General features: G+C 64.0%; 56 protein-coding genes and 2 pseudogenes (2 of these 58 running past the window's edge). 28 read left to right on the top strand and 30 right to left on the bottom strand.

The genetic code is table 11. The annotated features are described in order from the left end of the window. The 7 genes in view from ACH49N_RS06525 to ACH49N_RS06495 are tightly spaced (at most 4 nt apart) and all read right to left on the bottom strand, a layout consistent with a single transcriptional unit that may run on beyond the window. Nucleotides 1–609 carry the 5' portion of an acyl-CoA dehydrogenase family protein gene (locus tag ACH49N_RS06525; RefSeq protein WP_358271192.1) on the bottom strand. The gene continues 195 nt to the left of window position 1, outside the view, so 609 of the gene's 804 nt are visible here — the first part of the coding sequence; its start codon is at nt 607–609; its stop codon lies off the left edge, out of view. Next, entirely contained in the window at nt 606–1,703 is a 1,098-nt protein-coding gene (locus tag ACH49N_RS06520; protein WP_358271190.1) for an acyl-CoA dehydrogenase family protein, read from the bottom strand. Before ACH49N_RS06520 ends, ACH49N_RS06525 begins: the two co-directional genes overlap by 4 nt. Then, nucleotides 1,700–2,116 (bottom strand): nuclear transport factor 2 family protein, encoded by a 417-nt coding sequence (locus tag ACH49N_RS06515; RefSeq protein ID WP_358271188.1) that lies wholly within the window; start codon nt 2,114–2,116, stop codon nt 1,700–1,702. Before ACH49N_RS06515 ends, ACH49N_RS06520 begins: the two co-directional genes overlap by 4 nt. Beyond that, nucleotides 2,103–3,335 carry an amidohydrolase family protein gene (locus tag ACH49N_RS06510; RefSeq protein ID WP_358271187.1) on the bottom strand — a complete coding sequence of 411 codons (1,233 nt, stop codon included), beginning with the start codon at nt 3,333–3,335 and terminating at the stop codon, nt 2,103–2,105. The genes ACH49N_RS06515 and ACH49N_RS06510 overlap by 14 nt, the downstream gene beginning before the upstream one ends. 4 nt (nt 3,336–3,339) lie before the next feature. Next, entirely contained in the window at nt 3,340–3,663 is a 324-nt protein-coding gene (locus ACH49N_RS06505) for a hypothetical protein (protein WP_159919385.1), read from the bottom strand. Further along, nucleotides 3,647–4,915 carry an aromatic ring-hydroxylating dioxygenase subunit alpha gene (locus ACH49N_RS06500; protein ID WP_159919387.1) on the bottom strand — a complete coding sequence of 423 codons (1,269 nt, stop codon included), beginning with the start codon at nt 4,913–4,915 and terminating at the stop codon, nt 3,647–3,649. The genes ACH49N_RS06505 and ACH49N_RS06500 overlap by 17 nt, the downstream gene beginning before the upstream one ends. A 4-nt stretch (nt 4,916–4,919) precedes the next feature. Next, nucleotides 4,920–5,453: a carboxymuconolactone decarboxylase family protein gene (locus tag ACH49N_RS06495; RefSeq protein ID WP_159919389.1), complete on the bottom strand. Its 534-nt coding sequence runs from the start codon at nt 5,451–5,453 to the stop codon at nt 4,920–4,922. 371 nt (nt 5,454–5,824) lie between these two features. Between ACH49N_RS06495 and ACH49N_RS06490 the strand changes: the two genes are divergently transcribed. The 9 genes from ACH49N_RS06490 to ACH49N_RS06450 all read left to right on the top strand — a co-directional run bounded on the left by ACH49N_RS06490 (nt 5,825) and on the right by ACH49N_RS06450 (nt 13,776). Further along, nucleotides 5,825–6,139, top strand: coding sequence for a hypothetical protein (locus ACH49N_RS06490; RefSeq protein ID WP_358271184.1), 315 nt, complete (start codon nt 5,825–5,827; stop codon nt 6,137–6,139). 95 nt (nt 6,140–6,234) lie between these two features. Beyond that, nucleotides 6,235–7,401: an acyl-CoA dehydrogenase family protein gene (locus ACH49N_RS06485; protein ID WP_358271429.1), complete on the top strand. Its 1,167-nt coding sequence runs from the start codon at nt 6,235–6,237 to the stop codon at nt 7,399–7,401. Continuing rightward, a complete protein-coding gene (locus ACH49N_RS06480) occupies nt 7,401–8,168 on the top strand; it encodes an SDR family NAD(P)-dependent oxidoreductase (RefSeq protein ID WP_317766655.1) in 768 nt (255 codons plus the stop codon). The genes ACH49N_RS06485 and ACH49N_RS06480 overlap by 1 nt, the downstream gene beginning before the upstream one ends. Continuing rightward, on the top strand, nt 8,168–9,394 hold the full coding sequence (locus tag ACH49N_RS06475; RefSeq protein ID WP_358271182.1) for a CaiB/BaiF CoA-transferase family protein: 1,227 nt from the start codon (nt 8,168–8,170) through the stop codon (nt 9,392–9,394). The genes ACH49N_RS06480 and ACH49N_RS06475 overlap by 1 nt, the downstream gene beginning before the upstream one ends. A 23-nt stretch (nt 9,395–9,417) precedes the next feature. Continuing rightward, on the top strand, nt 9,418–10,266 hold the full coding sequence (locus tag ACH49N_RS06470; RefSeq protein WP_358271180.1) for an enoyl-CoA hydratase: 849 nt from the start codon (nt 9,418–9,420) through the stop codon (nt 10,264–10,266). Next, nucleotides 10,259–11,404 carry an acetyl-CoA C-acyltransferase gene (locus ACH49N_RS06465; RefSeq protein WP_358271179.1) on the top strand — a complete coding sequence of 382 codons (1,146 nt, stop codon included), beginning with the start codon at nt 10,259–10,261 and terminating at the stop codon, nt 11,402–11,404. The genes ACH49N_RS06470 and ACH49N_RS06465 overlap by 8 nt, the downstream gene beginning before the upstream one ends. A 14-nt stretch (nt 11,405–11,418) precedes the next feature. Then, nucleotides 11,419–12,567, top strand: a complete 1,149-nt coding sequence (locus ACH49N_RS06460; RefSeq protein WP_358271177.1) for an acyl-CoA dehydrogenase family protein — start codon at nt 11,419–11,421, stop codon at nt 12,565–12,567. A gap of 106 nt (nt 12,568–12,673) precedes the next feature. Then, complete coding sequence (locus tag ACH49N_RS06455) at nt 12,674–13,279, top strand: helix-turn-helix domain-containing protein (RefSeq protein WP_358271176.1); 606 nt, start codon at nt 12,674–12,676, stop codon at nt 13,277–13,279. Beyond that, entirely contained in the window at nt 13,276–13,776 is a 501-nt protein-coding gene (locus tag ACH49N_RS06450; protein WP_358271427.1) for a hypothetical protein, read from the top strand. The genes ACH49N_RS06455 and ACH49N_RS06450 overlap by 4 nt, the downstream gene beginning before the upstream one ends. Before the next feature lie 60 nt (nt 13,777–13,836). On the opposite strand, the gene ACH49N_RS06445 is transcribed toward ACH49N_RS06450, so the two are convergent. Genes ACH49N_RS06445 through ACH49N_RS06430 form a run of 4 tightly spaced genes read right to left on the bottom strand, consistent with a single transcriptional unit; the run spans nt 13,837 to nt 17,897 of the window. Then, on the bottom strand, nt 13,837–14,811 hold the full coding sequence (locus tag ACH49N_RS06445; RefSeq protein WP_358271174.1) for an NADPH:quinone oxidoreductase family protein: 975 nt from the start codon (nt 14,809–14,811) through the stop codon (nt 13,837–13,839). Between the two features lie 7 nt (nt 14,812–14,818). After that, nucleotides 14,819–15,586, bottom strand: a complete 768-nt coding sequence (locus tag ACH49N_RS06440) for an enoyl-CoA hydratase-related protein (protein WP_358271172.1) — start codon at nt 15,584–15,586, stop codon at nt 14,819–14,821. Further along, complete coding sequence (locus ACH49N_RS06435; protein WP_358271170.1) at nt 15,583–16,599, bottom strand: phosphotransferase family protein; 1,017 nt, start codon at nt 16,597–16,599, stop codon at nt 15,583–15,585. Before ACH49N_RS06435 ends, ACH49N_RS06440 begins: the two co-directional genes overlap by 4 nt. Next, complete coding sequence (locus tag ACH49N_RS06430; protein WP_358271168.1) at nt 16,596–17,897, bottom strand: acyl-CoA dehydrogenase family protein; 1,302 nt, start codon at nt 17,895–17,897, stop codon at nt 16,596–16,598. The genes ACH49N_RS06435 and ACH49N_RS06430 overlap by 4 nt, the downstream gene beginning before the upstream one ends. A gap of 108 nt (nt 17,898–18,005) precedes the next feature. Between ACH49N_RS06430 and ACH49N_RS06425 the strand changes: the two genes are divergently transcribed. Continuing rightward, the gene (locus tag ACH49N_RS06425) at nt 18,006–18,482 is read left to right on the top strand and encodes a VOC family protein (RefSeq protein ID WP_358271166.1); all 477 of its coding nucleotides are present in this window, start codon (nt 18,006–18,008) and stop codon (nt 18,480–18,482) included. Between the two features lie 4 nt (nt 18,483–18,486). Then, entirely contained in the window at nt 18,487–19,104 is a 618-nt protein-coding gene (locus ACH49N_RS06420) for a helix-turn-helix domain-containing protein (protein WP_358271164.1), read from the top strand. Nucleotides 19,105–19,131: 27 nt separating this feature from the next. Here ACH49N_RS06420 and ACH49N_RS06415 read toward each other — a convergent pair whose 3' ends face one another. After that, nucleotides 19,132–19,812 (bottom strand): TetR/AcrR family transcriptional regulator, encoded by a 681-nt coding sequence (locus tag ACH49N_RS06415; protein ID WP_358271162.1) that lies wholly within the window; start codon nt 19,810–19,812, stop codon nt 19,132–19,134. Between the two features lie 119 nt (nt 19,813–19,931). Here ACH49N_RS06415 and ACH49N_RS06410 point away from each other — a divergent pair, with 119 nt between their 5' ends. The 4 genes from ACH49N_RS06410 to ACH49N_RS06395 are packed head-to-tail and all read left to right on the top strand — an operon-like array spanning nt 19,932 to nt 25,088. Continuing rightward, on the top strand, nt 19,932–21,230 hold the full coding sequence (locus tag ACH49N_RS06410; RefSeq protein WP_358271161.1) for a hypothetical protein: 1,299 nt from the start codon (nt 19,932–19,934) through the stop codon (nt 21,228–21,230). Between the two features lie 10 nt (nt 21,231–21,240). Next, nucleotides 21,241–22,653 carry an acyl-CoA reductase gene (locus tag ACH49N_RS06405; RefSeq protein ID WP_358271159.1) on the top strand — a complete coding sequence of 471 codons (1,413 nt, stop codon included), beginning with the start codon at nt 21,241–21,243 and terminating at the stop codon, nt 22,651–22,653. A gap of 19 nt (nt 22,654–22,672) precedes the next feature. Continuing rightward, on the top strand, nt 22,673–23,644 hold the full coding sequence (locus tag ACH49N_RS06400; RefSeq protein WP_358271157.1) for an aldo/keto reductase: 972 nt from the start codon (nt 22,673–22,675) through the stop codon (nt 23,642–23,644). Nucleotides 23,645–23,663: 19 nt separating this feature from the next. Then, a complete protein-coding gene (locus ACH49N_RS06395) occupies nt 23,664–25,088 on the top strand; it encodes an aldehyde dehydrogenase family protein (protein ID WP_358271156.1) in 1,425 nt (474 codons plus the stop codon). A gap of 83 nt (nt 25,089–25,171) precedes the next feature. On the opposite strand, the gene ACH49N_RS06390 is transcribed toward ACH49N_RS06395, so the two are convergent. From ACH49N_RS06390 to ACH49N_RS06335, 12 genes are all read right to left on the bottom strand, one after another. After that, nucleotides 25,172–26,437, bottom strand: coding sequence for an amidohydrolase family protein (locus ACH49N_RS06390; protein ID WP_358271154.1), 1,266 nt, complete (start codon nt 26,435–26,437; stop codon nt 25,172–25,174). Between the two features lie 158 nt (nt 26,438–26,595). Then, entirely contained in the window at nt 26,596–27,357 is a 762-nt protein-coding gene (locus ACH49N_RS06385; protein WP_358271153.1) for an SDR family oxidoreductase, read from the bottom strand. Between the two features lie 133 nt (nt 27,358–27,490). Next, a complete protein-coding gene (locus ACH49N_RS06380; RefSeq protein ID WP_358271152.1) occupies nt 27,491–28,303 on the bottom strand; it encodes an NAD(P)-dependent oxidoreductase in 813 nt (270 codons plus the stop codon). Then, on the bottom strand, nt 28,300–29,118 hold the full coding sequence (locus ACH49N_RS06375) for an NAD(P)-dependent oxidoreductase (protein ID WP_358271151.1): 819 nt from the start codon (nt 29,116–29,118) through the stop codon (nt 28,300–28,302). Before ACH49N_RS06375 ends, ACH49N_RS06380 begins: the two co-directional genes overlap by 4 nt. Before the next feature lie 28 nt (nt 29,119–29,146). After that, nucleotides 29,147–29,656, bottom strand: coding sequence for a DoxX family protein (locus tag ACH49N_RS06370; RefSeq protein ID WP_358271150.1), 510 nt, complete (start codon nt 29,654–29,656; stop codon nt 29,147–29,149). Next, nucleotides 29,656–30,582 carry an alpha/beta fold hydrolase gene (locus tag ACH49N_RS06365; protein WP_358271149.1) on the bottom strand — a complete coding sequence of 309 codons (927 nt, stop codon included), beginning with the start codon at nt 30,580–30,582 and terminating at the stop codon, nt 29,656–29,658. Before ACH49N_RS06365 ends, ACH49N_RS06370 begins: the two co-directional genes overlap by 1 nt. Continuing rightward, complete coding sequence (locus ACH49N_RS06360) at nt 30,579–32,294, bottom strand: thiolase C-terminal domain-containing protein (protein WP_397504483.1); 1,716 nt, start codon at nt 32,292–32,294, stop codon at nt 30,579–30,581. The genes ACH49N_RS06365 and ACH49N_RS06360 overlap by 4 nt, the downstream gene beginning before the upstream one ends. Further along, nucleotides 32,275–33,642 (bottom strand): cytochrome P450, encoded by a 1,368-nt coding sequence (locus ACH49N_RS06355; protein ID WP_358271147.1) that lies wholly within the window; start codon nt 33,640–33,642, stop codon nt 32,275–32,277. The genes ACH49N_RS06360 and ACH49N_RS06355 overlap by 20 nt, the downstream gene beginning before the upstream one ends. 57 nt (nt 33,643–33,699) lie before the next feature. Beyond that, nucleotides 33,700–33,891, bottom strand: a complete 192-nt coding sequence (locus tag ACH49N_RS06350) for a ferredoxin (protein ID WP_109334874.1) — start codon at nt 33,889–33,891, stop codon at nt 33,700–33,702. A 78-nt stretch (nt 33,892–33,969) separates the two neighbouring features. Beyond that, nucleotides 33,970–34,830 carry a mycofactocin-coupled SDR family oxidoreductase gene (locus tag ACH49N_RS06345; protein ID WP_109327045.1) on the bottom strand — a complete coding sequence of 287 codons (861 nt, stop codon included), beginning with the start codon at nt 34,828–34,830 and terminating at the stop codon, nt 33,970–33,972. Between the two features lie 63 nt (nt 34,831–34,893). Next, on the bottom strand, nt 34,894–35,598 hold the full coding sequence (locus ACH49N_RS06340) for a 3-oxoacyl-ACP reductase FabG (RefSeq protein ID WP_358271145.1): 705 nt from the start codon (nt 35,596–35,598) through the stop codon (nt 34,894–34,896). Continuing rightward, nucleotides 35,595–36,404 (bottom strand): TauD/TfdA family dioxygenase, encoded by an 810-nt coding sequence (locus ACH49N_RS06335; RefSeq protein ID WP_358271143.1) that lies wholly within the window; start codon nt 36,402–36,404, stop codon nt 35,595–35,597. The genes ACH49N_RS06340 and ACH49N_RS06335 overlap by 4 nt, the downstream gene beginning before the upstream one ends. Before the next feature lie 199 nt (nt 36,405–36,603). Here ACH49N_RS06335 and ACH49N_RS06330 point away from each other — a divergent pair, with 199 nt between their 5' ends. From ACH49N_RS06330 to ACH49N_RS06270, 13 genes and pseudogenes are all read left to right on the top strand, one after another. Then, nucleotides 36,604–38,118, top strand: a complete 1,515-nt coding sequence (locus tag ACH49N_RS06330) for an aldehyde dehydrogenase family protein (protein WP_358271141.1) — start codon at nt 36,604–36,606, stop codon at nt 38,116–38,118. Further along, nucleotides 38,115–39,320 carry a CoA transferase gene (locus ACH49N_RS06325; protein ID WP_358271140.1) on the top strand — a complete coding sequence of 402 codons (1,206 nt, stop codon included), beginning with the start codon at nt 38,115–38,117 and terminating at the stop codon, nt 39,318–39,320. Before ACH49N_RS06330 ends, ACH49N_RS06325 begins: the two co-directional genes overlap by 4 nt. A 16-nt stretch (nt 39,321–39,336) precedes the next feature. Continuing rightward, nucleotides 39,337–40,533, top strand: coding sequence for an OB-fold domain-containing protein (locus tag ACH49N_RS06320; protein WP_358271138.1), 1,197 nt, complete (start codon nt 39,337–39,339; stop codon nt 40,531–40,533). After that, a complete protein-coding gene (locus ACH49N_RS06315) occupies nt 40,530–41,699 on the top strand; it encodes a thiolase C-terminal domain-containing protein (protein ID WP_358271137.1) in 1,170 nt (389 codons plus the stop codon). Before ACH49N_RS06320 ends, ACH49N_RS06315 begins: the two co-directional genes overlap by 4 nt. Continuing rightward, nucleotides 41,696–42,127: pseudogene (locus ACH49N_RS06310) on the top strand (carboxymuconolactone decarboxylase family protein); the annotation flags it as partial. The gene ACH49N_RS06315 and the pseudogene ACH49N_RS06310, both read left to right, overlap by 4 nt. Before the next feature lie 24 nt (nt 42,128–42,151). Continuing rightward, complete coding sequence (locus tag ACH49N_RS06305; protein WP_358271426.1) at nt 42,152–43,099, top strand: NAD(P)-dependent oxidoreductase; 948 nt, start codon at nt 42,152–42,154, stop codon at nt 43,097–43,099. A 5-nt stretch (nt 43,100–43,104) separates the two neighbouring features. Then, entirely contained in the window at nt 43,105–44,058 is a 954-nt protein-coding gene (locus ACH49N_RS06300) for an ABC transporter permease (RefSeq protein ID WP_358271136.1), read from the top strand. Continuing rightward, entirely contained in the window at nt 44,055–44,951 is an 897-nt protein-coding gene (locus ACH49N_RS06295) for an ABC transporter permease (RefSeq protein ID WP_358271135.1), read from the top strand. Before ACH49N_RS06300 ends, ACH49N_RS06295 begins: the two co-directional genes overlap by 4 nt. A gap of 95 nt (nt 44,952–45,046) precedes the next feature. Beyond that, nucleotides 45,047–46,585 (top strand): ABC transporter substrate-binding protein, encoded by a 1,539-nt coding sequence (locus ACH49N_RS06290; protein WP_358271133.1) that lies wholly within the window; start codon nt 45,047–45,049, stop codon nt 46,583–46,585. Between the two features lie 52 nt (nt 46,586–46,637). Next, complete coding sequence (locus tag ACH49N_RS06285) at nt 46,638–47,651, top strand: ABC transporter ATP-binding protein (protein WP_358271131.1); 1,014 nt, start codon at nt 46,638–46,640, stop codon at nt 47,649–47,651. Then, nucleotides 47,641–48,648 (top strand): ABC transporter ATP-binding protein, encoded by a 1,008-nt coding sequence (locus ACH49N_RS06280; protein ID WP_358271129.1) that lies wholly within the window; start codon nt 47,641–47,643, stop codon nt 48,646–48,648. Before ACH49N_RS06285 ends, ACH49N_RS06280 begins: the two co-directional genes overlap by 11 nt. Before the next feature lie 235 nt (nt 48,649–48,883). Next, a pseudogene (locus ACH49N_RS06275) lies at nt 48,884–49,360 on the top strand (protein kinase); the annotation flags it as partial. Nucleotides 49,361–49,757: 397 nt separating this feature from the next. Next, a complete protein-coding gene (locus ACH49N_RS06270; RefSeq protein ID WP_358271424.1) occupies nt 49,758–49,976 on the top strand; it encodes a LuxR C-terminal-related transcriptional regulator in 219 nt (72 codons plus the stop codon). On the opposite strand, the gene ACH49N_RS06265 is transcribed toward ACH49N_RS06270, so the two are convergent. The 6 genes from ACH49N_RS06265 to ACH49N_RS06240 form a co-directional block, all read right to left on the bottom strand. Further along, nucleotides 49,912–50,364 (bottom strand): MaoC family dehydratase, encoded by a 453-nt coding sequence (locus tag ACH49N_RS06265; RefSeq protein WP_358271127.1) that lies wholly within the window; start codon nt 50,362–50,364, stop codon nt 49,912–49,914. The two genes, ACH49N_RS06270 and ACH49N_RS06265, sit on opposite strands and share 65 nt — an antisense overlap. 27 nt (nt 50,365–50,391) lie before the next feature. Continuing rightward, nucleotides 50,392–50,622 carry a DUF3263 domain-containing protein gene (locus ACH49N_RS06260; protein ID WP_358271126.1) on the bottom strand — a complete coding sequence of 77 codons (231 nt, stop codon included), beginning with the start codon at nt 50,620–50,622 and terminating at the stop codon, nt 50,392–50,394. Nucleotides 50,623–50,706: 84 nt separating this feature from the next. Next, complete coding sequence (locus tag ACH49N_RS06255) at nt 50,707–52,146, bottom strand: FadD3 family acyl-CoA ligase (protein ID WP_358271124.1); 1,440 nt, start codon at nt 52,144–52,146, stop codon at nt 50,707–50,709. Then, complete coding sequence (locus tag ACH49N_RS06250; RefSeq protein ID WP_358271123.1) at nt 52,143–53,324, bottom strand: amidohydrolase family protein; 1,182 nt, start codon at nt 53,322–53,324, stop codon at nt 52,143–52,145. Before ACH49N_RS06250 ends, ACH49N_RS06255 begins: the two co-directional genes overlap by 4 nt. Before the next feature lie 29 nt (nt 53,325–53,353). Beyond that, the gene (locus tag ACH49N_RS06245; protein ID WP_358271121.1) at nt 53,354–54,898 is read right to left on the bottom strand and encodes an AMP-binding protein; all 1,545 of its coding nucleotides are present in this window, start codon (nt 54,896–54,898) and stop codon (nt 53,354–53,356) included. Nucleotides 54,899–55,149: 251 nt separating this feature from the next. After that, nucleotides 55,150–56,197, bottom strand: the final stretch of a protein-coding gene (locus ACH49N_RS06240; protein ID WP_358271119.1) for a protein kinase. 2,222 nt of this gene lie beyond the right edge of the window; 1,048 of the gene's 3,270 nt are visible here — the last part of the coding sequence; its start codon lies off the right edge, out of view; the stop codon is at nt 55,150–55,152.

Here is a 56,197-nt window from a genome sequence, read left to right as displayed (position 1 = left end):
CTGGCCGGCCGCAGCCTTGGCGAGCAGGGAGCCGAGGTCGTCGGTGGCGGCGGCGAGGGTTGCTTCGGCGCCCTCGATGGCGACGAGGGTCTCCGCGAGACGATGCCGTACGGCCTGGAATGCGGCGACGGGCCGACCGAACTGTGTACGGCCCAACGCGTGTGTTCGAGCAAGGGACAGCATGGCTCGGCTGGCGCCGGTCAACCACCACCCGAGCGCTCGGCGGCCGGCAGCGAGCGGGACCGGACTTCCGCCGTCGACGATTCCCAGCGGTAGTTCATTGTCCAGGGTGCCGCTGTACTGCGGTGCGGTCGCCTTGTCGGTGCGGTCCCACCGAACCCAGGAGTCTCCGGTGTACGGCAGGGGGACGGCGCCACCGACGGGAAGTCCTGCCTCGTCCAGCACCACGTCATTGAGGAAGGGACCGTGTGCGCCGGTCTCTCCGAGGAGCCGGAACACCATCGGCACGGCGAGGTCCGGCATTTCGGTGAGCATGTCGTGCCACCCGAGTTCGGTGAGGGCGGTATCGAGATCTGCGCCCGATCGGGTGGTCATCGTTTTGCGAAGTGTGTCCTCGAGGAGGGTGAGCTCCACGTCGTACACGGTCATTCCGCCCCCAGGTCGAGTAGCCGGCGCGCGATGATGTTGCGTTGAATTTCGGCGGTGCCGCCGTAAATCGTTGCGGCGCGGGAATACAGGAATTCCGTCCGCCACTCGTTCTCGCCGAGCTCGAGCACCCCGGGGAGTAGGTCTCGGGCGGTATCGAACAGTTGCTGTTCGGCGGTGGCCAGCAATACCTTGTCGATGGAGGTCTCCGGGCCGAGCTGGGCCCCGTCTGCCAGTCGTTGCTGGGTGGCGTGGGAGCGACACCGAGCAGTGTGGAGTGCGAGGTATGCCGCACCGAGATCGCCGTCGTCCGACGTCGCGGTATTCGATTCCGTCAGCAATCGATCGAGACGGGTGAACAGATAGGCGATTCGGTGCCAGAAGCAGGTGGACCGTTCGTGAGGGAGTAGGTCCATGGCTACCCGCCATCCGTCGCCCAGGCGGCCGAGCATGCGATTCTCGGGAACAACCACATCGTCGAAGTACACCTCGGCGAACTCGTCGACGCCGTGCATCGTGCGCAACGGCCTGACAGTGATACCTGGTGTATTCATGTCGACGAAGAAGGCGGTGATACCGCCATGCCCCGGCGCGGTGCGGGTGAGTAGGACACAACGGGTGGAGTACTGGGCGAGGCTCGTCCAGACCTTTTGCCCGTTGATCACCCATGTGCCGTCGCCGCGAGGTTCCGCGCGAGTGGTCAGCGACGCGAGGTCGCTTCCCGAGCCGGGTTCGGAAAAGCCCTGGCACCACTGCTCACGGCCGCTGAGCAGCAACGGCACCATCTCGGCCGCCAACTCCGGGCGGGCATACGAGATCATGGTCGGAGCGAGCACTTCGATCATCGAATAAATTCCGGGCTCGGCCAGGTCGCGGGTCGCCACTTCCTCGCCGAGGACGGCGCGAAGCACCGCGGGCCCGCCTACGCCGCCGACCTCGGCGGGCCAGCCGTAGCGCATCCAACCTGCGTCGTAGAGGGCGCCACGCACCCGGGCCAACTGCGCGACCTGTCCGTCGAGCGAATGATCGGGCCCGGCGGACAGGTCGTTGTCTTCGAGCCAGGCGCGCAGACCTGTCCGAAATTCCGTGACGTTCATGCGCCAGGGCGTTCGAAGGCGTGCGGGCGCCCCGAATCATGCGCTCCGCTACGGCGAATGAACGTCATGGCCCGTGTCCGAAGCCGCCAGCCGTCGGCGGTCCGGGCATAGGTGTCGTTGTAGTACCCGATGCGCATGTCGTGCGTCGCCTCGTCGACGAAGCACAGTGGCTGGGTCCCGGTTGCCGTGTCACCGGACAACTCGATGAGGGGGGTACCGGTCATGAACAGCCCCTTGGGTGCGGCAGCAACCAGTTCGGGGAACTGATCGAGGGGGAATGCGTCACCGAAGGCGCTGTAGGTGCCGTCAGCAGTGAAGACACCGACCACCCCCTCGACGTCGCCCTTGGTCATGTTCACCGCATAGCGGGCGAGCAACTGCTGAATTTCCATCAGGTCGTCATTTGTTGACATAGACCTTGCCGCCTTTCATGACGAACCGCACGTTCTGGGTCACGGTGATGTCGTCCACCGGGTCACCGGGAACACCGATGATGTCGGCCAGCAGGCCCTCCGCGAGCCGTCCCCGGTCGGTCACGTCGATCAGATCGGCGGCTGTGGTGGTCGCCGCCTGCAGCACCGCCAAGGGCGGCATACCTCGATCCACGAGGGCGACGAGCTCGTCGGCGTTCTTCCCGTGAGGGATTGCCGGTGCATCGGTGCCGACGGCGATCTTCACGCCTGCCTTGTAGGCCGCAAGCACCGAAGTGCGTGCCCGAGGGAACATCTCGGCGGCCTTGGCCTGCAGATCGGCAGGGGCATGCGAGACGTCCATGGCATCCGCGAGCCGGGTGGTGGGCACCAGGTAGGTGCCGCGCTCGACCATGAGGTCGATGGCATCGTCGTCGATGAGGAAGCCGTGCTCGATGCAATCGATGCCTGCTTCCACCGCCGCACGCACCGCATCCGCGCCGTGTGTGTGCGACGCGACGCGTAATCCACGCCGATGAGCCTCGTCCACGATGGCCCGTAGTTCTTCATCCGAATAGTGCTGCGCACCGGGAAGTCCGGTGTGCGACATGACCCCGCCCGAGACGCACACCTTGATCAGCTGTGCGCCGTGCTTGATCTGATAGCGGACGGCCTTGCGTATCTCGTCGACCCCGTTGGCGATCCCTTCCTCGATGGTGAGGTCCAGAACACCGGGGGCGAACGCCGCGAACATCGTGGGGTCGAGATGTCCACCGGTGGGGGTGATCGCATGTCCGGCCGGCACGATCCGGGGACCGTCGAGCCAGCCGGCGTCGATCGCCTTGCCGAGCGCGACGTCGAGTAGGTAACCGCCCGTCTTGACGAAGAGTCCCAAATTGCGGACGGTGGTGAAACCGGCGTGCAGCGTGCGGCGGGCATTGCCCACCGCACGCAGCATGCGCAGCGGAGGATCGTCCTGCACGGTGGAGTACACGGGCTTCTCTCCTCGCCCACCCATCAGGAGGTTGACCTCCATGTCCATGAAGCCGGGAAGGAGGATCAGGTCGCCGAGATCCAGCACCTCCCCTTCCGCGTGGTCGCCGGCATTGCCGGCGTCAGAGCCGACACCGACAATGCGATCGTCCTCGATGTGGAGGATGCCGGGTCGGATGATCTCGCCGGAATCGATGTCGAGTAGCCCGGCCGCCTTCAGTGTCAGCATGATGTCAGACCACCGGTTCCTTGATGAGATCGACCCACGCCGCGCCGCTGTCGGGCACCCGGGCCTGCTTCCACACCTCGATCGGGAACGACACCATGACGAGCGACTGCATCAGGTGCACGAGGGAGCGGGCGTCGTCGGGCAGGTCGTCGAAGTCGAACTTGTCGCAATACGTGATCGCGTCTTCGAGGCGGCCGAACGCGGCGTCGTAGAATTCCTGCATCTCGGGCATGGTGGAGGCGAGGCGTTTTGCGTAGCGCTCGGGTTCGGTCTGCAGGGCCCAGCCGGCGTACGGCTCGAGGTCGGCGAACTCAGTTGGCAGAGCCATCACGGTACTCCTTGACGTAATCTTTGACGGTCTTGTGAAGGTGGCGGAGAAGAACTTCCTGATCGCAGAGCGGGAAGTCGGTGACGGTGCCGGTGGCAAGCATCGACTGGGTTGCCTCGAGGGTGTTGGCATCCTGGAGTGCGTACTCCTTGAAAGTCACCGCAGCCAGCTCCTGCGCGAGGCGTTCGCGCGTGTTCTTCGGGGGAACGAAGTAGAGGTTCGCCTCGAAGGTGTGGCGACCGACCTCTGTCGGCCAGTACTGGTACGTGAGGTACCAGCCCGGTGCCCAGAACAGGAGCGAGAAGTTGGGGAAGATCTCGAATTCGTCGATGCCCCAGGGCTTTGCGCCGGCCGGGTTGATGCCGCGCGGCAACGGATCGAGGCCCTCGATGTCGGGACGATCCCACGGACCGAAGAGACCACTGCGCAGGACTCGCTCGATCGGCTTGACCATGTTGAGATCCTTCGGCGGCGACATGCCACCCCAGGAGGAGATCATCGAGTGGGGAGTCTGCAGCTCGTAGTGCAGTGCCTCGAAGCCGTAGCCGATGAGTTTGTCGGCCTCGTCCTTGGTTGCCTGCTTCTGGTGGAGCACAGGCGCGTGGTAGAACTCGGCGAACGCGTCGATGAACAGCTTCCAGTTGCTCGCGATGTCGGAGCGGTAGCTGTAGACCTCGGTCATCTCGTGGAAGGGGTATCCCTTGAGGCTCTGGCCGTAGTCGCCGAGGTATTCCTCCAGCGATACTGCTTCGGGATCGAGGTTGACGAAGATGAAGCCTTCCCAGACCTCGCAGCGCACGTCCTTGAGGCCGTAGTTGCTCTTGTCCAGGTCGAAGAACTCGCCCTCTTGCTGCACGAACGTGAGCTCGCCTTCGAGGCTGTAGCGCCACGCGTGGTACTTGCAGGTGAACTGACGGCAGGTGCCGGAGGTTTCTTCCTGCGGGAAGTCGTTCCACACCAGCTTGTTACCGCGGTGGCGGCAGACGTTGTGGAAGGCGCGGATCGTACCGTCGGCCCCCTTGACGATGATCAGTGAGGTGTCGGCGGCCTTCAGTTCTCTGGTGAAGTAACCACCGGTCTTCGGCACCTGTTCGACGCGCCCGACCAGCAGCCAGGTGCGCTTGAAGATTGCGACCCGCTCGTCTTCGTAGAACTGGGGATCAGTGGAGTCGGTGTAATCGACCGGCTCGGTACCGAGTTGGGGGAAACTCTTTGTCCAGCTTCCCGCAGCTGGTTTCGCGAAGTGGGGCACGGGTCTACCTTTCCTGTTCGAGCTCTATGCCGAATGTGTTGAAAGCCATGGCCATCATGGTGTAGCCGCCGATCGTGAAGACCAGGTCCATTTGCTGCCGTTCATCGAGACGCTCACCGAGCGCGGCCCAGGTCCGGTCCGACAGGCGGGACGTCTCGTCGAGTTCGTCCACGGCCGCGAGCAACTTCTGCTCGAAGTCGTCGGCGGCTTCGCCACGCTGCGCGGAGGCGATCTCCTCCTCGGACAGTCCTACTTCTCTGCCGAGCTCTGTGTGGTGTGTCAGCTCGTACAAGCAGTCGCGGCGATACGCGACCCGCAGTATTGCCAGCTCGCGCAGGCGTGCGGGCAGGGTCGACCGGTACAGCAGGTGAACGCTGAGACCGAGAAATGCCTTTGTCAGGTCGGGATGGCGAGCGAGTGTCGCCAACGCTGTGCCCGCCCCTTCCGGATTCTGCCGTTCTCTCGGAAGCATCCCGGCGAAGGCGAATCGTGCTTTGTCGTCCCAGCGGTCTGCGGGCAGCGGGGGCAGTAAGGGCATTCGTAACCTCCTCTCGATGAGAATTGCATTCTCAAATATGAGCACTAGGTTTCCACGAGATGCTCCGATAGTCAATCTCTGCGGTAAATCCGCCCTCGGACCGCGGTCAACGGCATCCCTCGCCGAGCGTCGGGCGGTGCGATCTCGACGGAGGTCACCGCCCGGATGGCAGCCTCCTGCCCGGGTGTATCCGACTCTGTACAGCTTGATTCTCGGCATACGAGAGGATAGTTTCCAACTAGTAAGAGAGCGACCATCGTGGGGTGTCCACGTCGGAAAGCGGAGACGCCCGGTGATGCTGCCGCTTCACATCTGCGGTCCCCATGTCCTCGACCTGCCCGCTGACCGCTTCGTCGAAAGGGAGATTCATCGTGACCACATCAGCACCGCTGCGTCCCGGTGAGCAGCTCGCCAGTACCGTCTGCTCCACTCGAGTGATCGTCGTGCGTGCCCCGGCCGAGGGTGCGCCGCTCATCGCCTGCGGTGGCACACCGATGGTCCCCGCTACCGGCGGTCGGCCTTCCATAGCCGGAATGACCGATCCCCGCACAGTCCTCGGCAAACGCTATGTCGATGCGAGCGAGACCCTGGAGGTGCTCTGCACGTCCCCCGGCGTGGGAGAGCTGAGCTGCGACGGCGTCCCCATGACCATCAAGGCCGCAAAAGCCCTTCCCGCCTCCGACTGAGCGGAAACGGTCTGGGCACGCAGAGACGTGTTCGACGGTCCTGTCGGCGGCCGGCTGAAATGAGAGAGAGCAGAGTAATGGCTGTGCCCGGTGGCATGAGTTTCGAGCTGACCGAGGATCAGGAATTGATCCGGAAATCGGTCGGCGAGTTGGTGAAACGGTTCGACGACCAGTACTGGATGGAGAAGGACCGCGCACACGAGTTCCCCACGGAGTTCTATGACGCCATCGCGGACGGTGGATGGCTGGGAATGACGATGCCGCAGGAGTACGGCGGGCACGGGCTCGGCATCACCGAGGCAACGTTGCTGCTCGAGGAGGTGGCCCGGTCCGGCGGCAGTATGAACGCCGCAAGCTCCATTCATCTGTCGATCTTCGGAATGCACCCAGTTGTGGTGCACGGATCCGAAGAACTCAAGCAGCGGACGTTACCGCGCATCGCTTCCGGCGACCTCCACGTCTGTTTCGGGGTTACCGAGCCGGGCGCAGGGCTGGATACCTCGCGCATCTCGACCTTCGCGCGGCGGCAAGGCGACCACTACGTGGTGAACGGCCGCAAGGTGTGGATCTCGAAGGCGATGGAGTCGGAGAAAATTCTTCTGCTGACCCGCACCGAACGCTACGACGACGTATCCAAGAAGACCGATGGGATGACGCTGTTTCTCACCGATCTCGATCGCAGCCGGGTGGATATCCGTCCGATCGCAAAGATGGGGCGAAATGCGGTCACCTCCAACGAGTTGTTCATCGACGATCTCCGTATTCCCGTCGAGGACCGCGTCGGCGAGGAAGGCATGGGCTTCAAGTATCTGCTCGACGGCCTGAACCCCGAGCGGATGCTCATCGCCTCCGAAGCGCTGGGGATCGGCCGGGTGGCGCTCGAGAAGGCAGTGAAGTACGGCAAGGAACGCGAAGTGTTCGGCAGGCCGATCGGAATGAACCAGGGCATCCAGTTTCCACTCGCCGATGCCTTGGCGCATCTGGACGCGGCCGAACTGGTTCTTCGAAAGGCCACCTGGCTCTACGACAACGGTCAGCCGTGCGGGCGTGAGGCGAACACCGCCAAGTATCTCTGCGCAGAGGCCGGATTCGCGGCTGCGGACCGAGCGCTGCAAACCCATGGGGGAATGGGGTATTCGGAGGAATATCATGTCGCCCGCTACTTCCGCGAGGCCCGACTGATGCGAATTGCACCGATCAGTCAGGAAATGATTTTGAACTATCTAGGATCACACACTTTGGGATTGCCGAGGAGCTACTGATGGCCGACAATATTGGGTTGTTCGATCTGACCGGACGGTCTGCGCTGGTAACCGGTGCCGCCGGGGGTATCGGTTCGGCAGTTGCGCAGGCACTCGCTGCCGCGGGCGCTGCCGTGCTCGTCACGGATGTCGATGCCGCCGCCGCTGCAGCTGTGGCCGAGAAGATTTCGGCGCGCGGGGGTAAGGCCGACAGCATCGCCTTGGACGTCCGCGACAAGGACTCCGCCGACGCGGCGGTGGCCAGGGCTGCCGGTTTCACCGAGGGCGTCCTCCACGTACTCGTGAACAACGCCGGAGTGACTGCACCGGCCATGTTCGCCGATCTGCAGGAGGAGTCCTTCCAGCGGATGCTCGACATCCACCTGCTCGGAGCCTTCCACTGCGCCCAGGCAGCACTGCCGTTCCTTGCCACCGATGGGACCGGACGGATCATCAACGTGACCTCTTCGGCCGGAATTACCGGCACGCTCGGTCAGGTGAACTACTCCGCCGCCAAAGCCGGGATCATCGGCATGACAAAGTCGCTGGCGCGTGAACTGGCCCGCAAGAACATCCTCGTCAACGCGCTGGCACCGCTCGCTGCCACCCCGATGACGGAAACCATACGTACGGACGAAAAGTTCGCCGCCCAGATGCTGAACCGCATCCCACTGCGGCGCTGGGCTGAACCCGAAGAGATCGCCGGTGCCTTCGTCTTCCTCGCCTCCGATGCCGCCTCCTTCGTCACCGGGCAGGTGCTGCCGGTGGACGGCGGCATGGTGATGTGATGGCCGAACCTGCGGCGTCGGGTGGCCCACTCGAAGGCATCACGGTCGTCACGATCGAGCAGGCCGTCTCCGCCCCGATGTGCACCAAGACGCTCGCGGACTTCGGTGCCCGCGTGATCAAGGTGGAAAATCCGCGAGGTGGTGACTTCGCCCGCCACTACGACGACGTCGTCGACGGCATGGCAGCCCATTTCGTCTGGGCCAATCGCGGTAAGGAGTCCGTGACACTCGACCTGAAAACAGACGACGGGATCGAGATGCTGCACCGGTTACTCGGCAATGCCGACGTGCTGGTGTCCAACCTCGCGCCGGGGGCCACTTCCCGGCTCGGTATCGCGCCCGCAGATCTGGCAACGCGTTACCCGGAGCTCGTCGCGGTCGAGATCGACGGCTATGGGTCGGGCGGGCCACTGTCACACAAGCGGGCGTACGACCTTCTCGTGCAGGCGGAGTCGGGCGCATGCGCGGTGACCGGATTTCCGGGTGAGCCGGCCAAACCGGGTCCCCCGGTAGCCGATGTCAGTTCTGGACTGTATGCCGCGTTGTCGATCCTCGCTCTGCTGTGCGCGAAGGGGCGTCACCCTGAACTGGGTGCTCGTTTCGGTGCGGTCACAGTCAGCATGTTCGACACCATGACGGAACTGATGGGCTATCCCCTCACCTACACACGGCATTCCGGGGTAGATCAGCAGCCGCTCGGAATGTCGTCGCCTGCGGTCGCGCCGTACGGCGCCTACCGGACCGCCGATGAACAAACCGTGGTACTCGGCACAACGAACGACGGGGAATGGCAGCGGTTGGCGCGGGACATACTGCAGCGCAGTGACCTTGCCGACGACGACCGATTCGGGACGAACTCCGGCCGGGTCATGCACCGTGCAGAGCTCGACGAGGCCATCGGTGCATGGTGTGCGCTCCACGACCTCGCCCACGTGCAGAAGACTGCCGACGCCGCGGGTATCGGCAACTCTCGGTACAACCTCCCGAGTGAGGTTCTGGGGCATCCGCAGCTCACGACGCGCGACCGCTGGCGGCAGATCGAGACACCGGCAGGGCCGATCCCCTCACTGCTGCCGCCGCCCATCATCGCCGGTTACGACCCGCCGATGGCGGCGGTGCCGGGTCTCGGGGAGCACACCGACTCCGTACTCACCGAGTTCGGTATCGCGGAAGCCGACCTCGCCCGGCTGCGGGAGCAGGGCGCCGTCGGGCCCGTCTACCGCTGATGTGCCTGTGAAGGGAAAACACTGTGACTGACAGTTCCATCCTGTTGTGCCGGGACCGCGACGGCGTGCGAACTCTGACGCTCAATCGGCCGCAACGCAAGAACGCCATCAACGCGGAGCTGTGGACCGTATTGCGGGATGCGCTCGTCGCAGCCGGAACCGATCGTGCGGTACGTGCGGTGGTTGTCACCGGGGCCGGCGGGGCATTCAGCTCGGGCGCTGACATCGCTGCCCCGAGCGACGACCACCCGACAGACAAGATGCGGCGCCTGACCGACGTAGCGATGCTGTTGCACGAGCTGCCGAAACCGACGATCGCCAAGGTGACCGGTGTGGCTGTCGGTGCGGGATGGAACCTGGCACTGGGATGCGATTTCGTGATTGCCACGCCGGAAGCGAAGTTCTCCCAAATCTTTACGCGGCGTGGGTTGTCCTTGGATCTGGGCGGCTCCTGGCTGCTGCCGAAACTGGTGGGACTACAGCAGGCGAAGCGACTTGCCTTACTGGCCGAGATGATCGACGCCGAAGAAGCACACGCCCTCAATCTCGTGACCTGGGTGGTGCCGGCCGCGGACATCGATGGTTTCGTCACCCACCTCGCCGAGCGACTGGTGGCAGGCCCGCCGGTTGCGCTCGCGCAGAGCAAGGCGCTGCTCAACGAGGGAGCCGACCGAACGATGCGCGATGCGCTGGCGAACGAGGCCCGCGCGCAGATGGTCAATTTCGCCACCGCGGATGCTCCGGAGGCATACGCCGCTTTCGCGGAGAAACGCGAACCACATTTCACGGGTCGCTGGGCGGTCGCCCGTGCGCGCGACGCCGCCGACCTTCGAACCATGGACAGACCGACAGTAGGAGAAGTCAATGCGTGAGGTAGTAATCGTCGAGGCGGTCCGTACCCCGGTGGGGAAGCGGAACGGCGGACTGTCCGGCGTGCACCCGGCAGACCTGTCGGCAATGGTTCTCACAGCGCTCGCCGAACGCACCCGGCTCGATCCCGGCATCGTCGACGATGTGATCTGGGGGTGCGTCTCCCAGGTCGGAGATCAGTCGAGCAACATCGGCCGCTACGCCGTACTCGCCGCGGGGTGGCCCGAGACCGTTCCCGGAACGACAATCAATCGAGCGTGCGGGTCGAGCCAGCAGGCGATCGATTTCGCGGTGCACGCGGTGATGTCGGGGCAGCAGGACGTCGTCGTAGCAGGCGGTGTCGAGGTCATGAGCCGGGTGCCGCTCGGAGCGGCGAAAGCTTCCGGCGCGCCCTACGGGCCCAAAGCGCTTGCTCGTTACGACAATTTCCAGTTCAACCAGGGTGTCGGCGCGGAAATGATCGCCCAGAAGTGGGGTCTGTCCCGGAGCCGGCTCGACGAATTCGCCAGTTTTTCACACGACCGTGCGGCAACCGCCCTGGACGACGGTGCCTTCGACACCCAGATCGTTCCCGTATCCACTGAGGCGGGAGTGGTCGCCGTCGACGAGTGCGTGCGACGGGGCACCGACGTCGACAAGCTCGCTGCGCTGAAGCCGGTGTTCCAGGACGACGGTGTGATCCACGCAGGCAACTCCTCGCAGATCGCCGACGGGGCAGCCGCTCTGCTCGTCACGACACCGGACAGGGCGCGCGAACTGGGGTTGACGCCGATCGTGCGGTACTGCGCCGGTGCCGTCACAGGGGCAGATCCGGTCCTCATGCTGACCGGACCGATTCCGGCGACCGAGAAGGTGCTGAACAAGGCGGGCATCGACCTCCCGGAGGTCGGCGTTTTCGAGGTGAACGAAGCCTTCGCCTCGGTGCCGCTGGCCTGGCTCGCGGAGACCGGTGCCGATCCCGCTCTGGTCAACCCGTTGGGTGGCGCGATCGCGCTGGGTCACCCGCTCGGCGGATCGGGCGCCATTCTGATGACCCGCATGATTCATCACATGCGCTACAACGGGATCCGCTACGGCCTCCAGACGATGTGTGAGGGCGGCGGCACCGCCAATGCCACCCTGGTCGAGCTGTCGGCGTAAGGGAAGGAATCGACATGCGCAGAGACGTTTTCACCGCGGACCACGAAGCTTTCCGAAAACTTGCCCGCGACTTCATCGAGAAGCGAGTCGTCCCCGACTATCCGATCTGGGAGAAGGCAGGGCGGATGCCACGTGCGGTCTTCGAGCAGCTCGGATCCCTGGGACTACTGGGTACCGCCATCCCCGAAGAGTTCGGGGGAGCGGGGCTGCCCGACTACCGCTACAACGTCATCCTGCAGGAGGAGGCGGCCCGCGCTCTGGTCACGTTGAGCACGGTCCGTACCCAACTCGACGTCATACTTCCGTACTTTCTCGCCTATGCCGACGACGCGCAGAAGAGCCGCTGGTTTCCCGGTCTGGCGGCAGGCACGTTGCTGACGGCTATCGCGATGACCGAACCGGGTACGGGCTCCGACCTCGCGGGGGTTCGCACCACCGCAGTGCGGGACGGCGACGAGTATGTCGTCAACGGTGCCAAGACGTTCATCACGGGGGGATTGCTCGCAGACCTCGTGATCGTCGTCGCTCGGACGTCGACCGATCCGGACAATCGGCGCGCTGGATTGACCCTGCTGGTCGTGGAGGACGGCATGCCCGGGTTCACGCGCGGTCGAATTCTCGACAAGATGGGCTGCATGGTGCAGGACACCGTCGAGCTGTCGTTCGATGACGTCCGCGTTCCGGTGGCCAACCGGTTGGGCGAGGAGGGTGCCGCCTTCGGTTACCTCGGCCGAAATCTGCCGCAGGAGCGAATGACAGTGGCGGTCGGTTCGGTCGCCCAGGCGCGGGCGGCAGTGATGACGACGATCGAGTACGTCAAGGAACGTAAGGCGTTCGGCACGCCCGTCGCTTCGTTCCAGAACACGAAGTTCGAGCTGGCGGCCATGTCCGCCGAGGTCGAGGCAGCACAGTCGATGATCGACCGGGCGGTGCTCGATCTCGTGGACGGCGAGTTGTCCGGTGCCGACGCAGCGAGGGTCAAGTTGTTCTGCACCGAGATGCAAGCGCGTGTCGTCGATCGGTGCCTGCAACTGTTCGGCGGCTACGGCTTCATGACCGAATACCCGATAGCACGCCTCTACACGGACGCGCGCGTCGCCCGAATTTATGCGGGAACGAGCGAGGTGATGAAGGTAATCATCGCCAAGTCTCTAGGACTGTGACGACCGCATGTGACTGTAGCCACGCGTAACAACGAAAGAGATCCTTGTCACACCGGACGAACTGACCTACTGTGTGTTCAGTAGGTTGGTCCAACGAAGGAGTCCGGTGTCGGAACCACGGCCGTATGACACGCTTCTGGCGAAGGGTGAGGATCGACGGCAATTGATCATCACCGCCGCTCAGCGGCTGTTGGCGCGGAACGGCTGGCGCAACACGACGTTGGCTCAGATCGCGAAGGCGGTCGGGGTCAGCCCTGCTGGACTGCTGCATCACTTCGAGTCGAAGGAGCAGCTGTTGCACGCGGTGCTCGACGCCCGCGATGCCGACGACGACGCTCACGCAGACCGCTCGGGTGATCTCATCGAGCAGATCGAGCGGGTCGCTGAGCGATTCCAGCGCTCACCCGAGCTGCTCGGCATGTTCGCCGCCCTCCAGATCGAAAACCTCGATTCCAACGCGCCGCTGCACGACCGCCTACTCGGCAGAGCCAGGGCCTCTGTCGAGGCCGTGGCAGAAGGCATCCGGCGTGGTCAACGCGCCGGCCGATACCGAACCGATGTAGACCCGGCCCTCAAGGCCGTAGAGATTGTTGCGTTTCTCAGAGGAATGGAGACCTCATGGCTACTCGACCCTTCGATCCCCGTGACCGACGTATTCAGGGAGTATGCACGATCGCTGACTCGACAGCTCGCGCCCGACAGCGAAGCCTGAGGTATCGGGTTGCCGTCGTCGCACCCAGCGTGGTCGACGTTGTACGGCTCGCCGGAGGGTGGCTGTTCGACCAGACAATGGCAGGCTGGGATGTCTCGGTCATCGTCGCGGACCACGTGGACGCGCGGCCACTCCAGATTCTGGGAGCGATCACCCTCGACCTGGAATCGGCGTTGGCCTCCCCTCACGGTCCTTGTCCACAGGTGATCGCAGTGTCGGCGGATCTGTACCAAACCGACTCCCGCGTGCGACAGGGTGTGCTCGACAACCTGGACAAAGGTCAAACCGAGGTCATGCTGCTCGGGGATACGTTCCCGGATGACCTCGACGAGAGATTCGGTGCCGGCAGCCACCGGCTGAGTATGGCCGCCCGAGCTTTCAAGGCCCATGCCCTCGCGGCGGCTGCCGTTTCGGTCGATTCGATCGGTGCGACGGAGACCTTCCGCCACAACGAGCTGCTCAACTGGCCGTCGTTGTCGATATCCGACATAGCTTGACGGCTAGGTTTTTGGTCACCGGTGTGACTCCTCCGACTGCGTCGGAGGAGTCACACCGCACTACGACTCGCAGTCGATGAGTACCTTGCCGATAGCGTTGCCGTCGGCGACGAGCCGAAGAGCGTCCGCCGTGTCCTCGAGCGGATACGACGCGCCGATGTGGGGGACTGCACGATTCTCGAGTAGCAGGTCGGTCAGTTCCTGTTCGTTACGATGAAATTCGTCGGCTGGGATGTCCTTGAACTGGAATCCGGAAATGTGAATGCCTTTGACCAGCACCAGATTGAGCGGGATGGACGGGATGACGCCGGAGGCGTAGCCGACCGTAACGAAGCGGCCGCCCGGGCGTAGCGCGCGGAGTGCAGGCTCGGAGAGGTCGCCTCCCACCGGGTCCACCACGACGTCTGCGCCCTGGGGAAGTGCCTCTTTCAGCCGGGTGCGCAGATCCCCGGATCGGTGATCGATGAGGTGGCCGGCTCCATATGAAGCGGCGACTACGAGCTTGTCGGTGCTCGACGCGACCGCGGTGACGGACGCACCGAGTGCGATACCGAGTTGAACAGCGGCGATGCCGACTCCGCCGCCCGCCCCGAGAACGATCAGTTCGTCCCCGGGCCGCAGGCGGGCCACCGAGCGAAGTGTGTGGTAGGCCGTGCGGTGTGCGACGCCGAAAGCAGCGGCGACGTGTGCATCGATGCCGTCCGGGATCCGCTTGAGGGTGAGTTTGTCGGAGGCCACGACGATCTCCTCGGCGAAGGCACCGACAAACCCGGTTCCGGTGACCCGGTCGCCCACGGAGACTGCGCTGACTCCTTCGGCCACTTCCTCGACGACGCCCGCGAACTCACTTCCTGGTGTGAACGGTGGTGGGACACTGACTTGGTACTTGTCGGCAATCAGCAGTACATCTGAGAAGTTGACGGCTGCGGCTCCGATCTTGATCCGCACCTGACCCGGTTCCAAGAGAGGTGAGGGAAGCGTTTCAACTGTGACAGCCTCGGGGGGCCCGTACGAGGAACAGACTGCGGCACGCACTGTCAGATCACCGGCCCTGCCAGATCGGTGCGCGCTTCTCGATGAACGCCGCGGCGCCTTCTTTGGCGTCTGCGCTGGTGAATACGATGGACTGCCAGTCGGTGAGTCGTTCCGCGGCCCGGGCAGCATCGGAGACCGAGAGGCGGACGAGTTCCTTGCACGCAGCGAGTCCGAGGGGTGCATTGGCGGCGATTCGCTCGGCGAATCCCAGGGCGGTGTCCAACACAGCATCAGCTTCGACCACGGTATTGATCAAACCGAGCTGGTAGCCACGGTCTGCGGTGATGAAGTCGCCCGTGAGCGTCATTTCCAGCGCGGCGTGCAACGGGAGTCTCGTGCCGATGGTCGTTCCGCCGCCACCGGGGAACAAACCCCGCTTGACCTCGGGGAAGCCGAAGTTGGCGGTCGACGAAGCGACGATGACATCGGCCCCGAGCAGCAGCTCGAGTCCGCCGCCGATGGCCGTGCCGTTTGCCGCACCGATAACCGGGAGGGTCAGTTGTCCCGAAGCCAGTCGCGCGTAACCCTCGGAGTTGAAACCACCCTCGCCTTCTTCCGCGAAGGAGCGCAGATCCATCCCCGAGCAGAATGCGCGGTCGCCCGCGCCGGTGAGGACGATGGCGCGAATGCCCGGATCAGCTTCGGCCTCCACGACGACGGTGCCGAGGTCACGCATCAGCGTGCTGGTGAGTGCGTTCCGTGCCTCCGGTCGGTTCAGGCGAAGGACCCGAATGGCGCCGTGGCGTTCCTGTACGAGTTCTGCGGTGTCGGTCATGACTTGTACTCCGTCGTTTCGGCGAGCTCGGCGGCCGCGATCATGGACTGGACGACGATGGGCCCGAAGGCGAGGAGCTTTTCGTTGTCGCCTGCACGCTGGTATCCCTGTTCGAGAATGATCGCCAACTTCCATTTGGCGAGGATCCGGTAGTAGTCGAGATCGTCGACCTGGCGTCCCGAGACGTCGGAATAGTGTCCTGCCAGCTGATCCATCGACGGCATCCCCTGCAGGTTGACGTAGCTGCAGGTGGCAGCTTCCGGGGTGCTGGTGTCCGCAGGCCAGCCCTCGAGCATCCAAGCCAGGTCGAGCTTGGGGTCTCCGACCGTGCCCATTTCCCAGTCGACGATCGCGGCCAGTTTCGCCGGTGCACCGTCCTGGAACATGACGTTCGCGAATTGATAGTCGCCGTGCATGATGCCGGGGACGAAATCGAGCGGCTTGTGGTTGCGCAGCCAGTCGGTAGCCACATCGAAACCGTCGAGTTCGCGGCCCTTGATCTTCGCGAAAAGGCCGGTCCAGCGGTCGACCTGGCGTTCGTGGAAGCCCTCGGGGCGGCCCAGGTCTTGGAGACCCCTGGACTTCCAATCGACCGCGGACAGGAGGGCGATGCCTTCGGCCAATTGGTAGCCGAGTCCGGCGCGGGCCACGAGGTCGGTGTCGAAGGGGGTGGTCCAGTTCCTGTTCTCCATCGGTGACCAACCGTCGACGAATCCCATCAGGTAGAACGGCCGGCCGAGGACCGATGCGTCTTCGCACACCGCGATGGCCTCCGTGTGTGGCACATCGGTGCCCTCGAGTGCCTGGATGATCTGCCACTCCCGCAGAATCCCCTTGTCGCGGTTCGCCGGCGCTTCGGGCGGTGGTATCCGGATCACGCAGCGGAGGTCTTCGCGGGTCAATTCGTAGATGTCGTTCTGTGTTCCGCCGGAAAGGTATCGGTGTTCGAGCGGGGCCCCCTTGCCGAGCCCCTGACCGTCCATCCAGTCCGACAGGCGTTGAAAGTCGATCACAAATTTCCTACTTCCAGTTCGAGGTACTCGGCGAACTTCGCCTTGGCGGCTTCCTGCTTCTTCGGGATCCATTCCGAGGGCCAGAGGTCGTCGTTGGGCTTGTAATCGCGAAGTACCTGCTTGGCCACTGTGGTCTTGTGCACCTCGGTGGGGCCGTCCGCGAGGCCCATGACGGCGGCGCCGTGAATCATCTGGAACAACGGCAGCTCGTTGGTCACGCCCAGTGCTCCGTGTACTTGCATTGCGCGCCAGGCAATGTCGTGCAGAACGGTCGGCATGATGACCTTGGCGGTGGCGATGTCTTTTCGAACCTTCTTGTAGTCGTTGTACTTGTCGATTTTCCAGGCCGTGTGCAGCACGAAGAGCCGGAACTGGGCCAACTGGGCGTAGGAGTCGGCGATATAGCCCTGGACGAATTGCTTGTCCGCGAGGCGGCTACCTGAGGTTTCGCGGCTGAGGGCGCGCTCACACATCATGTCGAGGGCCTTCTGTGCGAGACCGATCGTCCGCATGGCATGGTGGATCCTGCCGCCACCGAGGCGGGTCTGAGCGACGGCGAAAGCCTGACCTTCTCCACCGAGCATTGCCTCTTCGGGAACCCGGACACCGTCGTAGTGAATGAGGGCGTGGGTACCGTCGTTCATGGCTTCCCCGTAGAGGCCGACGTTGCGAACGATGTCGATTCCGGGCGTATCCGCCGGGACCAGAAACATCGACATGCCCTTGTAGACGCTGACGTCGGGGTTCGTGATGGCCATGACGATCAGGAAGGATGCGGTTCTGGCGTTGGAGGAGAAGTACTTCCAGCCGTCGATGATCCAGTGGTCCCCATCCTTGACCGCTCGCGTGGTGAACTGGGCTGGGTCGGCGCCTGCCTGGGGCTCGGTCATCGAATAGGTGGAGAACAACTCGCCGTTGAGCAGCGGCTGCAGATAGCGCTCTTTCTGTGCTTCGGTGCCGTAATGGGCGATGATCTCGGCGTTGCCGGTATCCGGCGCTTGGCACCCGAACACGATCGGTGCCCATGAAGATCGGCCGAGTATCTCGTTCAGGAGCGCCAACTCGAGCGCTCCGTATCCCTGGCCGCCGAGTTCGGGTCCGAGGTGGGTGGCCCAGAGGCCCTGTTTCCGAACCTGGTCTTTCAATGGGTCGATAGCCTTGCGTCGCGCCCCGTCGAGGGGAACGAACTGTTGGTGCTCCCAGATGTGATCGAGTGGCTCGACCTCCTCGCGTACGAACGTATCCGCCCAGTCCAGTTTCGCTTGGTACTCAGCGTCCGTCTCGAAATCCCATGCCATTGCGCCTCCTTCGTCAGCATGAGAATATCGTTCTCGTGAACACAAATGCAATTCTTATTTTGCGGAGTTTGCTTCTTGAAGCCGCGCGGGGTTGGGCGGGGCCGGCCGATGAAGGCTGAGGATCTCTTTCATCTCGGCATCGTCACCGACAAACCCGAAGCGACCCGGATGGAGCTCCGCGCCCTGTTCGGGTACGAGTGGGGCGACGAAGTAGGTGGTCCGATCGCGGTGACTGTGCCGGACGGTGACACCGTCGTCGATCTCAGCTGCGCATACTCCGTCACCACACCTCGAATTGAAGTGGTGCGAAGCGTCCCCGGAACTCTGTGGGAACAAGCGCCGGGCATTCACCACGCCGGCTACTGGTCCGACGACGTCGCGGCGGACGCTGGAAAACTTGTACGCTGCGGTTTCGTGACCGAGGCGACCCGGGTGGGTTCCGACGGGCAGCCGTTCTTCACTTTCCATCGCAGCGCGACGACGGGCCTTCGGATCGAATTGGTGAGTCGTGTGGCGCAGCCAGGGCTTCAGCGGTGCTGGGCCCGCCCCGAGCGGCTTTCGCGCGGTCCAGCCGAAGCGCACTGACGCGATGGAGGATCTTGCGAACCGTATTGCTCAGCGCGCGTTGGCCAAACGCGGCGCGATCTATGCCATGGAAATCCGTGGGTTGCTCGACGCCGCGCTCGAGGTGATGCGGGCGTGCGGAACGACCTCCCGCCCGCGGGTCGCGGACATTGTCGCTGCGGCCGGCCTGTCGAACGAGGCGTTCTATCGTCATTTTCGGTCGAAGGATGCGCTGGTGGCAGCGCTCTTCGAGGACGGAACGGAGCGGCTGCGAAATTACGTTGCGCACCAGATGAACAAGGAGTCCGCGCCTGAGGCAAAGGTTCGCCGCTGGGTCGAGGGTGTGATCTCCCAGGCCACCGGTGAGGTCGCGGAGACCACGCGCGCCGTCCTGTGGAATGCCGGCAGTCTCGGCGAGGACGCGGCGTCGGGCCTGCGGTCGGCCAGCGATCCGCTGGCCGGATTGCTGCACGAACCGTTCAGGCAGTTGGGAAGCGAGGCGCCCGAATTCGATGCCTCCCTTGCAGCGCACGCGATGATCGGCACGTTGTCGGACTACCTCTGGCGGCGGGTTCAGCCGACCGCGACCGACATCGATCGCATCACCGTGTTCTGCCTGAGAGCCGGAGCAGCCGGGCGGTAATGCGCCGACCGGCCGTTGCTTTCCGGGTCACGTCCGTTCGTCGTCGACGCGCCGCAGGCTGCGAAGAAAGAGCTGCACCGCCGAACGGGTGTGGCGTGCCCGCTCCTCAGGGTCGTGCACGATGCCGAAGGACGCGAGGCGCGCCGGCGCGACCGAGGCCATCCCGAGGAAGTGTTCCGCGAGCAGGTCGGGGTCTTCGGCCACGATCGAGCCGTCTGCCGCGTGCCGGTTGAGTAGGTCGACCACGAGCTGCTTGCGCGGCCAGAATCCGGTCCCGAAAGTCCGGCGGGCGAGCTCCGGGTAGTGCGACGCATGGGCAATAGCGATCTGTTCGAGCCTGATCATCGAGGGTTCGAGCGCCCGACTCAGCGCGGCGGACGCGATCGCGGTCAAGGCCTCCTCCAAGTCGTCGAGGCTCGGCGCGGGTGGTTCGGGAACCGGCCAGTCGGTGCGTTGTATCGCCCATTCGAGTACCGAGCGGAAGACTGCCTCCTTGGTGGGGAAGCGGGCGTACAGGGACGGTTTGGTGGTGCCGGCCGCCTCGGCGATCGCATTCATCGACGTGCCCTCGTAGCCGTACTGGAGGAAGAGCTCGAGCGCGCTTTCGCGGACGCTTCGATCGATCCGCGTGGCTTGCTCCCGGGTGGGACGGCCGCCGCGGTGAGGCGTGGAGTCGTCTGTACGAGAGCGGGACTTCGGCGACGTCATGCCGGTAAGTCTGCCAGCCGAGTCCGGGACGGCTGTGGACAAAATAACTATACCGTGGGTAAAGTTAGCAAAACTTGACCGTGGGTAAAGTTATTTGCGCTTACGAGGCCGGAGGCACAATGTCAGGAACGACGAAACAGCGGAATGTCATCGAGACACTGGATGCGCTTTTTCAGGAGCGGCGCCGGCAGGTGCCCTTTCTCGCGCAGCGGGCCGATGCGGAGGGAATCGAGAGAATCGCGTCCCGCGAGGACATGATTCCCCTGCTCTTCCCGCATACCGCCTACAAGAGCTACCCCGAATCGCTGATCGCGAAGGGCAATTGGAGGCAGCTCACTCGCTGGCTCGATTCCCTCTCGACCCACCGGGTCACCGACGTCGACCTGTCCGGCGTCGCGGACGTCGACGGCCTGATCGACAGGTTGGAAGCTGCCGGACATCTGGTGTCGAGTTCGAGCGGCACCAGCGGGAAGAGTTCCTTTCTGAACAAGTCTCCGCGTGACCGGGAAGTGTCGCTGCAGAACATGCTCGACGGCCTGACCGATCTCGGTCTACCGCCGGAACGCACGTGGCATTTCATTCCTGTCGGTCCGGAGACCGGGCTCAGCGGACACAATGCCATGCGCGACCTGCTCCTCGGCTCCTACGGCCGACCGGACGGCATCCCACCCTTTCCGGCCGCGCCCCCCGCCGACGGGCACCACGCCTACATGGCGCGCCTGTCCGCGGTGCGCAAGGCGATGGCCGACGGGACCGCCACACCGGACGAGCTCGCGGCGCACGAGGCAGAGGCCGCGAAGCGGCAGGCGGAGAACGAGCGGCGCCTGCACTACTGGGCAGAGCAGATACTCGAACATCGTTCGGAGCGAATCTTCTTCAGCTCCCAGTTCGCAAGCCTGTTTCGGCTCACGGAGATACTGCGCGAACTCGGAGCGAAAGACGGAGACATCACCGGCGAGAATGCGCTGACGGTGGGCGGCGGATTGAAAGGCCACTCCTTGCCCGCCGACTATCAAGCGCAGATCTACCGGATGCTGAATATCTCACCGAGCAGGTTCTTCCACTACTACTCCATGCAGGAGCTGAATCTGCGTCTTCCCCGCTGTTCCGCCGAGCGCTACCACGTGCCCTCCGAACTCGTACTCTTCGTACTCGACAAGAACGGCGAGGCGCCGGCACCGGAATCGGACGGACAGGTCGAGGGTCGTGCCGCATTCTTCGACACGACCGTCGATGGCCGCTGGGGCGGGACGATCACCGGCGACAAGATCAGCGTCGATCTCGGCGCGTGCGCCTGCGGCCGATCGGGGCCGTCGATCGCCCCCGACATCACTCGGTACTCGGATCTGGTCGACGACGACAAGATCACCTGTGCCGGCACCACGGATGCTTACGTCCGTGGATTCATCGAGGACTGAGGACGAAACCATGACGACGACAACCACGCTCACCCCGAGTACGTCCAAGATCCGTGTACCCCACTTCGTGCGCGGCAAGCTGATCTGGGGTGACGACACCGAATATCTCTCCCGCGACTTCGGCGTGCCTTTTGCCACACCGCGCCTGAAGCTCGACGAACTGTTCGTTCCGCGCACCCAGCAGGGCCCGGCATTCGACGTTCCAGTCTCGGAGATCATCGACTTTCTCGTCGAGACCGCGAATCATCTCACGCTCGAAACGAACGAATATCTGCAGGAGTCGCTCGAGATGACCCTGCAGGTCAGCGCGCTGCCCCGCCGAATCATCGAGAATACGTTCGCCAGGCCCGGGCAGTTCCTGACCAGGGAGGCGCTCGAGTACCGGCTCGACCGCACGTTCGGTGACCGGAATCTACTCGACGGATGGGTCGAGCGCACCGATCCGAACGGAAGGGTGAGCCGGATTCGGGCCTTCCCACCCCGGCTCGTCCACATGCTCGCAGGAAACTCACCGAGCGCAGCCATGACCTCGATCGCCGACGCAGCACTTGTCAAGGCGGTGAACGTCTTCAAGATGCCCTCTGCTGATCCCTTCACGACGGTTGCCGTACTTCGAACCATGTCGGACATCGAGCCCGATCACCCGATTCTCCGGTCGATGTCGGCTGTCTACTGGCGCGGGGGCGACGCGCAGGTCGAGAACGTGCTGTACCGCTCCCAGTACTTCGACAAGCTGGTGGCCTGGGGTGGCGGCTCCGCGATCGAGAATGCCGCGAAGTACGCAGGGCCGGGATTCCAGTTGATCTCGTTCGACCCCAAGGTGTCGATGTCCATCGTCGGCAGGGAGGCGTTCGCATCGGAGGACACCCTGCAGCAGGTGGCCGAACTCGCCGCAGCCGACGCCACGATCTTCAACCAGGACGCGTGCGTCGCCGCTCGGCACATCGCGGTCGAGGGTGACATCGGGCAGGTCGACCGGTTCTGTGCCGCGCTCACCGCACGACTCGGTGTCGACCGGGACTTCGCGGAGGCAACCGGGCCGAAGACTCCCAGCGACATTCGTGAGGAGGTGGAGGGAATGCGCTTCCTCGAACCCGACTATCGGGTCTGGGGAGGTTACGACGGTAGCGGCCTGGTTGTGCGCTCGCCCGAGCCGGTCGACTTCCACCCGACGAACAAGACGGTCAACGTCGTGCCGGTCGCGTCGATGGGCGACGCCGCCGCCTTCGCGACGGTGGCGACGCAGACGGTCGGCATCTACCCGACACACCGGAAGGCCGAGGTGCGCGATCATCTCGCCACGGCGGGCGTGCAGCGTGTCGTGAAACTCGGCAGCGCACTCACCGGCAGCATGGGCAGCCCTCACGACGGTATGTATCCCCTCCATCGATTTGTGAACTGGGTGGTGGACGACGATGCCTGACTCGGATCACAGGAGGGGAATGGGGATGCGTGTGCTGGGCTCGTCCGGCCTGCGTGTCAGCGAGCTCTGCCTGGGTGCAATGACATTCGGGACGGAGTGGGGGTTCGGCGCGGATGAGAAGACGTCGCGGCAAATCTACAGTGCCTTCCGCGACGCGGGCGGCAACGTGGTCGACACGGCCAACAACTACACCGAAGGCGCGAGCGAGTCGATTGTCGGGCGACTGGTAGCGGGTGAGCGCGATTCTGTCGTCCTGAGTACCAAATTCACGCTGCCGACCCACAAGGACGATCCGAACTCGGGCGGCAGCCACCGCAAGAGCCTGCGTCGCAGCGTCGAGACGAGCCTGCGACGGCTGGACACCGACTATGTGGACTTGTTGTGGGTACATGCGTGGGACCAGTGCACTCCCGTCGAAGAGACATTGCGTGCACTCGACGACCTGGTGCGATCCGGCAAGGTCCTCGCGATCGGCGTGAGCAACACGCCCGCCTGGGTCGTCTCCCGATCGGCCGCCATTGCCGAGTTGAGGGGCTGGTCCGCGTTCTGCGGTATGCAGGTCGAATACTCGCTCGTCGCAAGGACTCCGGACCGAGAGCTCCTGCCCATGGCAAGGGCACTCGGCCTGGCTGTCTACGCGTGGAGTCCGCTCGCACGCGGGGTATTGGCCGGGAAGGTTCCCGGTGGTATGGAACGGCTGTCCCCGTCTCACCAACGGGGTGTGAACGCTGCCGTCGAAATCGCCGAAGAACTCGGAACCACCTCCGCGCGCGTAGCGCTGGCATGGGTGCTGCGCCAGGGGCTGATGCCGTCGATCGGCGCACGTACCGTGACCCAGATCCACGACAATCTCGGCGCACTGAGTGTCCATCTGGACGACTCACATATGGAGCGGCTCGACGCGGCCACACGTGTGCGGCTCGGCTATCCGCACGACTTCCTGCACGAGCGTCGGGCGATGTTCTCGTCGGATGCCGACACCGCAACCTGATTGGGAAGGAACCACGATCATGGCGACTACACGGTCGTTCATCAATGGAGAATCTGTCGATTCCCCCGAGTGGTACGAGAACATCGACCCGTCCACGGGCCGTTCCCTGGGCACCGTCGCACGTGCCACGGCGCAGCAGGTCGATTCCGCGGTGTCCGCGGCCCGCGCGGCGAACAGGTCGTGGCGGCGCACCAAGCCCGAGGATCGTGCAAACATCCTCACCCGTATCGCACACCTGATCCTGCGCGACAAGGAACACCTTGCACGGATGGAGAGCGAGGATTCGGGCAAACCTCTCAGCCAGGCGCGCAACGACGTCGACGTGTCGGCACGCTACTTCAGCTTCTACGGGCACGCGATCGACACCTACTACGGTCAGTCGATTCCGCTCTCGGCCGACCTGCACGTGTACACCCGGCGTGAGCCATTCGGGGTCACCGCCCACATCGTGGCCTGGAACTACCCGATGCAGCTCCTCGCGCGCGCAGTGGCACCCGCCATTGCGACCGGCAACTGCTCGGTGGCCAAACCAGCGGACGAAACACCCCGCACCGCAGTGGCGTTCGCGGAGTTGGTTATCGAGGCGGGCTTACCGCCCGGTGTGTTCAACGTCGTCACCGGGATCGGCGCCGAAACCGGCGCGGCACTGTCCACGCATACCGGGGTAGACCACATCGGGTTCGTCGGGTCGACCCGGATCGGCGCTGTGATTGCGCGTGCGGCCGCCGACCGTGTCGTTCCCGTGGTACTCGAGCTCGGGGGTAAGTCCGCGCAGATCGTCTTCCCGGACGCCGATCTGGACGCAGCGTCCACGGCAGTGGCGAAGGCAATCCTGCAGAACGCCGGGCAAACCTGCTCCGCAGGTTCGCGTCTGCTCGTTCACCAGTCCGTCCATGCCGAAATGGTCGATCGGGTCGCCGAACACTTCTCCCACGTGACCATCGGAGCCGGTGTCGACGACAAAGAACTCGGTCCGCTGGTGTCGGCCAAGCAGCAGGGCCGGGTCAAATCCATGGTCGACGATCTCACCAAGGGTGAAATAGTGTGCGGGGGCATCGTCCCTGAGGACGAATCGCTCGCCGGCGGCGCCTACTTCGCGCCGACCCTCATCGACAACGTGGATCCGGCCTCACCGATCGCTCAGGAGGAAATCTTCGGGCCCGTTCTCGTGGTCAACTCTTTCGCCGGAGAAGAGGAGGCGGTCGCACTGGCGAACGGCACCGAGTATGCGCTGCTCGGCTCGGTGTGGACCGCCGACCTTTCTCGGGCGCACCGGATGGCCGCGGACATCGAGGCAGGTCAGGTGTACGTCAACACCTACGGCGCAGGTGGTGGTGTGGAACTTCCCTTCGGCGGCTTCAAGAAGTCCGGATACGGACGTGAAAAAGGGTACGAGGCCCTCGACGCCTTCACCGCCACGAAGACCGTCGTGGTCAAACTCTGACGCGAAGCGGATCGATCTTCTACACATGATGATGCCCGCCGACTCCGGTCGGCGGGCATCATCATGTGTAGAGGGTTTCTGACCTATGAGTTCGCCAGTTCGTAGCGCCGGCGGTATTCCTCCTTGGATGTCTCACTCACGTCGACGTCCGTGGCGCGGGCGCGCAGGGCTCCCACGGTGGCCTGCTCGCGCGGAGTGTGCTCGAACGGATCCCAATCGAAGAACCTGGCAACATTCTTCCAGGTGATTTTATCGATCTCCTCGTCGGTGCAGCGGGAGGCCGCGAGCTCCTCCATCAGCATCTCCGGCGAATTCGGCCAGGTGGAATCGGAGTGCGGGAAGTCGCACTCCCACGCGATGGTGTCGATGCCCAGCCGCTCACGGTTGTTCAGACCGCTCGGCTCGGTGATGTAGCACGCCAGGAAGTTCTTTCGCCAAACCTCCGTAGGGCCCATTCCCTTGGGAAGGAAGCTCATGCCCGTCCACGACTGGTTCTCGATATGCCGCTCCAGCCGGTCGAGCCACGGCGCCACCCAGCCCACACCGCCCTCGCTCATGGCGACCTTGAGGTCGGGGAACTTCTGGAAAGCCCCGCTGAGCATCATGTCGTTGGCCGCGATCGTCGAGATGAGCGGCGTCAAGACCATCATGTCGTCGATGTTGAAACCCTCGGGCCGCTTGACGAGGCCGAAGCCGCCGCCGATGTGCAGGCTGAGGACAATGTTGTGCTCCACGCACGCTCTGAAAACCGGGTCCCAGTGACCTGATTTGAAGTCGGGAAATCCGACACCGTAGGGGGTTTCGGGAATGCTGATGGATCGGCATCCCATGGCCGCTAGCCGGTGGATCTCCTTGACCGACGCGTCCATGTCGAAGAACGGGATGATGCCGAGCGGGATGAAGCGGCCCGGGTAGGTGCTGGGGACCTCGCCGACGACCCAATCGTTGAACGCCTGGCAGGCAGCGAGAGACAGCTTCTTGTCCGGCAGGCTGGCCAGATGGGTGCCGGCGAATCCCGGGAAGGTGGCGAAAAGTGTTGCGGCCAGGGTGCCGTTGGCATCCATGTCCCGCACCCGCATGCTCATGTCGTAGACACCGGGGCGCATCTCGGCGTAGCCCGTCGGATCCAATCCCCACTCGCTCTTGGGCCAGGAGACCACGGCGTTCAGTCCCGAGCTGCCGACCACGACGTCCTGGAACATCCAGGCCTGCACGTTGGGGTTGCGCGGGTGGGCTGTCAGCTTGGGAGCCTGGTCCATGAGACTCTTCGGGAAGTGCTTTTCGAATATGTCGGCTGGTTCGACCACGTGGTCGTCGATGCTGACCATCACCATGTCGTCAATGTTCATTGGAAGTCCTCTCCTGCACTGCGCAGAAAATATCCGGCAGTGGCGCCAGTCACTAATGAGAATAGTACTTTCATTTGTGAGAATCTAGATCCCGCCCGGTCGTATTCGGCAGGTCCTGCGGTGGGCACGGTTGGTGGTCGGGCTTCGCGCGACATTGTTCAGCGCAGGACAGTGCCGCCGTCGACGTTGACGACCTGGCCGTTGATCCACGACCCGTCGTCGGACATCAGGTAGGCGACCATTCCCGAGATGTCGCTCGGCCTGCCCGCGCGCGGGCTGCGGGATCGGGCGATCAAAGATTGCAGTAGCTCCGGAGAGGCACCCTGCTCGATCTCGGAAGTGAGGATCAATCCGGGAGTGATGGCATTGGCGCGGATGCCCTCCCGGCCCCAGCGAGAGGCAACGTGCCGCGCCATGGCATTGATACCCGCCTTGGTCGCGGAGTAGGCCGGGCGTTCGGGATCACCGGTGAAGGACGCGATGGACGAGGTGTACACGATGGTCCCACCGCCTCGGGCGAGAAGCTCCGGGATGCTGTGGCGGGTGACGAGCATGTGGCCGCGGAGATTGACGGCGATGGTGCGGTCCCATATCTCGAGGTCGATATCGACGATATTCGTGTCCTTGGACACCGCCGCCATGTCCCCGGCGTTGATGTGGACCGCGTCCAACTGCCCGTAGGTCCGCACGGCGAACGAGACCAACTCCTTGACGGACTCGTCGTCGGAGATGTCGAACTGCGCGGCGACCGCCTGACCGCCGGCCTCGCTGATGGCCGCAGCGGTCTTCTCAGCGCCGGGAAAATTCAGGTCGCCGACCACCACCCTTGCTCCGCACTGTGCCAACCGCTGCGCAGAGGCGGCGCCCAGGCCGGTGGCCGCACCGGCGACGAGAACTACCTTGTTTGTCAGACCCTCCACGAGGACCTCCTTGGTGACGTCATTCCGCGGTCCGTGGGAAGATCCGCGGCGATCGGGTATCGGGTATGCGAAGTGGGGGTCTCGGCGTCGTTCATCGACAACGTCTCCTGCCGCGCCGGCAGTACGGAAAGGCTCATCGGGGGTACCGCACCGGAGGCCCACCGCTGAGGACACTGTCGAGGATGCCCAGGTCACCGCCGAGTTCGGCGACGGTCCTACGGACTACGGCCACATCCTTGTCCAGGAACTCACCGACCGCGCTTCGGAAGGACTCCACCGAGCCTCTCGCTGCGACACTGCCCATGACCCGACTGGCGGAGCTACCGTGGGGAAGAGCCTCCAGCAGCACGGATTCGTCTATTCCGAGCTGCCTGCCGAGTTCGGCGGCTTCGGCGAGAAGCCCGATCTGCGCCGCGAACAGTGCATTGTTCACCAGCTTCACGCGTTGCCCGTTGCCGCGGGGGCCGACGTGGAGAATGGGATCGCCGTAGCTTTGCAGTATCGGGCGGATTCGCGCCACAGCGCCCTCGGGTCCGCCGAGGAAAAGGGTCAAGCACCCGGCTGCGACGTCGGGTGGCCCGCCGCTGACCGCGGCATCGATCACGTCGACGCCTTGTGACGCCGCACGTTCCGCGACGGTCTCGATCGTGCGGGGACTCACCGTCGTGTGTATCGCCAGGACGGCACCGCTCGGCATGGCCGCCAGCAACGGGCTGTCGAGGCACACTTGCCGAACCTGGTCGTCGCTGAACACGCATACCGTCACGAGATCGGCTCCCTGGCCGATCTCGGAAAGGTCGGAGAATGCCTCCGCCCCCGAAGTGTAGATAGCGGCGCGCCTTTCGGACGAGCGGCCCAGCGCGCGCACTTCGTGACCGGCTTCGGCGAGCCCCCGGACCATGGGCAGTCCCATGCGCCCGGCACCGATGAATCCGACGCGACTCATCGCGGGTGGTCCATCAGAGTGAGCGTGGTGTCAGCGGCGGCCATCGCGATGCCCGTCGGAACCTCTGCCGCGGCGGCGAGACCGGCCACCAGCCCGACATCCTTCTGGAGCAGCTCGCCGGCGTGCGCCGCGATGCGATCGAGAGTGCCGCCGGCAGAGACGATTCGGCTGAGTGCAAAGCTGTCGGCTGTTCCGTGGGTGATGACTTCACCGAGTTTGGCGGGGTCGACACCCAGTGACTGCCCGAGGCTCAGGGTGCTGGCCGCCGTGGCAAGGTTGGCGGTGAAAAGCAGATTGTTGAGCAGCTTCGTGACCTGTCCGGCGCCCAGCGGACCCAGGTGGACGACGGGGTTCGCATACATCGAGAACACCGGCCGGCAGCGGTCGTAGTCGTCCACCGCTCCTCCCACCATCACCAGCAGACGCCCTTCGGTGGCCGCCGATCCGCCGCCGCTCACCGGAGCATCGACGACGGAGACCCCGCGCTCCCGCGCCTTGGCGGCCAGGTCGTGACACGTGTCCGGGTGCACCGTGCTGTGGATGGCGATCACGCCGCCGTCCTTCATCCCTTCGAGCACACCGTCCTCGCCGGCGACCACCTCCTGGACGTCGTCATCGCTGACCACGCAGATGCACACGAGATCGCTTGCTGCCCCGAGGTCGGCAGGGGAGTGGGCGAACGTCGCGGCGGTGTCGGCGAAGGGCACGAAAGCGTCGGGGCGGCGCGCCCACAGGGTGACGTCGTAGCCCGCGTGAATGATTCGACGTGCCATGGGCGCGCCCTGGCTACCGAGTCCGATGAATCCGACGCGCATCAGAGTTCCTCCGATTCGAGATTGGGCATCATGCGGCCACGACCTCTCGTGGTTGCGGCCGCCAGAACAGTGCGAGCAGTCCCGCCGTTGCGGCGACCCCCAGACCCAGTGCGGTGCCCCCACCGGCCCAGCCGGCGATGTCGATGCCTGTGACGGCGTCGAACGAGAACTCTCCCGGCCCGAGCATTGCCAACGCAAGAGCGGTTACCGACAACACAAGGACGTACTCATAGCCTTCCTTGAAGACGAAGAACCCGTTGGGCCGGTGGGCGAGGAGTGCCGCCACGAGCATCACCGAGATCACTGCCGCACAGGCGAACGGAGTGAGGAGGCCTATGACGAGAAGTAGGCCCGCACCGATTTCGGTGACTACACTCAGCCACGCCTGCAGCTTGCCCTGCCGCAGGCCTAGTCCGCTGAACCAGCGGGCAGTTCCTTCGATACGGCCACCGCCGCGCCAATGGTTCAGCCCGTGCGCGATCATGGTCACTCCGACAACCAGTCTGACAAGTAGCAGTGCAACATCGACGGCGTGCATCAGTCGTCGTCCTTTCCCGTTGTGCTGTGTGTGCAGTGCTCGACGAAGGACAGCACCTTCGCGTAGTAGTCCGGGGCTCCATGGCCGAGGCTGAGGTTGTGCCCGCTGCCGGCCTGTTCGTTGACGGTGACGCTGGGCGCAGCAGTGAACATGGCCGCGATGTCTTGCAGTGCGGCGGAGTCGATTCGCCACACCTTCTCGAACTCGGCGGCGGTGAAGTGGACGGGAACTCGTATCCGCGCCGCGAGCGCCGGAAAGTCGATTCGCGCCCAGGTCGCCAGGACACCTGACTCGTAACGGGGAGTCGATGAGGCGATAGGTGCGCCCCCGATCAGTTCGGTGGGGTACAGGTGGCTCGGTTGCCACAGCAACTCGCGCACTGCCTCCGGTGGCGCCGGCTGGTGCGGCGTGCCCAGGATTTCGGCCGCTACGGGCTGGTGTTCGTGACCGGTGCCGGCAAGCTCGATACCCAGTAAGTCGGTGCCTCGTTCATCGGCGGCCATGCGGACTGCGAGCTCCGAACCGGCCGAATGCGCCCACACGAAGACGCCGGCGCCGCGCGGGCGCGACCCGAGGTGGTGGTCGATAGCCGCATAGGTGAGGTCCACCCGTCGTTGGTGGGGGGCGATCTCGACCGCGAACGGCGCAGAAGTGCCGTAGCCCGGCCGATCGAGCGCGAGCACGGTGTACCCGAGCGCAGACGCGAACCGCAACAACGACAGTTCAGGGTGGCCCGGGCAGTCGTAGTAAGCCGAGTTCGTTGCTCCGCCGTGCAGCGCGACGATCACCGCGCGCGGATCCGGAGCCTCGGACAACAACGCCGACATCGGGATTCCGTCGATGTCGACCACGCGCGCGCACGGCGTGGTGGTTTGAGTGCCGTCGACGTCGGTGGGTAGCGAGAGCTCGCGATCCGTGGTGGTCATGCATCCGTCCTGAGAAGCAGGGCGCCGCCGGGGGAAAGGCCTCCGGTGGCGGTGACGGCGACACGGGCGCCGGGAACCTGGCGTGCCCCGGCATCGCCGCGCAATTGGGTGACGGCTTCGTGGATCAGTCCCATGCCATGGGTACGGCCGTGTGAGAGCTGACCGCCGTGCGTGTTGAGGGGGAGCACGCCGTCCCGGGCAATGTTTTTGCCGCCGTCGAGGAAATCTTTCGCTTCACCGATGCCGCAGAAGCCCAGGGCTTCTATCCAGGACAGGCAGTTGAACGTGAACCCGTCGTAGAGTTCGGCCACGTCGACATCACTGGGGCTCATCGAAGTCCGCGACCACAGGTGGGCGGCGGGGCCGAGAACCTGAGGTTCGTGCGTCAGCGTGCTCTGATCCCATTCGATCCGCTCGACGATCTGGGTGCCGACGGCCTCGACAAGCACGGGCGGCTTCGCGAGATCGTGGGCGGCGTCCACCGCCGAGACGATGACGGCAACCGAGCCGTCGCAGGGAACGTCGCAGTCGTAGAGACCGAACGGTGTGGTGATTGGCCGGGCAGACAGGTAATCGTCCATCGTCATCGGATCGCGGTACACAGCAGTGGGATTGAGCGCGGCGTTGGCCCGCTGGTTCAGTGCGATCCATCCGAGTGTTTCCCGGGTGGTTCCATATCGGTGGAAGTGCCGCTGTGCGTTCTGGGCCAGCGTATGTGCTGCCGAGGTGGCCCCGAACGGTACCATCCAACTGGGAGTGCGGCCGGTGGCCGGTGGGGGGATCTCGCCGCGACGCATCTGCTCGCTGTAGGTCGCTTCCCAGAGGGTCCGGTAACACAGCACATGACGTGCCAGGCCGCTAGCGACCGCGAGCATCGCGGCGATCACGGATCCGCCGGGACCGAAGGTTTCGATGCCCCCGTTGTGCCATGTCGGCCGGAGTCCGAGGGCTGCCTCGACTCCGGTCACACCGCCTTCGCCGAAACCGCCGACCTGGCCGGCGCCGGGATAGCTTGCGAGGCCGTCGATGTCGTCCATCGTGAGGCCGGCATCGGCTACCGCACGCTCGCAGGCCTGCAGTGTCAGCGCCATCGGGGACACCATCAGCCGTCGACCGATTTCCGACATCCCGATGCCGGTCAGCGCCACCTTGTCCTCGAACTTTTCGCGCGTCACCATGGGGCGCACGGACTTCCTGATCTGGCTCGGATCCACTTCGTCCGTAGGCAGGGGAAGAGGCGCAGGCTGTTCGGCCGCAGGCCGGAACAGCGGGAGCCACACATCGCCGTCCTGCGTGAAGACGACCTCCATCCGCATACCGAGTTCGAGCTGCGCAGGGTCGCACTCGACCACGTTGGTCGTCAAGCGAACCCGCTGATCCTCGTCGATCGCGACCTGGGCCACCACATAGGGTGCCGGCAACCCGGGCAGGCTGAAGCGGTGGTTGACCGTGAATCCGATGAGAGTCGCGGAACCGGACACCATCCGGACACCCAACAGATGGCTGTGGCAGTACCGGCAAATCGGTTGTGGCGGGTGGATGAGAGCCGAGCACGACTCACACTCCTGCAGCCGCAGGCGGCCATCCGCGCCGGACGTCCAGAAGAAACGGTTCTGCGGGGTGATCTGGGGGAGGGGGCGGCCGGACTCTTCGGCCGCCTTCCCCTCTACCACCGAATCGACGGCCGTGGAGTCAGCCACGTGCTTGCGCATCCTTACCCCGTGCCGTGATCGGTTCGGCGAGTCCCTGCTCGTCGCAGATCAGTTGGAGCTTGTCGAGCGTGTCATCCAGGCCGGCGCCCAAGCGGGGGCCGGGAGTGAACGTCGCCGGAAGATGACGCATGCCCTGAATGACACCGATGGAGTCGTAGTGCACGGTGCCTTCCGGGTCGCAGCGGTAGTCGGGCATCCGGTCGAGCACGGCGACGAGCATCCGCTTGAACACGGTTCGTGCGACATTGGATCCGATGCAACGGTGAATCCCCAGACCAAAACTGAAGTGACGGTTTCCCTTGCGCTCGAGATCGATCTGGTTCGGCTCCGGAAACAGCGACGAGTCGCGGTTGGCCATCGCCCAGGACAGCCAGAGGCGGTCGCCCTCCTTCAACTGGATTCCGTCGTACTCACAGTCGGCGGAGATCGTGCGCCCGTCGCCCGGTGCAGGGGCGAAGTAGCGCAGGAATTCCTCGGTCGCGGAGTTCAGCAAGGTGTCGCGTTCGCGGCTGAGAGTGTGACGCTCCTCGGGATGCTGAGACAGCCACTCGAGCGAGTGCGCCGTGAGTGCCGTCGTCGTGTCGAACCCACCGCCGATGAGGAGACTGAGAATGCCGAGCAGTTCCATATCGTCCGGTGTCTCGCCGTCGACTGTGGCGCGTGCGAGCGCGTCCACCAGTCCTGGACGTGGATTCACACGGATCTCCATGAGATTGGTGAGGAGGTCCAATCCCATGGCGCGGTGCAGTTCCCCGATTCGCGGGATGTCGGGGGAGTCCGGTGGTGTGTAGACCGCGGCGTGGACCGGCTCGTTGTAGATCGTCCATTTCTTGATGGGAATTCCGAGCATCGCCAGTGTGAGGACGGCGGGGACGATGTTCGCGAGCTCGTCTACGAAGTCGATCCTGCCCGTTTCGATTTTCTCGTCGATGGACGCGCGCACCACCTCGTCGATGAACGGGATCCACCTGTTGACTGCAGCGGGCGACAGGTACGGGTTGAGAAGCGAACGAAATTCGCGATGCTCGGGCTCGTCCATCTCGAGGATGCCGCCTCGGACGCCGCTCGCGCGTTCCATTGTGGGGATAGCTATGCCCTTGTATCCACGACGGATGCCTTTCAGGTCGTGATCGTTCGACACGTCGGCGGACCGGGCGAAGGTGAACACCTCGCGGCTGCCCGCGGCGACCCAGTGGCCGCCATGGGTGTCGGACCAGGCCATCGGACACTTCGCGTGCATTTCCTCCGTGATCGGTAGGAAATTGTCACGGTACTCCGGTGCGTGCCGGTCGAAGTCGTAGGTGTTCTTCTTCCGACTGTCGTCGTCTACGACGTCATCAACGCTCATCGCGTCGTCCTCTCTTGCGGTTCGAGGTGAATTGGCGAGTTCCGACCGGCAGCCGTGTCAGAAAAGGGAGATAGCCTGCTCTGGGCAGGAGTGGGCGGCTTCGCGCACCTTCTCTTCGTGTTCGGCGGACACCGATTCGCTGACGGCCGACGCGTGGCCGTCGATGTCGCTCAGTTCGAATACGTCTGGAGCTGCCATTGCGCACAGTGTGTGCCCTTGGCAGCGTTCTGGGTCGACCTTCACCTTCACGTTATTCCTCCTGGTCGCAGGTGAATCCATCTCGTGCACATACTGTTTTGATCCGTCGAGCCGCGGTCCGGCCGCAGGTCAGGTGTGGTAGTCGTACCACTTGAGGTAGCCGCCGCCGTCGACACGCATCTGCATGCCGGTGACGTATCGGGCTTCGTCGGAGGCGAGGAACAGGACGGTGTTGCTGATGTCCTCGGGCTCGACGTAGGGGATCGGCATGGCCTGTTGAACCCCGAAAGCGGGCTCGGCGTCCGCTCGCGTCGGGTGTTCCAGATCTGGCCGGAACGACCGATACATCGGCTCGCTCTGCAGCATGTCGGTGTTGCAGTTCGTCGGGTGCACGACGTTGGCACGAATGCCGCGCGGGGCGAGATGTGTCGCAAGTTCGTGGATGTATTGGGAAAGTGCACGTTTGGAGAAGACATAGGCGACTCCACCGAGGTCCTTGCCGGGAACGTCCACCTTGCTCACGTCCATGAGTGCGGCGGTCGATCCGGTTGCGATGATCGAGGCACCATCTCCCAGGTGGGGCAGCGCAGCCTGAATGGCATTCATCGTCCCAATGAGGTTGGTGTCGACCACAGCGCACCAGGCGTCGATCTGTGGTTCGCCCTTCATACCCGCGACACCGGCCTGCGCGACCACGATGTCGAGAGAGCCGAGTTCGGCGATGCCACGCTCCACCGCGGCCCGCAATTGGTCGATTTGCCGAACGTCAGCCTGTATAGCGACGATGCGTCGACCGTGCTTTTCTACCAAGCGTGCGGTCTCTTCGAGATCCTCCGGGGTCGCCATCGGATAGCCGATCGCCGCGATGTCGCTACACAGGTCGACCGCGATGATGTCGGCTCCCTCTTCGGCCAGTCGCACGGCATGGCTGCGACCCTGGCCTCGCGCCGCGCCGGTAACGAACGCGACCTTGCTTTCTACTCGTCCCACTGAGAATCCCTTCGTTGATTGGCCGGCGTCAGCGCTTGCGTCCGACGCAGTGCGCGATGCGCCTCAGGTATTGCGGCCGCCGTTGACGCCGAGAATTTGGCCGGTGATGTATCCGGCTTCCTCGGAGATGAGGAAGGAGCAAGCGGCGGCGATGTCCTCCGGTTGGCCGACGCGCCGGACTGGGGTCTTGCTGATGTGCTGGTCGATCGAGCCGCCGAGGAGGCCCTTCTCCTCGGACCGGCGCAGCATGGGTGTGTCGATGAAGCCGGGAGGCACCGCGTTGACCGTGATGCCGCTGGGCCCGTATTCCAGAGCCAGCGATTTGGTGAGTCCGTTGACCGCAGACTTTGCGGATACGTACGCCGACATGAACGGCTGGCCTGAGTGCGCACTGGACGAGGAGATGTTGACGATGCGACCCCAGCCCGCATCGACCATGTCGGGAAGCACTGCCTGGACGCAGTGGAAGACGCCGTTCAGATTGACGTCGATCACTCGCTGCCAGTTGTCGAATGCGATGTTGCCGAACCGCTTGTACAGCTCGAGTCCTGCCCCGTTGACCAGGACGGTGATCGGGCCCAACTCTTTTCGAACCTCGGTGAGAGCGCTCTCGATCTGGGCAGGGTCGGTCACGTCGACCTTGTACTCGAACGCGGATTCGGTCGGTGCAAGATCGAGTACGGCGACTTGGTAGCCGTCCTTGCGCAGGCGTTCGGCGATGGCGCGTCCAATGCCGGAGCTACCTCCGGTGACGACAGCTGTTCTCACGACCAGGCCTCGTCGCCCGAGATCGTGGTGCGCCGCATCAGGCGTTCCGAGGAAGGGTCATAGGGGAGCGCTCGGTGCAGCATCCCGGTGTTGTCCCACACCACCACGTCGCCGACCTTCCATTCGTGGGTGTACGAGAAGCGTTCCTGGGTCGCCCAACCAAGCAATTCGTCCAGCAGTGCCCGGCTTTCCTCGGGCTGCATTCCGACGATGTGGTCAGCCGTGGCACCGATGACGAGCGACTTCCTACCGTCGCGGCGCGTCCAGACGAGTGAAGTCTCGTGTGTGGGAAGTCGACGCCAGTGCGCCAGCATCTCGTCGGAAGGGTCTGGATGGACCAGCCGCTGGGCCGCCTCGAAGCTGTGTACTACCCGCAGGCCCTCGTAGCGTTTGCGCTCGTGCTCGGGCAGGTTCTCGTATGCCGCGTAGGTACTGGCGAACTCGGTTCCGCCGCCGACCATGGCGACGTGCCGGGCGGTGAGCATGGTTGCCTTCGCCGGCACATCGTTGGTGGTGTCGTCGATGTGCCAGTAGAAGGTCCCCTTGAGGTACTCGGCGGACGGGGCCTTGGCCGGGTCGAGGGAGACTGTGAAGAGCTCCTCGCCCGGTGCCGTCATGCGCACCGTTCCGAGTTTTCGGCTGAACGCCAGCTGGGCATCGTCGTCGAGATGCAGGCCGCGAATGAGCAGCACGCCCCGCCACTTCAGAGCCTCCAGGCACCGGGCGATAACCGCCTCATCCTCCAGGCTCTCGACGCCGGTGACTTCCACTCCGAGCGATGGACCGAGTGCTGTAGTCTGGATCACAAGAATCTCCCTTCCGTTTTTGAGAACCATACTCTCGGAGAACACGGTGTGGCAACAGTCGATCAGCAACCAGGTGAGGTGTGGCGCCGATCTCAATTGGGGGTATCCCCGCGGCTCACATGTTGTTACATTCTCTGCAGAGCCAATGCATAATTCTCAATTGCGAGAATTGTATTTTCACTTTGAGTGAGGAGAACGGATGTCATCTCAGGACACGGTGTCGGCCGCGAACGGTGGTCACGGAGGCCGTGAGGCCGCGACCGTGCTGAACGTCGACAAGCGCCTGCTGATCGACGGGCAGCTTGTTGCGACCGAGCGGACGTTCGCATCGATCAATCCAGCTACGGGTGACATCGTCGGATATGCGCCTGATGCCGGGGTCGCGGAAGCCGAAGCGAGTATCGCTGCAGCGCGGAGGGCCTTCGACACGACCAGCTGGTCTACCGACGTGGAGTTCAGGATCAAGTGTCTCGACCAGTTCCACCAGGCGCTGCTCGACAACCTCGAGGAGCTCCGCGAACTGACGATCGCTGATGTGGGTGCCACCGTCCAGCTCACACGCGCCAACCAGCTGGAGGCACCTATCCGAATCGTGCGCTACTACGCAGACCTCCTGCGCGAGTACCCGCTGAGCGAAGACCTCGGCGAAATCGACATTTCCGGACAGCGCCACAAGCGGTGGGTGGAGAAGGAAGCGGCCGGCGTCGTCTCCGCGATCGTTGCGTACAACTACCCGACGCAGCTCGCGTTGGCCAAGATCATTCCCGCGCTTGCCGCGGGATGCACAGTGGTGCTCAAGGCTGCGCCCGACACGCCGCTCGTCACGCTGGCCCTCGGCGAGATAATCGCGCAACACACCGACATTCCAGCGGGCGTCGTGAACGTCATCAGTTCCTCCGAGATCGCCCCCGGTGAGCTGATGACGACGCACCCCGACGTCGACGTGGTCACCTTCACCGGGTCGACCCCGACCGGACGCCGCATCATGGCGGCGGCGGCAGACACGATGAAGAAAGTGTTCACGGAGCTCGGCGGAAAATCCGCGATGATCGTGCTGGAAGACGCCGATTTCGCGATGGCTGCGAAGTTCGCGGCCGGGACCGTCTGTTCGCACGCCGGTCAGGGGTGCGCTCTGACCACGCGGCTACTCGTGCCGCGAGCGCACCACGACGAGATCGCGAAGATGGTGGCGGCGATCATCCGTCGCATCCCGTTCGGCGATCCGACTGACCCACAGAATTATATGGGCCCTCTCGTGAGTGGTCGTCAGCGCGAGAAGGTCGACGCGATGGTGCAGCGAGCGATCGCTGACGGTGCCGAGTTGCTGGCGGGTGGCACGAAGGTCGATCCAGGTTTCTTCTATGAGCCCACGGTCTTGGCGGGCGTGGATCCCAAGAGCGAGATCGCACAAGATGAAGTGTTCGGACCGGTGCTCGCGATCATCCCGTTCGATGACGACGACGACGCTGTGCGGATCGCCAACGACTCGATCTATGGTCTGTCCGGCGCGGTGATGAGCGCGAGCGACGAACGTGCAATCGCGATAGCCCGGCGCATCCGTACCGGAACGATGGGCATCAACGGCGGGAATTACTTCGGTCCGGACGTCCCGTTCGGTGGTTACAAGCAGTCGGGTATCGGACGTGAATGCGGCCGAGAAGGACTGGAGGAGTTCCTCGAAACCAAGGCCTTCGCGGTCGTGGTGAAGCCGTGAAGCCGCTTGCGGGTATCCGCGTGCTCGAGGTCGCGATGTACGGCTTCGTGCCCTCAGCGGGTGCCGTGCTCGCCGATTGGGGCGCGGAGGTCATCAAGGTCGAGCACGCCGTCACCGGGGACCCGCAGAGGGGGCTCCGCCAGATCGGGCCCCTCCGGGTCGAGGGTGATCCCAATCCCAATGTGGAGCATGCCAATCGCGGCAAGCGGAGTATCGGACTGGACATGGGCCGACCGGAGGGCAAGGCGGTCCTCGACGACCTGGTCCGTCGGTCGGACGTCTTCCTGACCAGTTTCCTTCCCCAGGCCCGCACCAAATTCGGGATCGACGTGGACGACGTCCGCGCAGTGAACCCGAACATCATCTATGCGCGAGGCAGTGCCCTCGGTCCACGTGGTGTCGAGGCAGACAAAGGCGGTTACGACATGACCGCTTTCTGGGCGAGGGGAGGCATCGCCGCAACGCTCACACCTCCAGGAGTGGAAGGCATGATCAGTCCGCCGGGACCTGCCTTCGGCGACACCATTTCGGGGACGAATCTTGCCGGGGGTGTCGCAGCGGCGCTCCTGGCCCGCGAGCGCACGGGAACACCGTCGATCGTCGACGTCTCGCTGCTGAGCAGTGGCGTGTGGGCCATGGGACACGGCATTGCGTTGTCAGCTCATCTCGGCAAGGCCATGGTGGCACCCGTCCCTGGCGCCCACGGCGCGCCGACCAATCCGCTGTCGGGGATATACGCCACCGGCGACGGACGTTACCTGGCATTCGTCATGCTGCAGCCCGCAAAGTACTGGGCAGATGTGTGTCGCCACATCGACCGCCCCGAACTCGCGGATGATCCGCGCTTCGCCGATGCCGCCCAGATCGCCGCCAACACCGACAAGGCCGTGGCGATTCTCGGGGAGGTGCTCGCCACCCGCACCCTCGCGGAGTGGACGGAGCGCTTCGCCACGCTGTCCGGTCCGTGGGGGCCGGTGCAGGATTCACTCCAGGTGTCCGTCGACGCGCAGGTCCGCGCCAACGAATACCTGGTCGCGGCGGGCGAACTCGAACTTGCTGCCAACCCGGTGCAGTTCGACGTCGCTGCCCCCGAGCTTGGCCCGGGTCCCGAGTTCGCGGCCCACACCGACGAGATCCTGGCCGAGCTCGGCTTGGACTGGGATCGCATCATCGCGCTCAAAACGGCGGGCGCTGTTACCTAGATTGCTGGGAGTTCACATGTCATACATCACTTCGATAGGTACGTACCTGCCGTGCTGGGGAACACCCGGGCGCCGTGTGCCGGGTGACGACGAGGATGCGATCACCCTCGCTGTCGAAGCTGGTCGAGCCGCCCTCTCGAGCGGCGGCTCGGTCGAGTGTGTCGTGCTCGTCAGCCGCGACCTGCCGTTGATGGAGAGCAGCAACGCTGCTGTGCTGCTCGCCGGCCTGGGGCTCGACCCTGAGCTCGAGGTGACGGAGCGCCTCGGTGGTGCACCGGCGACCCTCGACGCCCTGGGCGCGGCCCGTCCGCGCACGCTGGTCATCGGTGTGGACATCGATGCAGCCGGAGCGGCAGCGGCGCTGACCGCGGAGCGGGGACTGCAGGTTCGCACCGCCGCGCGTATCGCCCGCAGCCTGCCGGTCCGCACCCGCACCGCGAACGGTCTGGTACACGACTACGGTGACCCGCGCCTACTGAAGGAGCGCGGCTTCCTGGCTTCACTGGCAGCGGCGTGGGTGGACACTCCGGTCGCGGTGGCAGGTGTAGAGGAGAAGCAGGCCGCGGCTCTGTGCGCGGGCCCTCCACTGCCACTACCGACAACCGGAGCGAGTTCCGGACTGTTCGCACTCGCCGCGATGGTGGAGTCGGGGTCTACCGGCCCGCTCGTGGGGGTGGAGCAGGCCAGCCTTTCCGGCATCACGGTCGCCGACGGCGCGGCGCACATCAACCGCAGGGAACCGCGAGCGCGTGCCAAGCCGGAGTGTGCGTACATCCCCAGTGCGGACATCCCGATCTCCCTCGCCGCCTACGAGAGGGCATTCGAGGCGAAAGTCCGCTGGGAAGCCGGAAAATACTCCGACAGCGACGAGCTGGACTTTCCGCCCCGATACCGCGTCGACCGTGGTGGAACGCTCAGGACCGACTACTCCTTCGTGCCCCTGCCCCGCACCGGAACCGTCTATACCGAGGTGACCGTGCACGTACCGGTACCCGGCCTCCGGACCCCGTACTCGCTGGTGATCGTCGAACTCGACGACGTGGGCGTTCGCGCGTTGGCGAAGGTAACCGGTATCGAGCCCGGCACCGTCGACATCGGCGATCGCGGTCGCATGGTGCTGCGCCGGGTTGCCGTGCGGTCCGGGGTTCCGGACTACGGCTATGCATTCGAACCCGATCCCACATCCGATCGCGCCCTGGAGGCGGCAGCATGAGAAACGTTGCGATCGTCGGTGCCGGTATGACACCGTTCGCCGAACACTTCACTCTGGGAATCAAGGATCTTCTGCCGATGGCGTTCGCGGAATGCGCCGGCAGCATCGACAAAGGGCTGGACAAGTCCGATCTGCAGGCCGCGTGGTTCGGCTCGATGGGCACCACGGACGGATTTCCGTCCGGAATTCTCGCCGACACGCTCGACATCTCTGACATTCCGGTGACACGTGTCGAAAACTCCTGTGCCACAGGTCATGACGCGATCCGGAACGCCATGTTCGGGATAGCCTCGGGAGCGTTCGACGTGGCACTCGTCATGGGCGCAGACAAGCTCCGCGAAACCGCGTCGAAGGACATGCTCTGGGAGTGGGAGGCGATGACGCGCGACATGGCCTGGGACTACCCCCTGGGCCTCGTCGCCCCGGCAGGTTTCGCGCTCCACGTTCGCCGGTATCTGCACGAGTCACCCGCCACCCGTGAGCACATGGCGATGGTGGCGGTGAAGAACCACCACCATGCCATCAATAACCCCAAGGCACGGCAGCGCTTCGAGATCACCGTGGAGGAGGCGTTGAACGCGCCGACGGTGGTGACGCCCTTCGGGCTCTACGATTGCGCCCCGCAAAGCGATGGGGCTGCGGCGCTCGTGCTCGTATCCGAAGACGTGGTCGATCGGTTCACCGATCGCCCGGTATGGGTTCGCGGCGTCGGCTCGGGGCTCGATTCGGTGATGGCGCAACATAAACGGGACATGACGTCGTTTCCGTCGACGGTACGGGCTGCGAAGCAGGCTTTCGCGATGGCGGGACTGTCTCCATCAGACGTCGACGTCGCGGAGGTGCACGACTTCTTCACGGGCATCGAACTCATCAGCTACGAGGACCTCGGATTCGCGGACCGGTTCGAAGGCTTCAAACTCCTCGAGGCGGGCGTCACCAGCGTCGGCGGATCACTACCGGTGAACCCCAGTGGCGGGCTGATCGCCAAGGGGCATCCGCCGGGCGCAACCGGTGTCGCACAGTGTGTGGAGTTGTTCGAACAGCTGCGTGGCAGCTCGGTCAACCAGGTCGACGGAGCACGGATCGGATTGGCACACAACGTCGGCGGTCCGACGGCGGTATCGGCCGTCACCATTCTCGAGGGTCCCGGAGGAACCAACCGATGACAGAAACGCTGTCAGATACCAGCTCGATAGAGGACGCCCACCGCGCCCTCTTCGACGCGGGCCTCGCCGTTCGCAGGGAGGTGCTCGGAGATGACTACGTCAACGCTGCGATCGCCCGGAATGCGGGTTCCGACGGTGCACCACTGCAGGAATATGTCAGCGAAACCGTGTGGGGCTCTGTGTGGACCCGTTCCGGTCTCGACCGTCGCAGCCGAAGTCTGATCACTCTCGGAATGCTGGTCGCGCTCAACCAACCGCGAGAACTCGCCGTTCATGTGCTCGCCGGCATCCGTAACGGGTTGACACGCGAGGAGATCACCGAAGCCGTGATTCACGGAACCGCGTATGCCGGTGTACCTGCGGGAGTCGCAGCGATGCGCGTCGTCCAGGAAGCGTTGGACGCCCATCTCGGTCCCCTGAACGCCGAAGACCCCTTGAACGCGGAAGACGAGGTGGATGCTCCGAAGATTCCGCTGCCACACAGCAAGGTGGGCTTCGTCGGGCTCGGGGCCATGGGCAGTCCGATCGCACGCAATTTCGTCAGCGCCGGACAGCCGATCGTCGTGCACGATGCCGACCCGGAGGCCCGTCGACGATTCATCGACGACAATCCCACCGCTACTAGTACAGAGAACACCGCCGAGCTGGTGGACTGCGACATAGTCGTCCTCGTCCTGCCCAACAGCGACATCGTCGACGAGGTCGTACTCGCTGACGGGGGCTTGCTTTCCTGCCTGAAGCCGGGAAGCATCCTCGTCGACATGGGATCGAGTGTTCCCGCCCGCACCCAGGCGATCGAGAAGGCCGCGGCAGTCCGAGGAATCGATGTCGTCGACGCTCCCGTCAGTGGTGGGGTGGCGCGCGCGAGAAACGCCGATCTCGCTGTGATGGTCGGAGGCGACCAGTCGGCGATCGACACCGTACTGCCGTTGCTCGAATCGACGGGTCGACAGATCATCCGTGTCGGGCCGGTCGGATCGGGGCACGCTGCGAAGGCGCTCAACAACCTCCTCGCCGCCAACGGTTTGGTGGCCGCCGGCGAGACACTTCTCGTGGGACGGAAGTTCGGTATCGACCCCGCGACACTGCTGTCCGTGATCAACGCCGGTAGCGGTCGAAATCAGGCAACGGAGACCAAGTACGAAAACTTTGTCCTCTCCCGAACATTCGCGTCGGGATTCAGCGCGCGGTTGATGCGCAAGGACATCGGAATTGCCCTCGATCTGGCGCGGCAGCTCGATGCCTCCACGGTCCTCGGTGACGCGCTGGGTGGTGTATGGGGAGATGCGGTCGAGGATCTCGATCCGGCAGCCGACCAAACGGAAGTAGTGCGCTATCTCGAAAAGCTCAGCGCGGTAACGCTGGACGAGAACGCCGTCCCTTCCCTGTCCGAAAGGTGAGTTCCATGGTTCTCACGGTTACGAAGCGGGTCGGCCGCAGCGTGTCGGTAGTGCTACTGGTGACATTCGCCGTGGTGGCGCTGCTCGGTTTGGCGCCGGGGTCGGTGGCGGAGGTGATTCTGGGCGAGAACGCGACACCCGACGCGGTGGCGGCGATGAATGCCGAGCTCGGTCTGGATGTCCCGCTGTGGTCACAGTATGTGTCCTGGCTTTCCGACGCGGTTCGGGGTGACCTGGGAGCATCACCGTTGACCGGGCAGTCGGTGCGAGAGGCGATCGTGGAGCGGTTGCCGGTAACGTTGCAGCTCGCGGCGATGGGATTGACCATCGCGTTGACGCTGGCCCTCATCATGGGTGTTCTGTCGGCTTCGCGGCCGGGCAGTGCGCTCGATCGGGGCACGAACGCAGTGTCGGCGGTGTTCTTGTCGGTGCCCGCATTTATCGCGGGCCCGGTGCTGATCTACTTCTTCGCGATTCAGTTCCAGTGGTTCCCGGTGATGGGGTGGTCGCAGATCAGTGACGGGCTGGGGCCGAATCTGCGGAGCGCCATGTTGCCCGCAATCGCAATCGCGTTGACGGAGATCGCATCGTTCCACCGGTTGCTGCGTACCGACCTGATCGGGACGTTGCGGGAAGACTTCATCGCCTCGGCGCGGGCGAAGGGAATGCCTCGCGGATACGTGATGTTCCGGCATGCGCTGCGGCCCTCCTCGTTCTCCCTGATCACCGTGGCGGGGATCAATCTGGGGCGGTTGATCGGAGGGACGGTCATCGTCGAGACATTGTTCGGACTACCGGGTTTGGGGCAGCTGGTGGCATCGTCGATCACCTCGCGTGACGTGATCATGGTGCAGGGCATCGTGGTGTTCATTGCGGTGGTCTACGTGGGGATCAACACGGTCGTCGATCTGAGTTACTCAGTGATCGACCCGCGGGTGCGAAAGGTGGCCGGAGCATGACCGATGTGGCGGTAGATCAGACAGTACGTACGGATGCAGGTCCGGCGGTGGAGTTGCCGGCGGTTCCGGTAGTGCGCAAGCGCCGGTCGTTGCTGGTGTATCTGTCGGTGCTGTGGCTGGTGGTGTTGATAGCGGCGGCGTTGCTGGCCGACGTACTGCCGTTGGCTCCGTTCGCCACTCCGGTGGCGGCACCGCGACTGGGGCCGCAATTCGGCTCACTCGATCTGTTGCTGGGCACGGACACGTTGGGGCGGTCGATGTTGTCACGCATCATCTACGGCGCCCGCGTCTCGCTCGTGGTGGGTACGGTAGCCGGATTGGTGGGGTTTGGAATCGGGTCATTGATCGGACTGTTCGCCGGCTACTTCGGTAAGCGTCTCGATGCCGGCGTGTCGCTGGTGGCGGATGCGATGCTGGCGTTCCCGCCCTTGATCCTCCTGCTGGCGTTGGCGTCGATTCTCGAACCCAGCGTGCCGACGATATTGCTGGGGCTCACGTTGTTGGTGATCCCGGCTTTCATTCGGTTGTCGCGGGCCAACACGATGTCGTGGTCGTCGCGGGAATTCATCAGGGCGGCCCGCAATATCGGTGCGGGTAACTTTCGGATACTTTTTCGGGAAATCCTGCCGAACCTGTTGGCTCCGTTGGCGGCGTATCTGCCGATCGTGATGGCAGCGTTGATCGTGGCGGAGGGGTCATTGAGTTTTCTCGGTCTGGGAATTCCTCCGCCGCAACCGAGTTGGGGAGGCATGATCAACGACGGCAAGGACGCGATCGCCACGTCACCACACCTCGTATTCGTCCCCGCATTGGTCATCTTCTTCACCGTTTTCGCCCTCAACCAGGTCGGCGATCATCTCCGCACCAAGTTCGACCGGACCATGCACGACTGAACCGGCGAGGTCCTTCGCCACACCATATTTGCATTACAAGCTTCCACCTTCCCGAGAGGTCCATGATGTTTCGATCAAGACGTATTCTGACCGCGATGGTCGCGGCATGCGCTGCAGCACTGCTCTTCAGCGCCTGCGGTGGCACGGGTTCTGCCGCCGGCGGCCAGTCCGAGGGTGGTGAACCCGTCGCCGGTGGTGTGGCTCGCGTCCTGCAAACCGGCGAGCCGCGGAACCTCGACCCCGCCAGCCTGTCCAATACCTGGGCCCACCAGCCCGTGCTCGGCAACGCTCTATACGGAACGTTGATGATCAACAATCTCGAGAACTTCGATCTCGAATACAAGATGGCGACCGGATTCTCCACCACTGACGGCGGAGCCACGTTCACGCTCACGCTGCAGCCTGGTCTGAAGTTCACCGACGGGACCCCGCTCGATTCGGCTGCGGTCAAGTTCAACTGGGACCGGTTGCGCGACCCCGCCTTGGGATCGACGACCATCCGTCAGGCAGTCCAAATCGCGTCGTCGGAGGTCATCGACCACACCACGCTGAAAGTGACCATGGTTGCGCCGAATCCGCATTTCGGCCAATCCCTGGTCGCCGGTGCATTGAACTGGATCGCGTCACCGACGGCTCTGCAGAAGGGGCAAGCGGCTTTCGATGCGAACCCGGTCGGCGCGGGACCGTTCACCCTGGTGGAATGGGTCCGGCAGGACAAGATCGAACTGCAGAAGAACCCCGGTTACTGGGATGCACCGAAGCCCTATCTCGAAGGTCTGACGATCAAGACGGTCAGTGACAGTAATCAGCGGGTCAACACCATCATGACCGGTGGCGCGGATCTGGCGTCCGAGACGAACTGGGCGAGCCTGAACAAGGTGGAAGCAGCTGGCTACCCCACAGAGGTCGTGCCGACCGGTGGTGGACAGTTCGTAGCGATGAATTTCCGCCGTGCGCCGTTCGATGACGAGCGGGCACGCCGGGCAATCGGGCTGGCAGTGGACTTGGATGCGATCAACACGGTCGTCTACAACGGCGAGGGCGTCGTTCCCAAGACGCTGTTCGAGGAATCCTCGCCGTACTACGCCGATATCCCACTGCCTACGCCGAGCAAGGAGCAGGCGCAGAAATTGTTCGATGAACTGGCCGCCGAGGGCAAGCCGGTCTCGTTCACGTTCCTCTCCTACCCGACCACGGAGAGCAAGACGCTCGCCGAAGGCTTGCAGGCTCAGCTGAGTGCCTTCGACAACGTCGAAGCCAAGGTCGAGGTAGTGGACTTCGCGGTCGCGACGGCCCGGGCCGGCGCGCGTGATTTCGACATGATCATCTCCTCCGCGGTCGTCCAGGATCCCGACTTCGGATTGTGGACGGCTTTCCACGGTGCTTCTCCGGGCAATTTCGTCGGCATCAACGACCCCGAGCTCAGCGCAGCGCTGGACGCCGGCCGCAACGCCGAATCGGTGGAGGAGCGCAAGGTGGCATACGAAACGGTGCAGAGGCGACTGGTCGCACTGAATCCAGGCCTCTGGTACGTCCGCGCGGTGCCTTCTGTCACCTCGAGTAAGTCTCTGAACGGTATCGACCTGTACACCCTGGGCTCGCCGCTACCCGAAGAGCTGTGGACCACGAAGTAGTCGGCAGCAGAGGGAAACAGCTGACAACCGAAGGGATGGAGCCGGACTCGTCATGAATACTCAGTCGTTACTCGAAGTGAAGAATCTGCGTGCCTATATCGGCACGCCTGGTGGGACCGTGCGTGCCGTGGACGACGTGTCGTTCACGGTGCAGGCGGGACAGGCACTGGGGATCGTCGGTGAGTCCGGCTCCGGTAAGTCCGTATTGGCCCGGGCCGTCATGGGGCTGATGCCGCCGCGCTCGGCCCGCTCCGGTGAGGTGACCTTCCAGGGCCGAGATTTGCTGGCTTTGAGCAAGAAGGAAAGTCTCGACATTTGGGGTAAGCAGATTGCCATGGTCTTCCAAGACCCCGGCCGATCCCTGAACCCGGTAGTGCGAGTGGAACGGCAACTCACCGAAGGGATGCGTCGGCACCTGGGCATCACCCGATCCGAGGCACACGGCCGGGCCCTCGATCTCTTGCGGGAGGTCGGGGTGCCCGACCCGGAACGACGGCTCCGCAACTACCCGCACGAAATGTCCGGTGGCATGCGTCAGCGGGTGATGATCGCCATCGCCTTGGCGTGCGAACCGGACCTTCTGATTGCCGACGAGCCGACCACTGCGCTGGACGTCACGATCCAGCGGCAGATCCTCGATCTGCTCCGACGGATTCAGCGCGAACGCGGCATGGCGATGATGCTCATCAGCCACGATCTCGCCGTGGTTGCGGGCCGCACCGACCGCGTCTCGGTAATGTATGCAGGTCGGCTCGCCGAGATCGGCTCTACCCGCGAGATATTCGAGGACCCGAGGCATCGCTACACGGAAGCATTGCTGGGCGCCACCCCCACCATCGACCACGAACGGCATGCGCCGCTGCGACTGATCGCGGGTTCACTTCCAGATCCCACCCAACCCCCGGAGGGGTGCCGATTCGCACCCCGCTGCGAACATGCCGATGAGGAATGTCGAAGCTCCGGTCCGGAGCGGCAGTCCGTGGGTGTGGACCATCACGTGTTCTGTGTGCACCCGGTTGCCACCGCGGCATCCGTACTTTCCGGAGGTGGAAATCATGGCTGGTAGCGGTAGCGCTCACCTCCGCGGCGAGCAGGCACTGCTCAGTGTGCAGGATCTCGTCGTGGAGTACCCGACAGGTGCGGGCACCGTGCAGGCAGTGTCGAAGATCAGTTTCGACGTGCTGCCCGGAGAAACCCTCGGCATCGTCGGAGAGTCGGGATGCGGCAAGTCCACTACGGGGCGGGCCGTGCTGCGGCTCGACCGCCTCACTGCGGGACGCATCCGATTCGGTGACGATTGGATCGAAGAAGTGGACGAGAAACGCATGCGCGCACTGCGACGCGACATGCAGATGATCTTCCAGGATCCGGTGGGCTCGCTCAATCCGCGCCGATCCGTCAAGGACATCGTGGTCGAGGGATTGGCAGTGGCCGGTGCACCATCGTCCGAGCGCGCCACCACCTCCGCTGCCGTCCTCGAACAGGTCGGCCTGGCCGGAGATCGGTTCGCCGACATGCTGCCCCGTCAGCTGTCGGGTGGACAGGCTCAGCGAGTTGCCATCGCCCGGGCGTTGGCCCTCGGCCCCCGACTCCTGATTTGTGATGAACCGGTCTCCGCGCTCGACGTGTCGGTCCAAGCCCAGATTCTCAACCTGATCGAGGAACTGAAGGCCGAGTTCGATCTGACGGTCGTCTTCATCGCCCATGACCTCGGTGTCGTGCGGACCGTCAGTGACAATGTGATGGTCATGTACCTCGGTAAGGTGTGTGAGTTCGGTGACTCGATCGAAGTCTACGACGATCCCGCCCATCCCTACACCCGCGCTCTCCTCGACTCCGTGCCACTGACCGACCCTGAGAAGGGGTTTGCCGGTCCGGCGTTGGAAGGTGACGTGCCCTCTCCGCTTGCGCCGCCGACGGGTTGCCGGTTCCGTACCCGTTGTCCGCAAGCACAACAAAAGTGCGCCACAGAGGAGCCCGAGGTACGGGAAGTGCGCCCCGGCCAGTTCGTCGCCTGCCACTATCCGTTACCCGCAAGCACCGACGAAGTAGCTGTCGCATGAGGTGACCTGCCTCCGGCACCTGCCGTGCAACATCTCAGGGGACGCTGTCGGGCACGGTCGACAGCGTCAGGTCGGGACGGTGAGCCGGCGCTTGCAGATTTCGGGAAGCGCGAGCACGGCTTCGCGATTGACGAAATGGCGCTGCCCGCCACGTCGGCCATACTGCCGCGAGAGGACACCGTCAGCTCCGCCCTCGACTCCGTGGAGGAAGCTGACCTAGTGCACTACTCGTCGTCCGCGAACACTACTCGGGGTACGAGGGGAAAATCTTCCGCTAGAACTATCCAGTTTCGTCAGTCGCCGTACTGAAACCGGCGACGCGAAGCACATCCTCTCGGTGTCACATCTCGTAACCCTTGACCGGGGTAAGCGGTGTTGGCAAGGTTCGTTTGGCGCGGCGCGGCGCGTGGGCGAGAGGACGCCAACGTGCGTACCGCGACGGGGTGTGGCTGGTGGAGTTGTTGGGTGACGTGTTGGTCGAGTTCCTGCGACGCGGGAGCTGCTGCTAATTCTCGATAATTGTGAGCAAGTGCTGGACACGACTGCGGAGCGGGCGGAGACGCTGTTAAAGACCTGTCCGCATCTACGGATTTTCGCGACAAGCCGCGAGCCTCTCGGGATCGGTGGGGAGGCCGCATTGCGGGTACCGCCGCTGGCTGCGCCGAAGCAGGAACCGTCGCTGCGGGGCCTGCCTCGCTACGCTGCAGTTACTGGGAGGACGTATGGACACCTCGGCAGCGAGAGATCGAATGCTGTCAGCAGATGCTCGCGGTCACCGAAACCCGCGGCGAAGTGCTGTATCGGTCGTACGCTCTGAGGGCTATGGCCGTTGCCATCTGGGCGGCAGGGAAATCCCAGTCGCGCGGCAGAGCTACTCGAGCAGTCCTTACGGCTGACCCGGCAGGGAAGTGGACTCCTGACTGCCGCAGCGTGTCTCGAGGTTCTTGCCCGGGCCGCGGAAACTGGACCGGACGTGAAGAGTTCCGCAGTACTGATGGGCGCGGCCGAGGAGTTGGCGCGGTCGATGGGTAGCTTCATTCGCGTACGCGCTCCGCGCACAAGCTGCGGATAACGATAAGGCGCAGCCTTCGACCGCAAGATCACTCACACTGACGAAGCGAGAACGTCAGGTCGCCGCACTCGTCACCGAGGGGCTGACCGACACGGCCATCGCTGCTCGCCTTGTGATTTCGCCACGCACCGCCCAGGGAAACGTCGAGCACCTTCTGACCGAGATCGACGTGGAATGTGCCGACTGGTGCATCACACCAGGTATCGCGCAAGACTGTCCGCGACGCAGGCTGGGCGCTGCGCACCCTCGGTGGTGATCGTGACGGTTCGTTCGACCTGCACACCGCCGGGGATGTCGGTTACGGAGGTGAGCACGACGGTACCGCGAACTCGGCTACCGACGGGCACTGGACTGATGAACCGTGTCTTGCCGAGCCCGTAATTGAGGGCCATACGCGCGCCACTGACCGTCATGACCTGCTGAATGATCGGAGCAAGCAGAGAGAGCGTCAGAAATCCGTGTGCGATGGTGCAGCCGTAAGGACCGCTCGCGGCGCGCTCGGTGTCGACGTGGATCCATTGATCATCATCGGTGGCGGCCGCGAAGCGGTCGATACGTTCCTGGTCGACAGTGATCCAGTCACTGGTGCCGATCTCGGTCCCGGCGGCCGCGCGGAGCATGTCGAAGTTGGTGAAGTCTCTCATGTATGTCCTTTTCGTGCGTCGCCCACATCATCCCGCTCGGGTCTGGGGCACTTGCAATCTGCGGTCACAGATATCAGTCAGTTGCGTGACGAGGTGGGGCGTCAGCTGATGCCATCGGTGAGTAGACAGGAGCCGGCGCAGTCGGAAGAAGAACTGGTATGCGGGAATACCGAACTCGACGAAGATGTCCTCGTCGGGTCCGCCGTCCCAATGTCGCCACTTGACGGCGAAATCGATCATCGCGCTATCGGTGTCCATTACGGACCTCCTACGTCGAAGGGTGAGTTCTGTGCGTCTACGCCGGGCCCAGTCTTCGCGCGGCCGGCGTGGTTCGGGAGGGTGTTACCTCACCAGATCTTTCAAGTGCTCCTTCATGACCTTGCCGGTGGCGTTCAACGGAAGAGAGTCGACGAACCTCACGGTCCGCGGCACCTTGAACCCCGCCATTCGTTCACGGCTCCAGGCGATCAGCTCCTCCGCGGTGACAGGGCTCTTCGCGACCACGAACGCGTTCCCTACCTGGCCGAGCCGCTCGTCGGGAACGCCGATCACCGCTACTTGGTCGACTGCGGGATGCTCGAGCAGGAATCCCACTATCTCGGCGGGGTAGGCATTGAAACCGCCGACGATGTACATGTCCTTCTTGCGGCCGATGATACGCAACCGGCCCCCGTCGTCGAGGGTCCCCAGATCCCCGGTGTGCAACCAGCCGTCGGCATCGATGGCTTCCGCGGTCGCGGCCGGATCGTCGAGGTAACCCTGCATGACGGTGTAACCCCGGATCAACACTTCGTTGTCGGCTGCGATCCGCAATTCGACTCCCTCGCAGGGTGTGCCGACGGTCGTCGCAATTTCTTCGAAGGTGTCGCCGGGCCGCGAAGCGGTTGCCGTCCCACCCTCGCTGAGGCCGTACCCGGTCATGATGGTCTCGAACGGCAGTTCGTCGTGAATTCGCCGGATGAGTTCGACCGGGATATCCGCTGAACCGGTCACCGCTGCACGCAAGGACGACAGATCCCAGTTCCCCTGCGCTGCCAGAAGCGACTGATAGAGGGTCGGCGGACCGGGCAGCATGGTCACCCTCTCCTTCTCCACCAGTTCGAGTACCCGATCGACGTCGAGTACGGGCACCGGCAGGATGGTGGCGCCCCGAATGAGGGAGGCGATCACACCTGCCTTGTAACCGAACATGTGGAAGAACGGATTGACGATCAGATAGCGGTCACCTTCCCGCAGATCCGCCAGATCGCACCACTCCGAGAAGAGGCGGAGCGTCTGGCGGTGGTTCATCATGACGCCCTTCGGGCGGCCGGTCGTACCGGACGTGTACATGATGTCGGCGATGTCTTCGCCGCTGACCTCACACTCGAAGGGCTGGCCGTCCGAGAGAAAGCCCGATTTGAGATCGATCACGGGCACACCATCGGGTCCCGAGTACTGGACACCGAGGAAACCCTGCTCGACCAGCAGAAGTTTCGCGCCGCTGCGCCGGATGATGTCTTCGGCCTCGTCCTGCTTGTACCGGGTGTTCACGGGAACGAGCACGCCGCCGGCGGTCAGCAGACCGAACGCGGCGACGATCCATTCGGCCGAGTTCGGTGCCCAGAGGGCCACCCGGTCACCCTTGTCGATGCCGGCCGAAGCGAATGCCCCTGCGGCTCGCCGAACTCGGCCGGCGAGTTCGGCGAAGGTGATCCGAAGCGGCCCGTCGACGACCGCTTCGGCAGTGCCGAAGCGGTCGCCCGCGCTCAGGACCATCTGGGGGATGGTCTCCCACGTCATAGATTCATCAACCTCGCGAGGTTGCCGCCCATGATCTTGGCCTGGTCCTTCTCTTCCAGGTGTCCGAGCATGTCGGCGAAGTGCCGCGGTTCTGCCAGACCTTCCGGGTGCGGGTAGTCGGACCCGAACAGCACCTGGTCGACACCGATCAAGTCGATCAGGTCGGTCACGCCCTCCTCATAGAAGGGGCTGACATGGATGCTGCGCTTGATTGCCTCCACCGGATCTTGCATACCGAAGCCCTCGGGGGCCTTCTTGTACGTGTCGGCCAGGACGTCGAGCAGGGGCTTCAGCCAACTCGAGCCGTTCTCGATGACAGCGAGCTTGATATCGGGGAAGCGGAACAGCGCGCCGTGGCAGACCCACGAGGCCACCGTGTCCTGCACGGGCCGCCATTCGTTGACCATCCGGAACGTGTTCGTCTGGAACGGCAGCATTTCGCCGTCACTGCCCTCCCACTCTGCGTCGTGCCGGGCGTAGCCGCTGTCCGAGGAATGCATCGCGACGAGGATGTCGAGCTCGACGACACGCTTCCAGAAGGGGTCGAACTCGGGGAGGGCGAACGAGCGGGAACCCTTGTAGCCGGGTACCGGTGCGGGGCGGATGAGAATTGCCCTGGCGCCTCGCTCGACCACCCACTCCAGCTCCTCGATCGCCTTGTCGACGTTCGGCAGCGTGATCACGGGTGTGGTGAAGATACGGTCCTGGTAGTTGAAATTCCATGTCTCGTAGAGCCACTCGTTGAGCGCGTGGACGACAACATGGATCAGGTCCGGATCGTCCCGCATGCGCTCCTCGACGAGGCTGGCAAGGGTCGGGAACATCAGTGTCCGCTGCACGCCCAACTCGTCGAGCAGCTCGAGACGAGCGGCCGGCTCACGAAAGGCCGGGATCGACTTCATCGATTTGCCGAAGATCTCACGCCGGCTCTTGCCCTCGGGGTTCCCGTTCTTGAAATAGTCCTCCATCGAGCCGGGCCGAGCGACCACGTCGAAGGTGGGGTTGGGGATGTAATCGCTGATCTGGCCGCGAATAGCGATCTTGGTGCGGCCGTCGACCTGCACATACTTGATCGCATCCTTGTACTTCTCGGGAAGGAACTTGGTAAGGGCCTCCTCGGTCTCGTACAGGTGGTTGTCCGCGTCGAACAGCGGATACGGCAAGTCGTTCACTGGCATGAGATCCTCCTTATCGATTTACGAGAATACTATTCTCTTCTGCCGAGTGCCGCAATGTCCTGCCGCACCCGAAACTTCTGGATCTTGCCGCTGGCGGTCCGCGGAAAGTCGTCGACTCGGTGCAATTCCTCCGGCCACTTCTGCCGCGCGATCTCGGCCCGCTCGAAGTGAGCGCGGACGGCGTCCATCGAGGGCATGGCGTGTCCGGGCCGCAGGCGCAGAACGGCGGCCGCCCGCTCCCCGAGGCGGGCGTCGGGTGCCGAAACTACCGCCGCCTCCGCGACCTCGGGCATGGCGAGGAGAACTTCCTCTACCTCGAGGGCGCTGATGTTCTCGCCGCCGCGAATGATGATGTCCGCCTTGCGATCGGTGATCGTCAGGTAACCGTCTTCGTCGATCGTGCCGATGTCCCCGGTGTGGTACCAGCCGTCCGCATCGAACGCTGCCTCCGTCAAGGTGAGATCGGTATAGCCGACGCAGAGATCGGGGCCCCGACTGAGGATCTCACCGTCGGCCGCCAACCGGACCTCCACTCCGGGTAAGGCGTCCCCGTCCGTGAACAGCCGTTTGTCCTCGGGTGCCGTGTACCGCGAGCCTGTGATCGACGGATGTTCGGTGCTGCCGTACGAGCGAAACACGGTAATGCCCAGATCTGCGAGCCGAGTGGTCACCGCCGAGGGGACCGAAGACCCGCCGAGGCCCGCGTACTTCATGTGCGGCAGATGCCGGGGCGCAAAATCAGGATGGTCGAGGAGGCTGGTGACGAAGTAGGTGGCCCCGCCGCCGACGGTGAGCCCGTCGCTCTCCATCAGCGCCAGCGCCTGAGAAGGATCCCACGTGTCGGTCAGATTGATTGCCGTGCCGTCCAGAACGGGGATCAGGAAGGCATTCACCATGCCGATGAAGTGGCCGACGGGAGCGGCAGTGAGCTGTTTCCCCCGGTCCGGCGGGTAGAGGCCCGCGAGCTGTCGCGTCTCGTGGCCCAGTGTCTGATGACTGTGAATGACACCTTTGGGGGTCCTCGTGGTGCCGGAGGTGAAGGCAATCAGCGCCGGACCCGCCGGATCGGCTTCGACGGTACCCGGCATCGGATGCTCATCGAGCAGGTCGTCGAAGTCGCGGCCCACGACACCCACGACGGGCACGTCCGAGCACAGATCGGCGTGGTACTCGGTCCGCCCGAATCGTTCGGCGGTCACGAAGACGCGCGGCTTGGTCTCGCTGAGGATGTATCCGAGTTCCTTGCGCCCGTAGAAGTGGACGATCGGGACCACGGTGGCGCCCAGGAAGGCCGACGCCCAGAAAACAGCGGCCGCTTCCATCCAGTTGGGCAACTGGAAGGCGACCACGTCTCCGGAACCGACTCCGCGAGAACGCAATCCGCCCGCCAGCCGACGGGCAACGCGCTCGACGTCACCGAAGGTTCCCGACCACGGACGAACGGTCGAGTGAATCCGGAATTCGGTGTCGGGGGCGGCCTCGAGACCGCGCCTGAGCAGGTCTCCGATGGTGTCGTGGGTCCACCATCCCTCCTCTTCGTAGCGTCTGATCAGTTCGGGGGGGACGTGCCGCATGTGAGAGCTCCAATACCCGTGGACGGAGCCGCGCCGAGGTCGGCACCGCGGCGTCGGGACTCGCTCCGGCCGGCGTCTGCCAGCTGTGAACATGATATTCTCGCTAGATAAGAATGCCAATATCGAAATGGAGAACAGTGCTTGGTCAACCTCGAGCTGGAGCTTGGTGTCCGATCAGAAGTCGAGGCCGACTTGTTCGCTTTGCGGTCTCGTTGGACTAACCGGAATCGACACCAGCGAGTACAACGGCTTCATCCCGGCCGGTTCAAGCGTGACCGGTCGACGGTCCAGGCTGCGATCTGCGCCCTCGAGGTGAATCCGAGTTTGGCGAGGATGTGCTCTATGTGGCCTCGGGCCGTCCGCGGGGAGATGACGAGCTCCGCCGCAATCTCTTTGTTGGTCAATCCTCGCGTCACTAGTTCGGCGACCTGTTGTTCACGCTTGGTCAGACCGGACGTCGTTCGAGACGGGTCGGCTCGTCCGGATTGAACAGTTCCCAGGGCGTAGTCGATCGCGGCGTCGAAAAGCAGCGCGTTGCCCTCTTCTCGCGCGGCGTCGAATGCCTTCGTACCGAGCGCCCGTCGCGTGTTCTGTTCGCAGTCATTGTGGTACTCGAGGAGTTTGGGTAGATAGACCGAGGAACCTCCCACTGCCCGACCGAGCGTCTCTGTCGCACCCATAAGCACTGCAGCACGGTGGAAGTCCTCCTCCCCACTTGCGATCCAGGCGAGCGTTTCCAGGCAAGCACCCGCACTGACCTGGTTGTTCGCTAGCTGCGCCAAGCGTAGGGCCTGCTGCAACTGCATCGCTGACCGGTGGAGATCGCCCTGCCGCCACAGCGCGACACCGAGGGACCAGAGGGCGTACGCCTGGTGAACCGATTCCCCTCGTGACCGGGTGATCGCGAGGACTTCCTCGAAGCACGAGATCGCCTTCTCGATATCACCTCGCGATTCGTATGCAAGACCCAGTAGCGTCATGGCTTCGATCTGAACAGTGAGGTCTTCTTGTTCGGCGAAGTCCGTCACCGAGACTTCCAGGAGTGAGCAGGCCCGGGAAAGATCACCATTGAACATGGCATTCAGGCCGTCCGCGAACGTGACGTAGGAACTCATCCTCGCGTCCCTACCCTGGTTGCCGAGCAGGCGTGCTTCTTCGACCAGTTCGTTCGCCCTCATGACATCGCCCTGCGTTTCCGCCAACAAGCTGTTGGCGGACAACGCCTTGACCCGTTCCAGAGTGGGCTGCTTGTCGGCGCCTTCGAGAAGGCGATCGAGCCAGTACCGCCCTTCCCTGAAC

This window comes from Rhodococcus sp. NPDC019647, from assembly GCF_044389235.1.
In the GTDB taxonomy this organism is placed as follows: Bacteria; Actinomycetota; Actinomycetes; order Mycobacteriales; family Mycobacteriaceae; genus Rhodococcus_F; species Rhodococcus_F oxybenzonivorans.
The sequence above is the reverse complement of the archived record's forward strand: the minus strand, read 5'-3'. Positions and strand labels throughout refer to the sequence as shown.

Bases quoted from the DNA above. Each gene is read 5' to 3' on its own strand.
- ACH49N_RS06320 (WP_358271138.1), top strand. From the start codon at position 39,337: ATGTCATACATCACTTCGATAGGTACGTACCTGCCGTGCTGGGGAACA.
- ACH49N_RS06290 (WP_358271133.1), top strand. From the start codon at position 45,047: ATGGTCGCGGCATGCGCTGCAGCACTGCTCTTCAGCGCCTGCGGTGGC.
- ACH49N_RS06285 (WP_358271131.1), top strand. From the start codon at position 46,638: ATGAATACTCAGTCGTTACTCGAAGTGAAGAATCTGCGTGCCTATATC.
- ACH49N_RS06480 (WP_317766655.1), top strand. From the start codon at position 7,401: ATGGCCGACAATATTGGGTTGTTCGATCTGACCGGACGGTCTGCGCTG.
- ACH49N_RS06475 (WP_358271182.1), top strand. From the start codon at position 8,168: ATGGCCGAACCTGCGGCGTCGGGTGGCCCACTCGAAGGCATCACGGTC.
- ACH49N_RS06410 (WP_358271161.1), top strand. From the start codon at position 19,932: ATGTCAGGAACGACGAAACAGCGGAATGTCATCGAGACACTGGATGCG.
- ACH49N_RS06255 (WP_358271124.1), bottom strand. From the start codon at position 52,146: ATGACGTGGGAGACCATCCCCCAGATGGTCCTGAGCGCGGGCGACCGC.
- ACH49N_RS06300 (WP_358271136.1), top strand. From the start codon at position 43,105: ATGGTTCTCACGGTTACGAAGCGGGTCGGCCGCAGCGTGTCGGTAGTG.
- ACH49N_RS06425 (WP_358271166.1), top strand. From the start codon at position 18,006: ATGAAGGCTGAGGATCTCTTTCATCTCGGCATCGTCACCGACAAACCC.
- ACH49N_RS06250 (WP_358271123.1), bottom strand. From the start codon at position 53,324: ATGCCAGTGAACGACTTGCCGTATCCGCTGTTCGACGCGGACAACCAC.
- ACH49N_RS06420 (WP_358271164.1), top strand. From the start codon at position 18,487: ATGGAGGATCTTGCGAACCGTATTGCTCAGCGCGCGTTGGCCAAACGC.
- ACH49N_RS06295 (WP_358271135.1), top strand. From the start codon at position 44,055: ATGACCGATGTGGCGGTAGATCAGACAGTACGTACGGATGCAGGTCCG.
- ACH49N_RS06370 (WP_358271150.1), bottom strand. From the start codon at position 29,656: ATGCACGCCGTCGATGTTGCACTGCTACTTGTCAGACTGGTTGTCGGA.
- ACH49N_RS06465 (WP_358271179.1), top strand. From the start codon at position 10,259: ATGCGTGAGGTAGTAATCGTCGAGGCGGTCCGTACCCCGGTGGGGAAG.
- ACH49N_RS06415 (WP_358271162.1), bottom strand. From the start codon at position 19,812: ATGACGTCGCCGAAGTCCCGCTCTCGTACAGACGACTCCACGCCTCAC.
- ACH49N_RS06390 (WP_358271154.1), bottom strand. From the start codon at position 26,437: ATGAACATTGACGACATGGTGATGGTCAGCATCGACGACCACGTGGTC.
- ACH49N_RS06440 (WP_358271172.1), bottom strand. From the start codon at position 15,586: ATGACCGACACCGCAGAACTCGTACAGGAACGCCACGGCGCCATTCGG.
- ACH49N_RS06495 (WP_159919389.1), bottom strand. From the start codon at position 5,453: ATGCCCTTACTGCCCCCGCTGCCCGCAGACCGCTGGGACGACAAAGCA.
- ACH49N_RS06365 (WP_358271149.1), bottom strand. From the start codon at position 30,582: ATGACCACCACGGATCGCGAGCTCTCGCTACCCACCGACGTCGACGGC.
- ACH49N_RS06395 (WP_358271156.1), top strand. From the start codon at position 23,664: ATGGCGACTACACGGTCGTTCATCAATGGAGAATCTGTCGATTCCCCC.
- ACH49N_RS06380 (WP_358271152.1), bottom strand. From the start codon at position 28,303: ATGAGTCGCGTCGGATTCATCGGTGCCGGGCGCATGGGACTGCCCATG.
- ACH49N_RS06355 (WP_358271147.1), bottom strand. From the start codon at position 33,642: ATGAGCGTTGATGACGTCGTAGACGACGACAGTCGGAAGAAGAACACC.
- ACH49N_RS06520 (WP_358271190.1), bottom strand. From the start codon at position 1,703: ATGAACGTCACGGAATTTCGGACAGGTCTGCGCGCCTGGCTCGAAGAC.
- ACH49N_RS06265 (WP_358271127.1), bottom strand. From the start codon at position 50,364: ATGAGAGACTTCACCAACTTCGACATGCTCCGCGCGGCCGCCGGGACC.
- ACH49N_RS06260 (WP_358271126.1), bottom strand. From the start codon at position 50,622: ATGGACACCGATAGCGCGATGATCGATTTCGCCGTCAAGTGGCGACAT.
- ACH49N_RS06405 (WP_358271159.1), top strand. From the start codon at position 21,241: ATGACGACGACAACCACGCTCACCCCGAGTACGTCCAAGATCCGTGTA.
- ACH49N_RS06505 (WP_159919385.1), bottom strand. From the start codon at position 3,663: ATGGCTCTGCCAACTGAGTTCGCCGACCTCGAGCCGTACGCCGGCTGG.
- ACH49N_RS06280 (WP_358271129.1), top strand. From the start codon at position 47,641: ATGGCTGGTAGCGGTAGCGCTCACCTCCGCGGCGAGCAGGCACTGCTC.
- ACH49N_RS06375 (WP_358271151.1), bottom strand. From the start codon at position 29,118: ATGCGCGTCGGATTCATCGGACTCGGTAGCCAGGGCGCGCCCATGGCA.
- ACH49N_RS06245 (WP_358271121.1), bottom strand. From the start codon at position 54,898: ATGCGGCACGTCCCCCCCGAACTGATCAGACGCTACGAAGAGGAGGGA.
- ACH49N_RS06400 (WP_358271157.1), top strand. From the start codon at position 22,673: ATGGGGATGCGTGTGCTGGGCTCGTCCGGCCTGCGTGTCAGCGAGCTC.
- ACH49N_RS06360 (WP_397504483.1), bottom strand. From the start codon at position 32,294: ATGCGCAAGCACGTGGCTGACTCCACGGCCGTCGATTCGGTGGTAGAG.
- ACH49N_RS06510 (WP_358271187.1), bottom strand. From the start codon at position 3,335: ATGCTGACACTGAAGGCGGCCGGGCTACTCGACATCGATTCCGGCGAG.
- ACH49N_RS06485 (WP_358271429.1), top strand. From the start codon at position 6,235: ATGAGTTTCGAGCTGACCGAGGATCAGGAATTGATCCGGAAATCGGTC.
- ACH49N_RS06515 (WP_358271188.1), bottom strand. From the start codon at position 2,116: ATGTCAACAAATGACGACCTGATGGAAATTCAGCAGTTGCTCGCCCGC.
- ACH49N_RS06330 (WP_358271141.1), top strand. From the start codon at position 36,604: ATGTCATCTCAGGACACGGTGTCGGCCGCGAACGGTGGTCACGGAGGC.
- ACH49N_RS06430 (WP_358271168.1), bottom strand. From the start codon at position 17,897: ATGGCATGGGATTTCGAGACGGACGCTGAGTACCAAGCGAAACTGGAC.
- ACH49N_RS06315 (WP_358271137.1), top strand. From the start codon at position 40,530: ATGAGAAACGTTGCGATCGTCGGTGCCGGTATGACACCGTTCGCCGAA.
- ACH49N_RS06460 (WP_358271177.1), top strand. From the start codon at position 11,419: ATGCGCAGAGACGTTTTCACCGCGGACCACGAAGCTTTCCGAAAACTT.